Origin of the sequence: Bradyrhizobium sp. HKCCYLRH1034 (assembly GCF_051168375.1) — a bacterium.
Lineage (GTDB): Bacteria > Pseudomonadota > Alphaproteobacteria > Rhizobiales > Xanthobacteraceae > Bradyrhizobium.
Genome location: NZ_JBNPUW010000009.1, coordinates 167,048 through 224,718, shown reverse-complemented (window position 1 = coordinate 224,718; position 57,671 = coordinate 167,048). Strand labels below are relative to the sequence as shown.

The following is a 57,671-nucleotide window of genomic DNA, read 5'->3' as shown; positions in this document are numbered from 1 at the left end:
GGCGCTGCCGTTGAGCGGCTGCGGCACCGGCGGACTCTGGGACAAGTTCCTCGCCAAGGACGACACCTTCGTCGATGAGCCCGCGGACAAGCTCTACAATGAGGGCTTGTACCTGATGAACGAGAAGAAGGACGTCAAAGGCGCGACCAAGAAGTTCGAGGAGGTCGACCGCCAGCATCCTTATTCCGACTGGGCCCGCAAATCGCTGCTGATGTCGGCCTACGCCTCCTATCAGGCCGGCGACTACGACGGCTGCATCGGCGCCGCCACCCGCTACGTGACCCTGCACCCGGGCAGCCCCGACGCGGCCTATGCGCAATACCTGATCGCTGCCTCGCATTACGACCAGATCCCGGACATCAGCCGCGACCAGGGCCGGACCGAGAAGGCCATCGCCTCCCTCGAAGAGGTGGTGCGTAAATATCCGACCTCCGAATACGCCACCAATGCCAAGGCCAAGATGGAGGGCGCCCGCGACCAGCTCGCCGGCAAGGAAATGGATGTCGGCCGCTATTACATGCAGAAGCGCGACTACACGGCCGCCATCAACCGCTTCAAGGCGGTGGTGACGCAGTATCAGACCACGCGGCACGTCGAGGAAGCGCTGTATCGCCTGACCGAGGCCTACATGACGATCGGCATCGTCGGCGAGGCCCAGACCGCGGCGGCCGTGCTCGGGCACAATTTCCCCGACAGCAAGTGGTACAAGGACGCCTACAATCTCGTGAAGTCGGGCGGCGTCGAGCCCGAGGAGAACAAAGGCTCCTACATCTCGCGCGCCTTCAAGAAGCTCGGCCTGGGCTGAGCAAACGGCCGGATCGCTCGTTTGATCTGGCTTTGTTCTATATTCTTGTTTTGTTCTCTATTTGCTGCTAGCATCGAGTCGTTCGCTCAGGGGCGTTCCGCCCCGTTACGAAGGACTTCGGTTCCATGCTGGCGCGACTGTCGATCCGTGACATCGTCCTGATCGAACGACTCGATCTCGAATTCTCCCATGGACTTGCGGTGCTGACCGGCGAGACCGGTGCCGGCAAGTCGATCCTGCTGGACGCCTTCGCTCTCGCGCTCGGCGGTCGCGGCGACGCCAGCCTGGTGCGCCACGGGGCCGACCAGGGGCAGGTCACGGCCGTGTTCGAGATCGGCAAGGATCATCCCGCGGCCAGGATCCTCGCCGCCAACGGCCTGGATGCCAATGGCGAGATGATCCTGCGCCGCGTCCAGTTCGGCGATGGCCGCACCCGCGCCTTCATCAACGACCAGTCGGTCAGCGTGCAGACGCTGAAAGCGATCGGCGCCACCCTGGTCGAGATCCATGGCCAGCATGATGAGCGTGCGCTGGTCGATGCCGCCACCCACCGCCGGCTGCTGGATGCCTTTGCGGGCCTGGAGAAGGACGTCGCCGCGGTCGAGGCCCTCTGGGCGGCCCGCCGGACCGCGGTCACGGCGCTCGACGAGCACCGGGCGGGCATGGAGCGCGCGGCCCGCGAGGCCGACTATCTGCGGCATGCCTCGGACGAGCTGAAGAAGTTGGCGCCGAAGGAGGGCGAGGAGACGCAGCTCGCCGCCCGCCGCACGGCCATGATGCAGGGCGAGAAGATCGCAGGCGATCTGCGCGACGCGCAGGATGCGGTCAGCGGCAACCAGTCGCCGATCGCCGCGCTGGCCGCGGCCGTTCGCCGGCTGGAGCGACGCGCGGTCAGCTCGCCCGCGCTGGTCGATCCGGCGGTGAAGGCGATCGATTCGGCGATCAACGCCCTGGAGGAGGCCGATCAGCATCTGACGGTGGCGCTCGCGGCCACCGATTTCGATCCGCTGGAGCTGGAGCGCATCGAGGAGCGGCTGTTCGCGCTGCGCGCGGCTGCGCGCAAATATTCGACGCCGGTGGATGGGCTGGCGGCCTTGGCTGCCAAATATGCCGCGGATGTCGTCCTGATCGATGCCGGCGCCGAGCAGTTGAAGAAGCTGGAGGCGGCGGCGGCAACAGCCGATGCGCGCTATGCCGCGGCGGCGGCCAAGCTGTCGGCAGCGCGGACCAAGTCGGCGGACAAGCTGAACCGGGCCGTCCATGCCGAGCTCGCCCCGCTCAAGCTGGAGCGCGCCAAGTTCATGACCCAGGTCGACAGCGATGCCGAGACGCCGGGGCCGGAGGGCATCGACCGTGTCGAGTTCTGGGTCCAGACCAATCCGGGCACGCGGTCGGGCCCGATGATGAAGGTCGCCTCGGGCGGCGAGCTGTCGCGGTTCCTGCTGGCGCTCAAGGTCGTGCTGTCCGACCGCGGCTCGGCGCCGACCTTGGTGTTCGACGAGATCGACACGGGCGTTGGCGGCGCGGTCGCGGATGCCATCGGCGCCCGGCTGGCGCGGCTCGCGCACGGGGTTCAGGTGATGGCCGTGACCCATGCGCCGCAGGTCGCGGCCAGGGCGGACCAGCATCTCCTGATTTCCAAGGATGCGCTGGATCGCGGCAAGCGTGTCGTCACCCGGGTCAACACGCTCGCCACCCTGCACCGCCGCGAGGAGATCGCCCGCATGCTGGCCGGCGCCGAGGTCACCGCCGAAGCCCGCGCCGCCGCCGACCGGCTGCTGGAGGCTGCGGCGGCGTAGCTGGAAACGGAGCGGGCCGAACGCTTTGGCTCCGGCGTGCGCATTGTGTACACCGTCGTTTCGGAACGGCCTCCGGGCCGTCCCGCAACGACGAGCAGATCATACGCATGCCCAAGACAGCAAAACCGAAGCAGCCCGTCGACGTTGCCGATCTCACCAAGGCCCAGGCCAAGGTGGAATGGAAACGGCTGGCGCTGGAGCTCGAGACCCACGACAGGCTCTATTATCAGGATGACGCGCCGAAGATCTCGGACGCCGCCTATGACGAGCTGCGTCGCCGCTTCAATGCGATCGAGAAGCGTTTCCCTGAGCTCGTCAGCAGCGAGTCTCCGTCGCAGAAGGTCGGCGCGGCGCCCTCCGGCCGGTTCAAGAAAGTGCGGCACGCGGTGCCGATGCTGTCGCTCGACAACGCCTTCGCCGAGGAGGACGTGCGCGACTTCGTCGGCCGCATTGCGCGCTTCCTCAAGCTTGCCGACGATCGCATCGATTTCTCGGCCGAGCCGAAGATCGACGGGCTGTCGATGTCGCTGCGCTACGAGGGCGGCGAGCTGGTCACCGCCGCGACGCGTGGTGACGGCGCCGAGGGGGAGGACGTCACCGCCAACATCCGCACCCTGAAGGACGTGCCGCACAAGCTGCACGGCCGCAACCTGCCCGACATCTGCGAAGTGCGCGGCGAGGTCTACATGACCAAGCAGGCCTTCCTCGCGCTCAACGAGCGCCAGAAGGAAGCGGGCGACACCATCTTCGCCAACCCGCGCAACTCCGCCGCAGGCTCGCTGCGGCAGAAGGATCCGGCCATCACCGCCTCGCGTCCCCTCGGCTTCTTCGCCTATGCCTGGGGCGAAATGAGCGCGATGCCGGCGGAGACGCAGAGCGGCATGATCAAATGGTTCGAGCGCTGCGGCTTCACGACCAATCCGCTGACCAGGCTCTGCCACTCGGTGGAGGAACTGATCGCGTTCCATCGCCACATCGAGGAGCAGCGTGCCGAGCTCGACTACGACATCGACGGCGTCGTCTACAAGGTCGACCGCATCGACTGGCAGGAGCGGCTCGGCTTCGTGTCGCGCACGCCGCGTTGGGGCATCGCGCACAAGTTTCCGGCCGAGCGCGCCATGACCGTGCTCAAGGACATCGAGATCCAGGTCGGCCGCACCGGCTCGTTCACGCCGGTCGGCAAGCTTGAGCCGGTCGGCGTCGGCGGCGTCATCGTGCAGAACGTGACGCTGCACAATGAGGACTACATCAAGGGGATCGGCAACAAGGGCGAGGTTCTGCGCGAGGGCCGCGACATCCGGATCGGCGACACCGTCGTGATCCAGCGCGCCGGCGACGTCATCCCACAGGTGGTCGACGTCCTCATCGACAAGCGGCCGAAGCACGCCAAGGAATTCCATTTCCCCAAGACGTGCCCGTGCCCCCTGCATACCGACGTCGTTCGGGAGGAGATTGCGACCGGCGAGGAGGGCTCGCGCGCCCGCTGCACCGGCGAGTTCGCCTGCCCGTTCCAGAAGATCGAGCACCTCAAGCTGTTCGCCTCGCGCCGCGCTTTCGACATCGACGGCCTTGGCGAGAAGCAGATCCAATTCTTCTTCGACCAGGGCTGGGTCAAGGAGCCCGCCGACATCTTCACGCTGGCCGCGCGCAACGCCAAGCTGAAGCTCGAGGAGATCGAGGGCTATGGCGAGACCTCGGTGCGCAATCTCTTCAATGCCATCGACGCGCGGCGCGAGATCGCGCTGGAGCGCTTCATCTTTGCGCTCGGCATGCGCCATGTCGGCGAGACCACGGCGCTGGCGTTGGCGCGCGGCTACGGCTCCTGGGATGCGTTCCACGAAGCCTGTCTCAAGGTCGCCAACGGCGACGAGGAGGCGATCGCGGAGATGGATGCGCTCGACCAGATCGGCGACACCGTGATCAAGAGCGTCGCCGCCTATTTCGGCGAGGACCACAATCGCGGCATCGTCGAGCGGCTCACGAAAGAGGTGAAGATCCTCGACGCGGAGAAGCCGAAGCGCAATTCGCCGATCGCGACCAAGACCGTGGTGTTCACCGGCACGCTGGAAAAGATGACGCGCGATGAGGCCAAGGCGACCGCCGAGCGGCTCGGCGCGAAGGTCTCGGGCTCGGTGTCGAAGAAGACGGACTACGTCGTCGCCGGTCCCGGCGCGGGATCAAAGCTGAAGGACGCGCAGAAGCACGGCGTGCAGGTGCTCACCGAGGACGAGTGGCTGCAGCTGATCGGGGAGTAGCAGCTCCGCAGTGTTGGTTGCGACAGACCCTGGATGCGCCCCCAACAATTGTCATCATCCGCGAAAGCGGATGATCCAGTATTCCAGAGGCATTTGTCATGGAGCCAGGACGCTTCGGCCTGCTGGATTACCCGCCTGCGCGGGTATGACGCCGAGAGTGACGCGCGGTCGTGCAGTCCCGCACGCACCTCCCTCACATTACCCCGGCTTCGTCCTCTTCCGCCGTCTCGATCAGCTCCTTCGTCACCTTCATCTGCGTGCGCGGGACCAGGAAGATCATGCTGCAGGCGCAGGCGAGGGACAGGGTGAGCATCGCTGATGTCAGCGGCAGCGTGCTGCTGAAATGGCCGCCGAGCCAGGCGCCGAGCTGCGACGTCAGCGCGCCCACGCCCATCTGCAGGAAGCCCATCGCGCCGGAGGCGGTGCCCGCCGCGCCCGGCCGGACGCTGATGGCGCCGGCGGCGGAGTTCGCCATCACGGCGGCATTGGCGAACATCAGCAGCATCTGCGTGCCGAACAGCACCGAAGGCACCTGGTTGAAGCCGAACAGGCTCCACGTAAAGTTCAGCGCGGCGCTGGTGAGCTGCAGCCCCAGTCCGAACCAGATCAGCCGATCGAGCGAATGGCGCGGCGCGTAGCGCACGCAGAACAGGTTGCCGACGAAATAGGCGAAGCCCGTGGTCGCAAACCACGCGCCATACTCCGCCGAGGAGCGGCCCATCTGCACCTCGACGATATACGGCCCGCCGCCGGCGAAGGCGAAGATGATCTGCGAGGCCAGCACCTGGCACAGCATGTAGCCGAGGAAGGCGCGGCTCTTCACCAGCATGGCGACGTCGCGGCTGAAGCTCGCGTCTTCGACGCGGGCAGGGCGGGTCTCCGGCAGCGCCATGGTCACGGCGATCGCGATCACGATCGACAGCGCGGCGACGACGTAGAAGATGGCGTGCCAGCCGAACGCGATCTCGATCAGGCCGCCGGTCAGCGGCGACAGCATCTGCGCGATCATCATGACCGCGACGACGAGGCTGATCATCGCCCCGATGCGCTCGCGCGGATAGAGATCGCGGATGATGGCGCGGCTGATCACCATGCCGCTGGCGCCGCCGAGCGCCTGGAAGAAGCGCGCCGCGATCAGCTGGGGCAGGGTGTCGGCGAAGATGCAGCTGACGCTCGCGACGATCGACAGCACGAGCCCTGCGAGCATCACGGGGCGGCGGCCGAAGCGGTCCGACAGCGGCCCGAGCAGCAGCTGCGAGATCGCGATGCCGGCCATGTAGAACGACACCGTCATCTGCACCACGGAGGCGTCGCGCCCGAACGTGGTCGCGAGCATCGGCAGGGCCGGCACCAGCAGGTATAGCGAGATCGGCGCCAGCCCGGTCATCACGACCAGCAGGACCAGTAGCGTGCGCGAGGGAGCGGCGCGCGGGGGCGCCGCCCCAGGCGGTCTGCTGATCATTCCATGCATGGTGCCGCTCAAATCGGGTGAACGCCCTGACTGTAGCGGCCTTCCGCTTCGCGGAAATGCCTGTTTCGGCATGCGCCCATGCGGGCAGCGGGACAGTTCGTAGCTGGACAGTCCGGATGACTACAGTGGCGCAGTCGCCTGATCGAGCCAGCGCTGGTCGCTGTCGTCGAGCGCTGCACGGACGGTTTCCCTGACCCGGGCATGATAGGCGTCGAGCCATGCCCGTTCCTCGGCGGTCAGCATGACGACATCGATCAGGCGGCGGTCGATCGGCGCCAGGGTCAGCGCCTCGAAGCCGTTCATCGGCTTCTCCGCGCCCGCGACGTCCTTCGCCACAACGAGCTCGAGGTTCTCGATGCGGATGCCGAAGGCGTCGGTCTTGTAGTAGCCGGGCTCGTTGGACAGGATCATGCCGCGCTTCAGTGGCGTCGTGCCGAGCTTCGAGATGCGCGCGGGCCCCTCGTGCACGGACAGATAGCTGCCGACGCCGTGGCCGGTGCCGTGCTCGAAATCGATGCCCGCCTGCCACAGGAACTGCCGCGCCAGGGTGTCGAGCTGCGCACCGGTGGTGCCGTCGGGGAAGATCGCGCGTGCGATTGCGAGGTGGCCGCGCAGCACGCGGGTGAAGCGGTCGCGCATCTCCTCGGTCGGCGCGCCCACGGCGATCGTGCGGGTGACGTCAGTGGTGCCGTCCTGATATTGCGCGCCGGAATCGATCAGCAGCAGATCACCCGGCATGATGCGGCGGTTGCTCTTGCGGGTGACGCGATAATGCACGATGGCGCCGTTGGGACCGGTGCCCGAGATGGTCGGGAACGAGACGTCCCTGAGTGCGCCGGTGTCGCGGCGAAAGCTCTCCAGCGCCTCGACCGCATCGATCTCGGTCAACGTGCCCTTCGGCGCCTCGCGATCGATGAAGGCGAGAAAGCGCGCCAGCGCCACCGCATCGCGCTGATGGGCGCGCCGCGTACCCTCGATCTCCACCGCGTTCTTGGCGGCCTTGAGCAGGCTGACCGGATCGGCGCCGCGCACCGCCTTGCCGCCGGCGCCCTGGATCAGCCGCGTCAGGGCATCGGCGGCCGTGGCGCTGTCGAGCGCAACGGCTGCGCCGGATTGTGCGAGCTCGCTCAGGCGCAGTGTCAGCGTGTCCGGCTCCGCCACATCAGCGCTCTGCTCAAGATGATCGCGCGTCAGGTTCGAGAGCTTGCGGGAATCGATGAAGATGGTCGGACGTCCGGCCTTCGGCACCAGCGCATAGGACAGCGGCAGCGGCGTGTGCGAGACGTCGGCGCCGCGGATGTTGAAGGTCCAGGCGACGTTGTGGGAATCGGACAGCACCAGCGCCTCGACCCCGAGGCGCTCGATCTCCAGGCGGATCCGGCCGAGCTTGTCCGCCTCGCTCTCGCCGGACAATTCCGCGCCGTGGATGGAGACGGCGCCGAGCGGCGGCAGCGGCCGTTCGGTCCAGATGCTGTCGACCGGGTTGCGCTCGACCGGCACCAGCTCCGCGCCCGCCTTGGCGCAAGCGGCGGCCAGACGTTCGGCCGCGGCCGTCGTATGCAGCCACGGATCGAAGCCGACGCGGTCACCGCTCTGCAGGTGTCGGGTCAGCCAACTCTCGGGCGGTGGCTCGATCAGCGATTCCACCATCCAGGCCTTGCCGTCGACCTGCTTGCCGGCCTGCAGCGTATAGCGGCCGTCGACGAATATCGCGGCTGCCTGCGGCAGCACGATCGCGAGGCCGGCCGAGCCGGTGAAGCCGGTCAGCCATGCCAGCCTTTCCTCCGATGGCGGCACATATTCGTTCTGCTGCTGGTCGGCCCGAGGCACGATGAATCCGGTGAGCTTGCGGCTGGCCAGCTCTTCGCGGAGCGCGGCCAGCCGCGCGGTCAGCGCCACGCCGGTTTCGGGTTCTTCGAACGTCTGGAACAGAGCTTCGAACATCGGTCTCATACTTTAGAAGTGGATCCTGCCGCAGAAGTGGATCTTGCCGCGTCGGCGACGAATACTCCTTCAGCAGACAGTGCAGTGCACGAAGAATCTCCTTGCATTCGCCTGTGCAAAAAGATTTGCTGTCGCATGCCAGTCATCCCAAAGAGGTGCGGCGAGGAAACGTATGGACGTGACGACCGCGATCGTAAAGATCATCCACGGTCGGTCGCATGATCCGGGGAGTGCCTCAACTCAACGGCGAGGGGATGCACGATGCCTGCTTTTACCTTCGAAAAACTATCGGCGCCCGCGCCAAGCGGACCGGCGTCCGCACCGGCCGAGAAACCGCGCAGCGCGCTGGCCGATCTCGTCAATCGTCTCGTCGCGCCGCGCGGTCGACGTGCCTCGCGTAATCAGTCCGACTCCACCTCCCAGCAGAGCCAGCCGAAGACGTAGCCGCGAGCTTGCCGCACCGGCGTGAAGGTTAGCGTGCAGGTTCGATCCACGCCGCGAGCTGATCCGCCTTACTACTGCTTCTGCAGCAACAGGCTGCTCCACCCCTCGATTCTCAAATGCCGGATCGGAACCAGGCCGCGAGCGCGATAGGCGGCGCGGACGGCGCGTGCCTGCGGGGTCAACAGGCCCGACAGGATCACGAAGGCTCCAGGCGCGAGGTGGCGCAGCATCGGCGCGGCCAGCTGGCGCAGCGGGTTGGCCAGGATATTCGCCAGCACCAGGTCGAACGGGCCGCACCGGGCAAAGTCCGGGGCGGCGAAGCCGGTGGCGCGGATGACCCGGACCAGGGGGCCTGCGCCGTTGAGCCGGGCGTTCTCCCGCGCCACCATGACCGAGGGCGCATCGATGTCGCTCGCCAGCACGGACCGGTGCGTCGCCTTGGCGGCGGCGATGGCGAGCACGCCGGTTCCGGTGCCGAGGTCGAGCACCCGTCGCGGCGCGCGCGTCTTGAGCACGTGATCAAGCAGCAGCAGGCAGCCGCGGGTGGTGCCGTGGTGGCCGGTGCCGAAGGCGAGCGCCGCCTCGATCTCGATCCCGAGCTTGTTGCCGGGCACCCGCTGCCGGTCATGGCTGCCATGGACCATGAAGCGGCCGGCCGGCACCGGAACGAGGTCGTCCAGGCTGGCCTTGACCCAGTCCTTGGCCTCGACGACCTCGAACGCCAGGGTCTGGGCCACGTCGGAGCCTGCCGCCCCGCCGACCAACTCGCGCACCAGCGCCTGGTCGGGCGGGTCGGCAAAATGAACCGTGACGTCCCAGCGCCCGTCCGGACGCTCGAACGCCGCCACCGCCGCGTCGCCCTCGAAGAACACCTCGGTCAGGACGTCGACCGCCGGGCGGGCGGTCGCTTCATCGGCAACCGTGAAGCTGGCCTTGTGGGTGGCGGGCGTGGTCGTTGAGGTCATCAAGGTGGATCCTGGCGAGATTTGACGGCGTGGTTAAGGGAATTGCCTGCCAACGCAAGCGATAGGGCCGCAATGCGGCCGGATCTGCACATCCGGCGGTTGTATAATGCCTTTCCTGATCCGAATAAAAGTTGAGGTTCAATTGCAGCGAAGAATCTCTGCAACTTGAACTGGGGGCATTATCCCGACTTTAGGGTCCTGGCCCCTAATTTTCCCGTCATGGGAACCGGATGATCCTCGGTTCCTGGGTTGGGAAACGAGGTTCAGATGAAGTCCATTCTGTCGAAGTTCTTGCGTGATGAATCCGGCGCCACCGCCATCGAATACGGCCTGATTGCAGCGGGCATCTCGCTGGCGATCATTGCCGCCGTCAACGGCCTGGGCAGCTCGCTCAGCAGCAAGTTCGAATCGATCAACACGTCGCTGAAGTAATCCGACCGCCGCGGCGTCCTCGAAGAACCGGGCCTCAGCGCCCGGTTTTTCTGCTCTTGAGAGGGCGTATCGAACGCCGGATCCACAGCATATCCACACGGCCGTGCACTGCTTCTTTGGCGGTTGATCCACCGCTTGTCCACAGGGGTGTGCCGCGCCTTTCCACCCCTTATCCTCAGCCGAACAAAGCGCGATGGTCCGCCAGGATCGCCTGGGCCGCATTGTGGCCGGGGGCGCCGGTGACGCCGCCACCGGGATGGCTGCCGGAGCCGCAATGGTAGAGCCCCTTCAGCGGCGAGCGATAGTCGGCGTGACCGAGCATGGGGCGGGCCGAGAACAACTGGTTCAAGGTCAGCGCGCCGTGGAAGATGTCGCCACCGATCAGCCCGAACTGGCGTTCGAGGTCGAGCGGTGACAGCACCTGCCGGCCGAGCACGCTGGCCGCAAAGCCCGGCGCATAGCGGTCGACGGTCGCGATCATCAGGTCGGCGACCTCGTCGCGATGATTGTCCCAGGAGCGGCCGTCCGGCAGCTCGGGCGCGACATGCTGGCAGAACAGGCTGGCGACGTGCCGGCCCGCGGGCGCCAGCGTCGGGTCGAGCGTGGAGGGGATCAGCAGTTCGACCACGGGATCGCGGCTCCAGCCATGCGCCCGCGCGTCGAGATAGGCCTGGTCCATGTAGCCGAGGCTCGGGCCAAGGATGATTCCCGCGGACAGATGGTCGCCTTCGCCCGGCAGCGCGCTGAACGAGGGCAGCCGGTCGAGCGCCACGTTCATGCGGAACGTGCCCGAACCGCAGCGCCAGTTCCGGATGCGGCTCAGGAACGGCTCGGGCACGGCACCGGCCGGCACCAGGCGCGTATACAGCAGCTTCGGGTTCACGTTGGCGACGACATGGCGGGCGCGGATGGTGCGGCCATCCTCGAGCACGATGCCGACCGCGCGGTCGCGCTCGACGATCACCTCGCGCACGCCGGCCTCGACCTCGACCAGCGTTCCCAGCTCTTTCAGGCACCCGGCCATCGCCTGCGTGATCGCGCCCATCCCGCCGATCGCATGGCCCCAGACGCCCTTCTTGCCGTTCACCTCGCCGAAGGCGTGATGCAGCATCACATAGGCCGAGCCGGCAGCGTAGGGGCTGGCATAGTTGCCGACGATGGCATCGAAGCCGAACAGCGCCTTCACCAGGTCGGTCTCGAAGATCTCGTCGAGCATCTCGCCGGCCGAGCGCGTGAAAAGGTCGAGCAGGTCGCGCTGCTGCTCCAGCGACAGTGCGCGCAGGGTGTTGGCGGTGCCGAGCGCGTTGAACGCCTCGCGGATCGCCGACAGCCCGAACTGGGCGACCAGATTCGGTGGCGCCCGCAGCACGAGGCTGCGAAGCACATCCGCGATCGCCTCGAGCCGGGCCGAGAACGGGCCGATCGCGTCGGCGTCGCGCTGGCTCAGCCGCGCAACCGAAGCCAGCGTGCGACCCTCGCCCGTCAGCAGATAGCGACCGTCCGGCGAGGGCAGGAAGTTCTGCGCCCGGCGCTCGACGATCTCGAGCCCGTGCTCGAGCAGCTTCAGGTCGGAGATGACGCGCGGATTGAGCAGGCTCACCGTGTAGGACGCGACGGAGTTGCGGAAGCCCGGATGAAACTCCTCGGTCACCGCAGCGCCGCCGACCACCTTGCGACGCTCGACCACATGCACCCGCAGGCCCGCCATGGCGAGATAGGCCGCACAGGTCAGGCCGTTGTGGCCCGCGCCGATGATGATGGCGTCGGTTTCATTCATGTCAGCTTCAAGAAGCCCTGTTTAATGGCCCGCACCGGGAACCTCGGCTGGTGCTGTCGCGCCGGAAGGCTGCGACGTCAAGGAAAACTCCATTTTGCCTCAGCTGCTCGCCATACCGCCCTGCGATCCGCTATGTCTCGTCTGCTCATCGCGGTCCGGCCTCGGCATCTGATGCCGGCCGCGCTGCTGCCGGAGTTGTCATGACCTCAATCGCCTCGCCCGCCGCCGTCGCTCAGCCCTCCGCCGCACGCAACCGGCTGGTGCTCGTCGTCTATACCGCCGCCATTTTCGTCAGCGCGCTGCTGTTGTTCTCGGTGCAGCCGCTGTTCACCAAGATGGTGCTGCCGCGGCTCGGCGGCTCGCCGGCGGTGTGGTCGGTGGCGATGGTGTTCTTCCAGACCCTGCTGCTGGCGGGCTACGCCTATGCGCATTTTCTCACCCAGCTGCGCAGCCGGGTGCTGCCGATCGCGATTCATCTGCTGCTGCTCGGTTTCGCCATCCTGGGCTTGCCGCTGTCGATCGCGAGTAGCTGGGGCGATCCGCCGACCTCGGGCTACGGGCTGTGGCTGCTCGGCCTGTTCACCGTGTCGATCGGCCTGCCGTTTTTCGCGCTCGCCGCCAACAATCCGCTGCTGCAGGCGTGGTTCGTGCGCACGGGTCATCCGGCCGCGCCCGACCCGTATTTCCTCTATGCGTCGTCGAACATCGGCAGCTTTCTGGCGCTGCTGTCCTATCCTCTGCTGATCGAGCCGATCTTCAGCCTGCGCATGCAGAACCTGATCTGGACCGGTGGCTATGGCCTCCTGATCGCGCTGATCGCCGGCTGCGGCGTCCTGCTGTTGCGGTCGCCCGTGATCGTGACGAGCCTGCTGCACACCGGCGACAGCCATGCGCCGGCGCCACGCTGGCTGCTGCGCCTGCGCTGGATCTTCCTGGCCGCAGTGCCCTCCGGCCTGCTGATCGCGGTGACCGCGTACATCTCCACCGACGTCGCGGCCGCCCCCTTGCTATGGGTGCTGCCGCTGTCGCTCTATTTGCTGACCTGGGTGCTGGTGTTCCAGTCGCGGCCGCTGCTGCCGCACAAATGGATGCTGGCGCTGCAGCCGCTGGCGATCGCCGGCGTCGTCGTGCTGCTCGCCTTCGGCGGCGAGCAGAATCTCGCGCTCACGCTCGGCGGTCACCAGCTCTGCTTCTTCATCATCGCCATGGCCTGCCATGGTGAGCTCGCGCGCACGCGCCCGCCGGCCAAATATCTCACCGGCTTCTATGTCGCGCTGTCGTTCGGTGGCATGGTCGGCGGCCTGTTCGCCGGCTTGATCGCCCCCTTCACCTTCTCATGGGTTGCCGAATATCCGATCCTGCTGGCGCTGGCGGCGCTGTGCCGGCCCGCGGCCAACGAGCGCTTGCCCGGGATCACGCGCTGGTACTGGCTCCCGCTCGCGGTCATCGCCGTCGCGCTGCTGGTGCCCGCCGGCATGACCGGCAAGGTCACGACCTATCTCGAGGACCACCGCGTCTATGTCGCGGGCGCCGTAGGCGTGCTCGCAGCGCTGCTCGCTCTGCTGCTGAACGGTGGCCGCTGGAAGGTGTTCGCGACGGCCGCGCTCGCGCTCGTCCTGATCCGCGCCTATCCGGCCGATGACGGCCGCGTCGAGACGGTGCGCAGCTTCTTCGGCGTGCACAAGATCGTGGTGACATCGGACGGGCACTACCACGTGCTGATGCACGGCACGACCATTCACGGCGCGCAGAAATATCTCAACGCCGATGGCTCCAAGGTGACGGGGCGGCCCGAGCCGATCACCTACTATCACAAGGACGGCGGCATCGGCCGCGCCATCACCGCGATCCGGGAGCGCAAGGGCGCGCCGCTCAAGGTCGCCGTCATCGGCGTCGGCGCCGGCACGCTCACATGCGCAGCCGAGCCTGGCGAGAGCTGGAAATTCTTCGAGATCGATCAGACCATGGTCGACACCGCCAGCGACACGAAATATTTCAGCTACATCAGGAACTGCGCGCCGGACATCAAGCCCGTCATCGGCGATGCCCGGCTGACCTTTGCCAAGGAGCCGGACGGCGCCTACGATCTGATCATCGTCGACGCCTATTCCTCGGATGCGATTCCGATCCATCTGGCGACGGAGGAGGCGATGGCGATCTACAAGGCGAAGCTGGCGCCGCAGGGCGCCGTCGTGATGCACGTCTCCAATCGGCATCTGGAGCTGGAGAGCGTCGTTGTCGGCATCGCCGACGCCAACGACCTGAAGAGCTGGGTCTACAACGAGGACTCCGGCCGCGACGACGAGTACATCTTCTCCACCGACGTCGTCATCAGCGCGCGCGAGGACGCCGACGTCGGCAAGCTGGCCTCCTCGGACAAGTGGACCGAAACTGAGCCGACCGACGGCGAACGGGTCTGGACCGACGATTATTCGAACATTCTCGGCGCGGTGTATCGGCGGCTTCGCGACGGCGAGTAACAGGGCACTGCCGCCGTTCGACGTCGCCGGGCCTGGATCGCCGTGATGATGGCGCCCAAAGAGGTGCGCGCCTCGTCAGCGGCGGGCCTCGGTTGCATTGCCGCATCGATTTCTCGAGCGTCTGATCGCCGACTTTGCTGTACCGCATCGCAAAACGCAGTGGTTTCGCGCTTTCTGCGCGGGCCTCTGTTGCGTGCCCGTCATGACCATGCTACCTTGAGGTGCGCCCCTCATTTGAGGTCGGTACTTTGCGCGTCTTCGAATGGGTGGGTTGGGGCACGCACGCGCAGTCGAGCTGGATCGCAAACTGAGCGGTGAGGGACCGGTCTGGTCGTCTTGCCCTGAGCGAACGATCGCGCGGACGCTGTCCAGATCGAGGTGCTGTTCGTCCGGGCGGAGCCAGCGGTTCGGACGAGAGACGACTGTTCGCGACTAGATATCGTTCGACTACCAAATGCCGGCCGCATCAAAGCAGGCCGGCTTCACATGGGAGGGGTTCAATGAAGCGTCTTTGGATTGCCGGTGCGTCTGCCTTGTTGTCGATGGCGCTCGGTCTCGGCTCCGCGGGAGCCGCGGACAAGAAGGTCCTCGCCTTCGTCGTCAACGGTGCCTCCGACTTCTGGAAGATCGCCGAGGCCGGCGTGAAGAAGGCGCAGGGCGAGCTGCCCAATTACAACCTGCAGCTCAAATATCCCGAGCAGGCGGCAGCCGCCGTGCAGCAGCGGATGCTGGATGACCTCGTCGCGGCCGGGGCCGCCGGAATCATGGTGAGCGCCGTCGATCCGAAGAACCAGACTGAGCACCTGAACAAGATTGCCGCACAGACGGTGCTCTTCACCACCGACAGCGACGCCCCGCAATCCAAACGCATCGCCTATATCGGCTCCTCCAATACCGAGCTCGGCAAGGATGCCGGCAAGCTGATGCTGAAGGCGCTCCCGAACGGCGGCAAATGTGTCGGCTTCGTCGGCCTGCTCGGGGCTGACAACGCTCGCGAGCGCATCGAAGGCGTGAAGGAGACCATCAAGGGATCGAAGGTCGAACTGGTCGACGTGCGCGGCGACGAGATCGACCAGACCCGGGCCAAGCGCAATGTCGAGGACATCCTGGCAGCGATGCCGGACGTGAGCTGCCTGGTCGGCTTCTATTCCTACAACACCCCGCGCATCTATGAGGTGCTGAAGGAGGCCGGCAAGCTCGGCAAGATCAAGATCATCGGCTTCGACGAGGATCCGATCACGCTCGGCGGCGTCAAGGACGGCGCGATCGAGGGCACCGTCGTGCAGCAGCCGTTCGAGTGGGGCTATCAGGGCATGAAGCTGATGGCGAAGGTCGTTGAGGGCGACAAGTCGGGCGTGCCGGCGAACGGCATCATCATCGTGCCCGGCAAGGTGATCGAGAAGTCGAACGTCGACGACTTCATGGCGCAGATGAAGCAGATGCTGAAGAAGTAGCGCGACGGCCGGCGTGCGCGAGCCCTTCCTCGAGCTGATCGACATCGGCAAGACCTATCCTGGCGTGGTCGCGCTCGACCACGCCAGCCTGTCGGTCGCGCCCGGCGAGGTGATCGCCCTGGTCGGCGAGAACGGCGCCGGCAAGTCGACCTTGATGCGCGTGCTCGGCGGCGTCGTCGAGCCGAGCAGCGGCACGATCCGGATCGATGGCACGGCGCGGACCAGCTACACGGTGGCGGACGCGATCGCGTCCGGCATCGCCTTCGTCCACCAGGAGCTGAACCTGTTCGACAATCTCGATGTCGCAGGCAACGTCTTCATCGGCCGCGAGCCGGTCTATGGCGGTCCGCTGCGGCTGATCGACCGGGCGACGCTGCGGGCCAGGGTGCGCCCGCTGATCGCGCGCCTCGGGGCCGATTTCGAGCCGGAGACGCCGCTTGCCGAGCTGTCTTTGGCGCAGCGCCAGCTGGTCGAGATCATGAAGGCTTTGTCGCTCGATGCGCGCTGCGTGATCATGGACGAGCCGACCTCCAGCCTGACGCTGTCGGAAACCGAGCGGCTGATGCAGGTCATCGCCGGCCTGAAGGCGGGCGGGGTCAGCGTCATCTTCATCACGCATCGCTTGAACGAAGTCATGCAATGCGCCGATCGCGCGATCGTGCTGCGCGACGGCCGCATGGTTGGCGCGCTCACGCGGGACGAGCTCAGTCCTGCCGCGATGATCCGGCTGATGATCGGCCGGGACCTGCGGTCACTCTACGTGCCGCCGGCCGCGCCGCCCGGCGAGGCCGTGCTCGACGTGGTGGAGGCCGTGACCGCGACCTATCCCAACCAGGCCGTCAGCCTGCAGCTCCGGCGCGGCGAGATCCTCGGGCTTGCAGGTCTCGTCGGCTCCGGCCGCACCGAGCTCGCGCGCGGCATCTTCGGTGTCGAGCCGCTGCTGGCCGGGGGCATCAGCCTGGAGGGCGAGCCGATCCGCATCTCGACGCCGCGCGCGGCGATCGATCGCGGCATCTATCTCATCCCGGAAGACCGCAAGGCCTGCGGCCTGCTGCTCGACCTGTCGATCGCCGAGAACATCTCGCTGCCGGATCTCGCCTCCTATCTCAGCTTTGGACTTGTCGACATCAGGCGTGAGACCGAGAATGCCGACCGGCAGCGCGAACGGCTCAAGATCCGGGCGTCCGACGTCAAGGTCTCGGTCGGCACCTTGTCCGGCGGCAACCAGCAGAAGGTCGTGCTCGCCAAATGGCTGTCGATGCGGCCAAAGGTCTTGATCTTCGACGAGCCGACCCGGGGCATCGATGTCGGCGCCAAGCAGGAGATCTACGACATGCTGCGGCGGCTGGCGGATTCCGGCGTCGCGATCCTGATGATCTCGAGCGACATGGAGGAGGTGATCGGGGTGAGCGACCGGATCGCCGTGATGCATGAAGGCATGATTTCGGGCTTCCTTGCCCGCAACGAGTTCAGCGAGCACAACGTGCTTCAGCTCGCCGTCGGCCATACCGTCTGAGCGAGGGCGCCCGTGCAGAAAAAAGATCTCAGCCTGCTGATCCTGATCCTGGTGGTCGGCGCCGTCGTCGCCTTCATCAACCCGCGCTTCCTGCTGGTCGGCAACCTCTCCAATACCGCCAACCAGGTCGGCATGTTCGGAATCTTCTCGATCGCCGAGGCCTTCGTCATCATCGTTGGCGGCATCGAGCTCGCCGTGGGCTCGGTGATCGCGTTGCTCGGCGTGCTGTTCATCGACCTCATCGTCAACCGGGACGTCGACTGGGTCGCCGCCTTGTTCCTCATCCTCGCCGGCGGCGTCGCCATCGGCATGGTCCACGGCACGCTGGTGACCAAGATGCGCATCCAGCCCTTCGTGGTGACCCTGTGCGGACTTTTGATCTATCGCGGCGCGGCCCGTTATTACACCGAGGATGCCACGGCCGGCTTCGGCTACGGCGCGAGCTTCCCGGCGCTGGAATGGCTGGCCGCCGGCCGCACCGATGTCCTCGGCTTTCCACTGCCGCATAGCGTCGTGGCGCTCGCCATCGTGGCCGGCATCGCCTGGCTGGTGCTGCACCGCTCGGTGTACGGCCGCTATTTCTACGCGGTCGGCAAGAACGAGGAGGCGGCGCGCTACTCCGGCATCCGGTCCGATCGGGTGACGATCGCGGCCTATGTGATCTGCGGCGCCCTGACGGCGCTCGCCGCGGTCCTGCTGGCGATGTACACCCGCTCGATCTCGCCGGCGGTACACGGCTCGTTCTACGAGCTCTATGCGATCGCCGCAGCGGTGCTCGGGGGCTGTTCGCTGCGCGGCGGCGAGGGCTCGGTCATCGGCGTCGTGCTCGGCACAATCCTGCTGCAGATGCTGCAGAACCTGGTCAATCTGCTGGGCATCCCGAGCTCGCTCAATTTCGCCGTGATGGGCACGGTGATCCTGATCGGCGTGCTGGCCGATCAGTATTTCGTGCAGCGGCGCGCGCGCATGCCGACGGCCCGCGGGCAGGCCAGCGCCGATCGTGCGTCCGCCTCGCTCGAGCGGGTCAACGCCGAGTGAGGAGGCGCCGATGCGCTGCGTAACAGCGCCCGGCCGCGAGGATCAATGCGCGATCAGTCCTGATAGGTGTAGTAGCCGCGCGGCTGATAATAAGAGCGCGGCTGGTAATAGCGCGGCTGCGCGTAGCTCGGATTGCCGTTTTGGTAATCGTACTGCTGCTGCTGCGGATAGGCCTGGGCGTCATAGACGCGCCGGGCCGTGCCGCGCGGCGCCGGATAACGCACGCCGTTGTCGCTGCCGTCGGCGGGATAGATGTAGCCGTCATCGGGCCGCTGCTGCGGAACGACCTGGCGTCCGGGCAGCATCTGTGGCTGCGGCGTCAGCACGACCGGCTCGCCGCTGTCGTCATACTGCTGCGGCACGTCGCGGCGGGCAACAGCGGTGCCGCGGCGTGGATTGCGCGCCAGCGCCACCTCGGCCGAGCCGGTCAGGGTCACCGTGGTGTTGAGCACGCCGTCCTTTTGCACCAGGTCGTAGAGCGTCGTGGCGTTGGCCTTGGACAGCCGGACGCAGCCGTGGGACGCCGGGGTCCCGAGGCGGCTTTCCGAATCCGTGCCGTGAATCGCGTGACCGACCTTCGTGAAGAAGATCGAATGCGGCATCGGTGCGTCGTCGAATTCCTTGGAAAAATGATCGGCCTCCATGCGGAAGGCGCGGAACGAGCCATTCGGCGTTTCCCGTGAGGGAATGCCGGTCGAGACTGGCCATCGATAGCGCTCGACGCCATCGACGGCGACCGTCATGATCTGGCTGTTCTTGTCGACCGTGATGTCGATCTTGGCCAGAGCCGGCGTGGCCGACAGAAAGGCGAAGCCGGCAACTGCAAAAAGGATGGTACGCATCTAACCTCTGGCCTCCAGGGCCCTCGACTGTGGAGAGACCTCAAAACGGGACTTTAACGCCCAGGTCATCGCCTCGGCCTGCACTATGTCGGAATTGCCGGCTTTGTTCCAGCCGAGGGCAGCCTCAACCTTAATGTCGGGCAGGACCAGGACAAAGGCTCCCCGCGTTCATCGACGCTGACATTTTCGCGACCGCGGATGGTCTTTCATTCCGGCGTTTTGGGACCTCTCTAATCGGTGCAATTCGTCACGACCGCGCAACTTTTTGGCCGCATCCGCGTTTCAAGGATTCCCCCATGCGGTTCCCAGGACTCAAAATGTTGACGATGAAGGCCAAGACGGCGGTGCTCGATGATCGCGCGCCGCAGAAGCTGACCTACCTGCTGGCTGCGCTCGCGCTGGTCGTCCTGGCGCTGGCCTGGCTGGCGCTGCCGCAATTCGCCCATGCCCAGGGCATCATCCGTGGCGCCCATGAAGGGGCCCACGAAGGCAACCGCATCGGCGGTCCGGTGGGCGGCGTCGTCGGCGGCGCGGTCGGTGCCGGCGTCGGCGGAGCCGTGGGCGCCGTCGAAGGCGTGCTCGGCATTCCGCACCGCTCCTATTACCACCGGCACTATCACTGCCGGGGATACCGCGACAGCTACGGCCGCTTCCACTGCTACCGCTGAGTTGAGGCGCCGGCTCAATGCTTGAGCCGGTAGCCCGTCTTGAAGATCCACCAGATGATCGTCATGCAGATCGCCAGGAACAGCAGCGTCACGCCGACGCTGATTTCCACCCTGACGTCGGCGATCTCGTAGAAGCTCCAGCGAAAGCCCGAGATCAGGTAGACCACCGGGTTGAGCAGCGCGATCGAATGCCAGGTCGGCGGCAGCATGTTGACCGAGTAGAAGCTGCCGCCGAGGAACGTGAGCGGCGTCACCACCAGCATCGGGACCATCTGCAGCTTCTCGAAGCCGTCGGCCCAGATGCCGATGATGAAGCCGAACAGGCTGAAGGTCACGGCCGTCAGCACCAGGAACGACAGCATCCACACCGGGTGCTGGATGTGCAGCGGCACGAACAGCCCGGCGGTCGCGAGGATGATCAGCCCGAGAATGATGGATTTCGTCGCGGCCGCGCCGACATAGCCGAGCACGATCTCGAAATGCGAGATCGGCGCCGAGAGGATCTCGTAGATCGTGCCGATGAATTTCGGGAAGTAGATCCCGAACGAGGCGTTGGAGATGCTCTGGGTCAACACCGACAGCATCACGAGGCCGGGCACGATGAAGGTGCCGTAGCTGACGCCCTCGACGTGGCTGATGCGCGAGCCGATCGCGGCGCCGAACACGACGAAGTAGAGCGACGTCGACACGACGGGCGACACGATGCTCTGCAGCAGCGTGCGCCAGGTGCGCGCCATTTCGAACTTGTAGATTGCGGCGACCGCGCGAAAATTCATTGCCGCACCAGGCTCACGAAGATGTCTTCAAGGGATGATTGCTTGGTCTCGAGATCGACGAAGCGGATGCCCGCGGTCCTGAGATCGCCGAGCAGGCTGGTGATGCCGGTGCGCTCGCCCTTGGTATCGTAGTCATAGGCGAGCCGCCAGCCGTCGTCCGACAGCGCCAGATGATAGGGCGCGAGCGTCTCGGGGATGGTCTCGATCCGGTGCTGCAGATGCAGGCTCAGCCGCTTCCGGCCGAGCTTCGCCATCAGCTTGGCCTTGTCCTCGACCAGCACGATCTCGCCCTTGTTGATGACGCCGACGCGATCGGCCATCTCCTCGGCTTCCTCGATGTAGTGCGTGGTGAGAATGATGGTGACGCCGGCGGCCTTCAGCTCGCGCACGACGTCCCACATGCCCTTGCGCAGCTCGACGTCGACGCCCGCGGTCGGCTCGTCCAGGAACAGCACCTGCGGCTCGTGCGACAGCGCCTTCGCGATCATCACGCGGCGCTTCATGCCGCCGGAGAGCGTGATGATCTTGGCGTCCTTCTTGTCCCAGAGCGACAGGTCCTTGAGGATCTTCTCGATCAGGGCGGGGTTCTTGGGCTTGCCGAACAGCCCCCGGCTGAAGCTGACCGTGGCCCATACGGTCTCGAACGAATCGGTGTGCAGCTCCTGCGGCACCAGCCCGATCAGCGCCCGTGCGGCACGGTAGTCGCGGTTGATGTCGTGGCCGCCGACCGCGACCTTGCCCGCGGACGCATTGACGATGCCGCAGATGATGCTGATCAGAGTCGTCTTGCCCGCGCCGTTGGGCCCGAGCAGCGCGAAGATCTCGCCCCGCTCGATCGCGAGATCGACATTGTTGAGCGAGGTGAAGCCCGAGGAATAGGTCTTCGACAGGCCGGTAACGGAAATGACGGGAGCCATCACGGGGATTCGATGCGAGGGATTCGAAAAGAGCGGGGGGAGCTGCGCGGAGGAGGGGGCGCAGGCGCGGGCGAAGCGCTCAGATAGGGACGGCGGTGCGTTCGCGCAATCGTGCGCGCCGCCCTCGATCATGTCGCTTGTTGGGCTTTTCCGTGGCCGACATGGCTGAGTGTTGCCGCTCAGCCACGTCTGAGGAGGAACGCCGCCTTGCGATGTCCGACGATGTTGCGTCCGCGAGCATCTTGGGTACGGTCGCGCCGTCTCGACATTTCCGCCGCGGAGAAGGACCGATGACGGCACGCGCCAGCACCGTTCGACCCACCTTCAAGCGCAGCCTCTCGGCGCGCTGCTTTGGCATGGTGGCGCTGGCCGTTGCGCTGGCTCTGCCGCTCGGCACCGGATCGGTCCGGGCGGCACCGAGCCCGGCGGCCGCAACCGCCGCCAGCACCACGCATGTCTATCTGCTGCGCGGCGTGCTCAACATCTTCTCGCTCGGGCTCGACGACATCGCCGCCAAGCTGGATTCGCAGGGCATTCCGAACACGGTCGCCAATTTCGTGTCGTGGTCGTCGCTCGCCGACGAAGCGGCGGCCGCCTATCGCGCCGGCCGGATCAAGACCATCATCCTGGTGGGCCATTCCTCGGGCGCGACCGCGCTGCCGGACATGATCAACAAGCTCGGCCAGCTCGGGGTGCCGGTGAAGCTCGCGATCGGGCTCGATTCGGTGTTCAAGACCAAGCTCGTCGGCGGCAACGCCGAGCGCTACATCAATTTCTACATCGCCAGCGGTGCCGGCGAGCCGGTCCGCCGCGACGACGGCTTCCGCGGCAAGCTTGAGAATGTCGACGTCCAGTCGGTTCCCGGTGTCGGCCACGTCACGATCGAGAAGAACCAGATCATGCAGCAGAAGGTGATCGGTGCCATCGATGGCGTGGTGTTCGGCGGCCGCGGCCGCCCGGCGGCGGCGCCGCCGACGCGCATGGCCGCGCCGCAGCGCGCGGCCAACGTGACCGGCTACCGGTAGTCCGCGGCCGCGCCACGGGGCGCGCGCCCCAAAATGCTCCCATTCGGCGGCGACAAACGGTATGGCAGGGGGGATATGACCCTGCTTGATCTCAGCCGAGAGCTTTCCCGGGAGCGCGAATGACCAGCGTGGCGCGAATCGCGAAGCGGTGGCTCGGTCCAGCCAAGGTGGCTGCCGGCAGGAGACTGCTCGCGATCCTCGTCACCGCACCTTTGCTCGCGGGACTTGCCGCCCCAAGCATCTCGCGGGCCGCCCAGCCCGGCGCTGCGTCCGCCCCCGCGCCGACCAGATCCGCCAAGGCATCCCCGGCAGCAACCCCCGCGGCGATCCGCGCCGTACCGACTGCGCCGCCCGAGATCAGCCAGCCGCTGCCGCCGCCGCGGGTGTACCTGTTCCGCGGCGCGCTCGGGCCGCTGTTCTCGACCGGGATGGATCGTCTGGCCGAAAAGATCGAGCAGGCCGGCTACCGGGCCAGTGTCTATGAATTCACGCTGTGCGACCTGATCGCGCTCCAGGTGGCCAAGAACTACCGCCAGGAGCCGGGCCCGATCGTGCTGATCGGCCATTCGATGGGCGGGCTGTGCAGCGTCCGCATCGCGATCACGCTGCAGGAGCAGAACATCCCGGTTGCCCTCGTCGTCACCGTCGATCCGGCGCATGCGACCAAGAGCGTGCCGCCCAACGTGCAGCGCTTCATCAACCTGTTCCTGTCCGACAACATTCTCGGCGGCGGCGACGTCAAGCCGGAGCCCAGCTTTCGCGGTCACTACGCCAGTTTCGACATGAAGGATCATGATGAGGTCACGCACATCAACATCGACAAGATGGAGGACGTGCACGCCCAATTGGTCACCATGATCAGCCAATTGTCGCAGACCTCGGCGACCGCCGACGCGGACCCGGTGCCGCTGCGCTACTTGGTGCCGCCGAAAGCCTCCGTGGAGCTGTGGGACAGCGGCACTGCTCTGGCGGTACGGCCGGGCGAGACCCTGGACCAGATCGCCACCAATTATCACGTTCCGCTCTGGGCGCTCCAGCAATCCAACCGCGGCCTCGCCACCCAGCCGTTGGTCCCCGGCCAGCGCATCATCCTGCCGCGCCACCTGCTGCCGCAGGCGGCAAACCAGTCGCCGCAGCCGCCTTCGGAAGCCCAGGCCAGACGCTGAGCGCTCTAGCCCGGCGGCAGGAACGGAATGATCATCGGCACGCGCTGCCGGTAGGTGACGTAATCCGGCCCGAGCTCCTGCGCGAGGAAGACCTCTTCCATCTTTGCCTTCCAGGCCATCCCGAGCGAGATCAGGACGGCGCCCAGCACGGCGGTCACCGTGCCCACCGCGATGCCGGTGGCGATCATGCCGAGGATCAGCCCGGTATAGATGGGGTGACGGACCATGCCGTAGGGGCCGGTGTCGATGACCTTGTGGCCTTCCTTGTGGGTGATCGCGTTGGACCAGAAGCGACCGAGATGGATGCGCGCCCACCAGGTGAAGGCGATGCCGGCCAGGGTGACGACGGTCAGCAGGTAGACGCCGGTCTCACCGGGAGTCCAGAACGGCTTCTCGCCGAGCAGGCGCGAGGTCCACGGCGTGAACAGGATGCCGCCGAGCACGATCAGCGCGTGATAGCGGCTGGTCTTGATCACCGTCACATGCTTGCGGGTCTGCCCCGACCAGAACGAGGCGCCGACCCAGCTTGCGAGCCAGATCAGCCAGATGATGGCCAGCAGCGAGGTGGGCCAAGTGGTGGTCCATCCGCTGAACGCAAACGACGAGATGGGGCTGGCATCGCCGGACATGTGTTGGAACCGTTATGAGACCTGGGACCGGCTGCTCTTAGCTATTCGGCCGCGGTGCGAAAAGGGTGTTGTTTACCGTCGAGCCGCTTTCCCGGCTCGGAACCGAGCAGAAAGCCGATCGTCTCGCGCAAGGTCGGCTCGATCGGGCGCGGGACGTAGCCGAGCTCGCGTTTGGCCCTGTCGATCGACAGATCCGAGGCCGCGCGGGCGATCCGCACCCCCTCGGCGGTGCCGGACGGGCAGCGCTTGGTGAGGTGATCGGAGACGAGCTCGAGCATGCCCGCCGACAGCTCGGCCAGCCGGCCGGGCACGGCGACCGCGACATGCTTGCGGCCGCTGATCGCCGCCATGAGATCGAGGATGCGGCTGAGGCGCAGGCTCTCGCCGCCGAACACGTAGCGGCCGCCGACCTTGCCGCGCTCCATCGCCAGGATCAGGCCGTCCGCGACGTCGCGGACGTCGACCAGGTTGACGACGAAGTCGAGATAGAGCTGGAGCCGGCTGTCCAGGAAGTGCCGCAGCATCTGCGAGGGCGGTGTCAGGTTGCTGTCGTGCGGCCCGATCGGCATTGTCGGCGTGCCCACCACGACGGGGAAGCCGTCCGCCGCGGCGGCCATGGCGCGGGCCTCCGCCAGCGCCTTGGAGCGCGTATAGGCGCCGGGCATCGCCTCGGCCGGCGGTGCGGTCGGTGCCGATGCGGCGCCGGTCGAGCCGGGATAGTCGAACAGGATGGATTCGGTCGAGCAGTGCAGGAACCGGCGCACCCGGCCGGCGCGCGCCGCCGCCAGCACCGTCTCCGTGCCCACGCAATTGACGCGGTAGAAGTCCTCGCGGTCCGGCATCCACATGCCGGGCAGTCCAGCCAGATGATAGACCTGATCGACGCCGGCGACCGCCTGCTTCACCAGGCCCGCATCGAGCACCGAGCCTTCGATGTACTCGACGTCAGCGATCATGTGGCTGGGGCAGCGAATATCGAGCACACGCACCTCCGCGCCCCGCGTCGCGAGCGCAGAGACGAGGTGATGGCCGATGAAACCGCTGCCGCCGGTGACGAGGACTTTCATTAGGGGCGCGAGTGCTGATCGCCTTGAAGCCGGTCCGATGCGAGCCGATCCGGCGACCAGTCCGGCGCGATGAGGTCGGACACCGAAGGCCGCAGACCCAACGCCATGTACAATTTCGCCATCACGAACATCGGACCGAGAAAGAGATGCGCCGGATGATCCAGCAGAGATGGATTGTTGCGCTCGAACACCTTGTGGCCCACGGCCTGCGAGACAAAGCCGAAGATGATGAGCGCGGCAAACAGCGCCCAGAAGGCGACGCCATGGACGTGATCGGCGATCATCATGGCCGCAGCAAGGAACAGCACGGCGAAGGCCAGGATGCCGGCCCCGAGTGCGGCATCGAGCAGCAGCCAGTAGAGCAGGACGGGCAGCGCCAGCACGGCGCCGAGGCCGATCCGGATGCCGAACGCGTCGAAATGCCACAAGCTCAGGGGCAGCACGGCGCCCAGGAACAACAGGATGATCCCGAACACATGCATCAGGCCGTTGCGCGGATCGCGATGGTATTCGACGTAGTCGACCATCTGGCGTCGGAACATGGCGTTCATGGCTGGCTCGCTCGTCAATGAGATCGACCGTCGCTCAATCGACGGCCGCAAAGAGGGGGCTATACCATCAAGCGGCTGCATCGACAAACCCGGCAATCACGGCCCAGCAGCATTGCCGCGCGACCCGACTTGAAAACAGGTTCCATTGGCGCCTGTCGGGAATAGCGTATCGGCAACCTGCTGAGACAACAGTCGCACCTGCAGCGCGCTGGGTTCATGGCCTCAGCGCAGGTCTCAATTGCATCAACTGCGATGCTTGCGCGGGGCCTGCTTGTGGGGCGCTGCCGGGGCAGGGGCCGAAGGCGGCGGCGCGGCCTCTTCTACGGTCTTTGCGATCGGGATGATCTGGATCTGCTGATTGACGGCGGCGGTCGGCTTGGACGGGTCGAGCAACTGCTCCTCGCCAAGTCCGATCGATTGCAGCCGCTTGACCGAGATCTTGAAGGTGTTCGCCAGGATGTCGCGGATCGCGTCGGCGCGGCGCTGGCTCAGGATGACGTTGGCCTCGCGCTTGCCGTTGGCCTCGACATGGCCGACGATCAGGAAGGTGTAGGGCAGCAGATCGGAATACACCATCGCATCGGCGATCCGCCCGACGGTCTGGTACGATTCCGGGCGCACGATCGGCGTGTCCACGTCGAACTGGATGTCGACGTTGAAGGCCGGCAGATTCATCAGCTCCGGCGCGATCGGCGGACGCTTCTGCGGCGGTGGCTCGTTGCGCCCGCGCGACCTGGAACGCTCCTGCGTCTGCTGCTTCAGCGCCGGCAGATCCAGCGTGGGTGCGGTTTCGAAGCGGCCGAGCTGGCGCACGATGTCCTCGCGACCCGGCTCCTGCGACCAAGCGGGCGCGCTCGCGGCCATCAGCGAAGCCACGATCGGCCCTGACAGCAATGATCTCGCGGTCCGCCGCATCAGCGATACCCCGCTTCGCCCATCGCCTGCTGACACCGCGCGCTCACGCCGTTGGCCGTCATCAGGCACGGGATCGATTTGCTCGTCTCCTTCGTGGAGCCGCCACACAGCTTGACGATCTCGCGCTGGCAGGCGTTGGCGACCGTGACCCGTGCCGCGATGCGCTTCTGGATCGCCTCGAACGCCTTGAAATAGGTCGCCTTGCACTGCGCGGAGACCACGTCCTGGTTGCGCGAGAGGCATTCCTTGAGGCGGTTGGAGTCGAGATTGACGCCGCGGCAATTGGCGGTGATGTCGGCGCCGCAGCTCGACGCGATCAGCCCCGCGGAATCGCCAAAGCTCATCGTCTGCGCCGCCGCCAGCGAGGGCACACACAGCGCGACCGCAACACTCAACAGAATGTATCCCCGGACCATGCAGTCATCTCATACGACGCGAGCTGCCACGGTCAAGGCCTAACAGCGGCGAAGCTGTGGGACGTTGATGAAGCGGCCAAATCTGCCAGTCTCGGAGACGTTCAGCAGGCGCGTTCGGCTGCAAATGACCGGCCTCTGGAGCGATCGTCGGTCAAAAAGTGGATTTCAGGACGCGATCCATCTCGGCGAAGAGCCGTCCCTGCTCGGCAACGAGCTTGTCGACGATGTCCGTCGAAACCACCAGGCGGTTTTCGGGGGACGTGGCGTTGGCGCCAAAGACATAGACCGTGTATCGCCCGAGCGTTTCGATCGCGAAGCCGGCATGCGGATCATATGGCAGCTCGATCGCTCCGTGCTCCATCGGGTTCGACGTCAGCAGACAGGCCTGGCCCACGAGCTCGATAGCGTCCAAGGATGCGGCGATGGTCGTGGCCCTGGGAGCTGCCGACGGGTAGTTCTGACCGATCCAATCGAACGCCTGAGCCACCGTGCGACCGCTGCGTGCGACATCATCGATCACCAGCGGCTTGAACAGGACGGGAGGGCCGATGAAGCTGGACGCCAATCTCACGCCGGTGCTGTCACCCTCGAGGGGGATGACGGGAATGTCCAGCCGCAGATACTCCTTGACGAACCGCCCCACGGAGGCGCCGCCGCGATTCAGCGTGAAGATCGCATCGGGGACCAGATCGTTCGCGAAAGCGGCAATCCTGCCCAGACCGGAAAGTGTCTGGTCAGTATCGATGCGCCGGATCGCCAGCACGGGGCTTGCGCTCTCGATCGATCGAACGAGATCTTCGATCTTCTCGAACAGAGAGTGTTCGGCGTTCGACGGCCCCTTGTCTGCCAGCGCTTCGATCAACCGGACGAGATTGGCCGACGTTCGTGCCGAAAACAGCCGGTTGGTTCCGAATGGATTGGCCGGTTCGATCGTGAGGAATCCCGCCTCTCGTCCCAGCGTGGCGATCTGGTTGATATCGGCGAGCCGCTGCGAGGCCCAAAGATGATCGACGTGAACCATCAGCGCGTCGATATAGCCTTCCAGCCGCCTGGCCAGCAGTTTCTCGCGGGCGAGCATGTTCAGGAATGCCGGAGCTGCAACATGTGAGCCGACGTCATGTCTCGTCCTGGTCGGCTGGCGAACGTCGGCGGACGCGGTCGCTGCGGCTGCCGCTGGACGCCGGCTTTCCCGCCACGCCGTCACCTGAGAATGCATCGCCTCGAACTCCGCGATGCGCTGGTCGATGGCCTGTTCGCCCTCGCGTTCAACGAGGCTGTTGTAGTTCTTCCGCGCCCCCGCGCGCCGTTCGGGAGGCGTGCCGGTCAGTTCGAGGAGCTGCTCGATCTTGGCACCTGCGGTCATGACCCACCATCTGCCCAGGACGCGAAAGAGACGCCCTCATGAGCGAGAAACTGCTTCACTTTCTCCATCAGCTCATCGATCAGAGACGAGCACTGAGTAGGTAGTCCCTTACTTTCCACAATGCTAGCTGCTAGTCCTTTCTTTTCCTTCAAGCTGGCATCGAGACGTGCCTGCTGATCGGCATTCAGGTAGGGCCAGAGCGCTTCGAGTTCCGCCATGCAGCTCTCCTGCGCCAGTCCGGCCGCAGAACGTGAGGCTAGCACGGCCTCGGCGCGGTCTCCTAGCTCCGCCAAACCCAGAATTCGGGTCAAGGAGAGCGCGCGCTTGAGCGCTTTGACGAGCTTGCCCGCCTGTCGGTGAGCCAACATGTCGCGGAGCAGAAACTTGAGATAGCGCAGAAGCTCCTCGGGGACGACCAGCGGCCAGGGCGGGTTGCCGTCGGCTGTGAGCACGGCCTCCTGGAAGACGAAGCTGCGGCTGGCCGCACCCTTGCTCCGATCGGACGGATCGGAAGGCAGCACGACGTTCGATACCGGCATCACGCCAAATGGCGTGACGCCGTCGACGAAGTCGAGCTTGATCCGCTCGCTTTCGGTCGCCAGCGAACGCAGCCGACCCAACGCGGTGATGAGGTCTTCCCACGGAGCCTGATACTCTCGATCGAATTTGACCCGAACCAGAATGGTCGGACCATCACGACGCATGAGACGTTCGACACGATTGGCGATCTCGCTGCCATCGTCGAAGATGTATTGGGCAAGGTCGACATCCCCCAGCGCGGCCACCCGTCCAGCGAACGTCGTGGAGCCGGACAAGACGACGTTCCCGCGTCCCTCCAACATGCTTCGTTCCGCCACGCTGACGAGCCCGTCGAGGGTGATCGCGCTGGGGAATGCAAACGCAAGCGGCCAAGGTACGTAGACCGTCCAGGACCCGCTCCGGGTCGTGAGGTATCCGGCATGCTCGGCAGCAACACTCAGCCGTTCGTCCGGATCACAATGGGCGCTCTGGAAGGCATACTCCTGAACCAGTCGCTTGAAGCTGCCGATGATCAGCTCCGGAGCCGTCCCTCGCTCGGCATCGACGGCCAACGCAATAATGTCATTCGGCGTGAAAGGTGCAGCCATGGAGCTATGCCATGAAATTTTACAATCATAGCTTTAGGCCCGAACTTCAGCAAGCACCGCCGCTCGCGCGGGGTCACGCCCGCTGCACGAAGCTGTCGACGACGTGCTTTTCGCCGGCCTTGTCGAAGGCGATGGTCAGCTTGTTGCCGTCGATCTTGACGACGCGGCCATAGCCGAACTTCTGATGGAAGACGCGGTCGTCGAGGGCGAATTCCGATGTCGTGCCGGTGGATTTCGCCACCAGCTCGCCCTCGATGGTCATCGGTCCGCGCTTGCCACGGCCGAAATGACCGCCGAAGCCGCTGCCGAACGGATCACGGCCCGAGAACGGCGACGGCTCTTCCTTGAAGCCGCCCTCCGACGAACCGCGCGCTGCGCCCGGCCGACGTGCCTGCGCGCGCTGCCAACCCGGCGTGGAATAGCTCGATCCGAACGACTCGACATTGTCGAAGCGCGACGGGCCGTAGCCCCCGGCGCCGCCCCAGCCCGAGCCGCCCTTCGACTCGGTGATCTCGACGCTCGCCGCGGGCAGCTCGTCGAGAAAGCGCGACGGGATCGTGGTGGTCCAGGTGCCGTGGATGCGGCGGTTGGTGGCGAAATAGATTTTTGCCCGACGCCGCGCGCGGGTCAGGCCGACATGGGCGAGGCGGCGCTCCTCTTCCAGCCCGGCGCGGCCCTGCTCGTCGAGCGTGCGCTGGCTCGGGAATAGCCCTTCCTCCCAGCCCGGCAGGAACACGTTGTCGAACTCCAGCCCCTTGGCCGAATGCAAGGTCATCAGCGACACCGCTTCCTCGTCGGCCGCGCCCTCGCGGTCCATCACCAGCGAGATGTGCTCGAGGAAGCCGTGCAGGTTCTCGAACTCCTCCATCGAGCGGACGAGCTCCTTGAGGTTGTCCAGTCGCCCGGCCGCATCGGCCGAGCGGTCCTTCTGCCACATCTCGGTGTAGCCGCTCTCGTCGAGCACGATCTCGGCGAGCTCGGTATGCGGCGTCACCTCGCGCTGGGCGCGCCAGCGCTCGAACTGCAGGATCAGCCCGCGCAGCGAGCCGCGCGCCTTCGGCTTCAGCTCGTCGGTCTCGACCACCGCGCGCGCCGCCTCGAACAGCGGGATGCGGCGCTTGCGGGCGTGGTCGTGCAGCATCTGCACCGTGGCATCACCGAGCCCGCGCTTCGGCACGTTGACGATGCGCTCGAAGGCGAGGTCGTCGGCCGGCGAGTTGATGACGCGCAAATAGGCCAGCGCGTCGCGGATCTCGGCGCGCTCGTAGAAGCGCGGGCCGCCGATCACGCGATAGGGCAGGCCGAGCGTGACGAAGCGGTCTTCGAACTCGCGCATCTGGTAGGACGCGCGCACCAGGATCGCGATGTCGTTGAGATGCTCGCCCTTGCGCTGCAGCTCCTCGATCTCCTCGCCGATGCCGCGCGCTTCCTCTTCGGAATCCCAGGCGCCGGTGACGGTGACCTTCTCGCCCTCGACGTCCTCGGTATGCAAGGTCTTGCCGAGCCGGCCTTCATTGTGGGTGATGAGGTGCGAGGCGGCGGCGAGGATGTGCCCGGTGGAGCGGTAGTTGCGCTCGAGGCGAATGACCTTGGCGCCGGGGAAGTCGTGCTCGAAGCGCAGGATGTTGTCGACCTCGGCGCCACGCCAGCCATAGATCGACTGATCGTCGTCGCCGACGCAGCAGATGTTCTTGAGCGGCGGCGTGGCGCCCTGCGCGGCGTCGTCATTCCGGGGCGCACCGCCGGGTGCGAACCCGGAATCTCGCAGTTGGTTATCCTCAGCGCGGGATTCCGGGTTCGGCTCTTCGAGCCGCCCCGGAATGACGGAGGATGGGGCGACGGCACGCGACGAACTCGGCGCCTGCGACAGCAGCCGCAGCCACAGATATTGCGCGACGTTGGTGTCCTGATACTCGTCGACCAGGATGAACTTGAAGCGGCTCTGATATTGCCGCAGCACGTCAGGGTTCTCGCGGAACAGCCGGATGCTCTCCAGCAGCAGGTCGCCGAAATCGGCGGCGTTGAGGATCTTCAGCCGTTCCTGGTAGCTCGCATAGAGCTTGCCGCCCTTGCCGTTGGCGAACACGGCGGCCTCGCCCGAAGGCACCTGGGACGGCGCCAGGCCGCGGTTCTTCCAGCCGTCGATCAGGCCGGCCAGCATGCGCGCCGGCCAGCGCTTGTCGTCGATGTTCTCGGCTTGCAGCAACTGCTTGAGCAGGCGGATCTGGTCATCGACGTCGAGCACGGTGAAATTGGACTTGAGCTGCACCAGCTCGGCATGGCTGCGCAGGATGCGGCCGGAGATCGAGTGGAAGGTGCCGAGCCAGGGCATGCCCTCGACCGCCTGTCCGAGCATCTCGGCAAGCCGCGTCTTCATCTCGCGTGCGGCCTTGTTGGTGAAGGTCACCGACAGGATCTCGCTCGGCCGGGCGCGGCCTTGGCTCAGGATATGCGCGATGCGCGTGGTCAGCACACGGGTCTTGCCGGTGCCTGCGCCGGCGAGCACGAGCACCGGGCCATCGAGCGTTTCGACCGCCTCGCGCTGCTCCGGATTGAGGCCGGCCAGATAGCGCGCGCCACCGGTCGCGGCGGCGCGGGCGCGCGCGGCGATGCCGCCGGCAACGGGCTGGTGGTCAGGCGCAGGAAAGGGGCTCACGCGGTTGGGCTCGGTCATCAGCGAATCAGTCTCGTCCCTCGGATGGCATCATATGACGGCATCACGAGGTCTGCAGGAAGGAGCCCTCATAGCAGGGATTGACGGCTATATGGGGCCGGGTCCGGCGTTTTACAGCCCTAAATCGGGCCAGACGGACGCCGCTCCAGCCTCGCTGGGCATTTGTTCCGGCAAATCGCGAAATTTTAGCGGCCCGCGTGGCCGGAACCTTTGTTCCGAGCCATGATTATTTCGGCAACGGCGCAAGCTCCGCGTCGCTTTGAACCGCAATCGAGAGACAGAGGTCGTGTCATGTTAGGCTGGGTTGTCACCTTCCTGGTTATCGCATTGATCGCCGGCATTCTCGGCTTCGGCGGCGTCGCCGGTGCCTCCATCGAGATCGCCAAGATCATCTTCTTCATCGCCATCGTGCTGTTTCTGGTTTCGGCCGTCGTGGGCCTCGCCCGCGGCCGCAGCCGCGTGTAGTCGGCCTCATCCCTGACAATGAGGTCGGCGAAGGGCGCAGTGCCTCGCAAGAGGTGCGGCGCCCTTTGCGTTTTGAGGAGGTGTCAGGCCGGGGCCGTCAGCGCGACCTGCACCTTGGCGAGGGCGGGATCGAGCGCCACGGAGGCGAGGCGCGTATCGTTGGAGAGCGCGGTCAGAGTGAGCGTCTGGTCCTGCACGCGGAAGATCCGGCACAGCGTCGTCGCCTCCGAGGCGTCGCGCAGCATCACCGACAACGGCGCGATGTGGGTCTCGTCGGCGATCTTCTCCGCCACGAGCGCAAGCCGCGTCGCCGCCGCCGCAAGCTGCTCGGTGCGGTGTGCGGTCGTATTGGCCGCGAGCGGCAAGCCTTCCTCGTTGGTGAGCAGCACGGTCTGGAAGCGGCCGACTTCGGCGATGCGGTCGAGCAGCGGCACCAGCTCGCGGCGCCGGCCCGGCCGGCTCGCGAGCTGCGCCAGATCCAGCGAGATGCGCTCACGCTCGACCAGCGGCGCCAGCACATCTTCGATCGCGCTGCGCAGGCTGGTCTCCCGCTCGATGGCGTCGTGGCTGCTCTGCTCCTGCAACTGGTCGAGGCTGGCCGCCTGCATCTGCACCTGCCGGCGCAACAGCTCGCGGGACAGCGCGCCCTGGCGGGCGCCGAACAGATAGCCCGAGGTCAACAGCAGAATGGCGGCGCCGAGGCCGCTCACGATGGCATAGATCGTCATGGTCGCTTCGTCGCTGTGAGTTGACTGCAATCATCGACGCCCGCAATGCGCAGCACGGCCTTGCGGTCGCCCGCGACCGCCTGGGCATCGCCGCGCGCCTCGCCGGCGCCGGCCGCGCGCACCGACATCCGCTGCGCGGGGAGGCCCTCGCGCTTCAACTGGGCCGCGATCTCCTTGGCGCGCGAATAGCTGAGCAGCACGTTCAGATCCTCGGTGCCGCTGGCATCGGTATGCCCCTCGATGATGATGGTCGCCTCACCATGGCGCGCGAGCGCGCGTTGCAGGATCGCCAGCGACCGCTTCATGTCGGCAGGGTTCGGTCGTGCGCTGCCGCGCTCGAAGCCGACCGCCAGCGGCGCGAAGCACTCGGCGGAGGGCTTCGCGGGGCTCTGGGGCTCCGGGGGCGCTGCCGGGGCGACCGGCGGTGTCGGTGGCGCGACCACGACGGGAGCGATCGCGGGCGGCATCGGCGGCGCCGCGACCGGTGCCGGGTCGACGATCCGCGCCTCCCGTCGCTTGGGTGCCGCGTCGGCAACGGGGGCGTCGCGCTGCGGCACGGCCGTCACCGGCATTGCGGCCGTCGCGACCGGCGGCGTGGCGGTGCCTTGCTGCCAGAGCGCTGCCGACATGACGGCGATCAGGGTGCCGGCGACGGCGAAGGCCGCGGCGAGCCAGACCGGCGCCTCTTCGCCGGCCACGGTGCACGCATCGATGCGCATGGCGGGAGAAGGCAGAGCGGAGTTCGGGGAGGGCGCCAGCATGTCAGCCCACGGGCACCTTGAATTTCGGCGTGATCAGGTCGATGCCGCATTCGAGCCCCGCGCACCACGCGATGAACTGGCGCGACATCGTAGCATCCGGAAACAGCGCGCCGTGCTGCGGGGCGATGATCTCGATGTCGAGCGTGCTGACCATCTGCGCCCACGCCTTCATGACGCGGTTGGAGACCATGTAGCGCCGGTGAAAGCCCTCCATGAAGCGCGTATGCGCCTTGAAGTCGCGCACGACGGTGTAGTCGACGCCGATCGAGGCGCCGAGGTCGCCGCTATAGAGGATCTTCGAGATCGGATCGTAGAGCTGGAAATTGCCCTCACTGTGCAGGAAGTGCGCCGGCAGCGCGTACAGCCTGCTGCCCGCGAGATCGAACACCATGCCCTCGTCGGGGATCGGCTTCAGCCGGTGGGCAACGATGTGGTCGAAGCCGAAATGCGGCACGAAGCGGGTCCACAGCTCGGAGATGTAGGCGTCGGCGTCGGTCGTCATCAGCCAGCCGTTGATCGCCGCGACGATGTCGGGATCCTGGTGCGACAGGAACAGATATTTCAGCCGCCCGCCCGAGAGCTCGCTGAAGGTCTCGCTGAGCACCCTGGAATAGACCTTGTGGCCGCCCGGATCGAGCAGCATGCCGACGCGGTCGTGGATGATCAGATGCTGGTTCGCCTGCACCGCGTGGTCGCCGGCGCCGAAATCCTCCAGCAGAATGTTCTTGTGAACGCCGTCGTCGTAGAGGACGGTATTGGCCATGAAACTACTCCCGCCGGCGCCGCGCCATCGCAGCGCGCCGGCTCATTGGACGACGGTGCGCTACAGTACCTTCTGCAGCGATCTGACGGCTTCGCGCATGTCGAAGAAGGTCAGCCCGAGCTTGCTGTTCTCGTTGGTGAGCGCGAGCAGCAGCGCGCCGCGGCCGGCGCTGACCAGCACGGCATAGCCGGACTCGCCGCGGATGATGACCTCCTGCAGATGGCTGCGGCCGAGCTCCATGGCGGCGCGGCCGCCGAGCGACAGCAAGGTCGCGGTCATGCCGGCAACCCGCGTCTCCTCCATGTCGGCCGCGAGCACGCTCGCGATCATCAGCCCGTCCTCCGAGATCAGCGCGCAGGCCTCGACCCCGAACGAGTCGCTCTGCAGCTTGCGCAGCACCCGGTTGATTTCATCGAGTCGTGACATCGGCTTCTCCTCGACGGCGCGCGGGGCAAACTTGGAATGAAACTGGGTTTGAGCCATGGCGGGGTCCTGGTCATCATCTTGAGCTGTTGAAACGGAAGCGGTCGGAATGTCGATTTGTGCAGTAACGAAGGAGGGATACAGCGGGTCATCCGGGACCAGCGTCGTCGTCTGTTCCGGACTGCCGTCCGGCGCCGTCAGCGCGCGCGTCTCGATCGTATCAACCGCATCGTCGAGCGCGCGCTGCTCGGCCTTGATGCGTGATCGCGAGACCGGCGGATCCATCGCCTGCAACTGGGTCACCAGCGCCTGGCGGGCCGACTGGTAGACTTCGGCGCGGCGTTCGGGGGTGGAATCCGGCAGGCTCTCCATCGCGCGCGACAGCAGGATGAAGTAGTCGGCGGTGGTCACGGGCAGGGCTGCCGCATCCTCATGCGGACCGTGCGCTCGGCTCAGCAGGCTTGCGAGGCGTCCCATCGCTCTCTCGTCACTCTACGCAACTAACGATGCATAAGGTTAGGTCGGTGCAAGGGACAGGACGAATGATCTGAATCAAATTAACTAAAATCAGGACCAGACTGCGTAATCCCGCCCTCAAGTCGACCGCAGCAGATCATCGTGTGGCCACGATTGCCGCCAATGCGCCGTATTGCCGCCGCGTTCGGCGCAACTGCGCCTCGGTCGCAGCCAGAATCAGCTACGATCACGGCGACGAATGGCGGCGCGGGGAGGGCAATGTGAACGTCCGGGACTATGTGCAGCGCGATGCGACGGCGCTTGCCGCCGCGGTGAAGGGCGGCGAGACCAATGCGGCCGAGCTGCTTCAGCTCGCGCTGGCGCAGAACGAGCGGGCCCAGCCGAGGACCAACGCGGTCTGCAGGCTGATGGAGCGCGAGGCCCGCGCGCAGCTCGCCAAGCCCGCCAACGGCCCGCTCACCGGCGTACCGTTCCTGATCAAGGACTGCGCCCAGGACTATGCGGGCCTGCCGACGGCCTATGGCAGCAAGGCGCTATCCGGATTCGTCGCCGGCGAGCATGCCTCGGTCGTCAGGCGGTATCTCGAGGCCGGCCTGGTGATCTTCGGCAAGACCAACCTGCCGGAGCTCGCGCTGAAGGGCGTCAGCGACTCCCGCGCCTTCGGCCGCGTCAGCAACCCCTGGAATCCCGCACATACGCCCGGCGGCTCCAGCGGCGGCGCTGCGGCGGCGGTCGCTTCGGGCGTCGTGCCGATGGCCGCCGGCAATGACGGCGGCGGCTCGATCCGCATTCCCGCCGCCTGCTGCGGCCTGTTCGGCCTGAAGCCATCGCGCGGGCTGATCTCGTCAGGGCCCGGCTTCGGCGAGTACTGGTTCGGCGCATCCAGCGAGGGCGTGGTGTCGCGCAGCGTCCGCGACACCGCGCTCGCGCTCGACGTCATCGCGGGCGGCGAGCCCGGTGATCCCTTTCTCACCGCCGAGCCCGGCGTGGTCTACGCCAACGCGGTGGCCCGCGATCCCGGCCGCCTGCGCATCGGCTACACGGTGGCGTCGCCGATCGGGACCGAGGTGCATGCCGAGGCGAAGCTTGCGGTCGACAACGCCGTGAAGCTGCTGCAGGGCCTTGGTCACGAGGTCGAGGAGGCCTCGCCCGACATCGATGGCGCCGCGCTCGCGACAGCGTTCCTGCACATCTATTTTGGCCAGGTCGCGGCGCTGGTCGCCGACGCGCGCGGCAAGGGCGCCAGGCGCGAGGAGTTCGAGCTGCTGACGCGGGTGCTGTCGACGCTCGGCGGCGCGATCTCGGCCGGCGCGCTGACGACGCAGCTCTTGAAATGGAACGAGTTCGCGCGGGCGCTGGCGCGCTTCCATGCCCGCTACGACCTGCTGCTGACGCCGACGCTCGCGCACCCTCCGATCCGGCACGGCGAGGGCGATCCGAGCACCGCCGAGCAGACCCTGCTCGACATGCTCGACCGCATCGGCCTGCTCGGGCTGATGACGCGCTGGGGCCTGCTCGACGGCATGATCGACAAGATCGCCCGCGACAGCCTGCAATATGTCCCGTTCACGCAGCTCGCCAATCTCACGGGCACGCCGGCGATGAGCGTGCCGCTGCACTGGACCGCCGACGGCCTGCCGCTTGGCGTGCAGTTCGTGGGCCGGCTCGGCGACGAGACGAGGCTGCTGCAGCTCGCCCGCCAGCTCGAGCAGGCGCAGCCCTGGTTCGCGCGCCTGCCGGACTGGGTGATGCAGAGCTGACCACACCCGGCGGGCCGGTTCGAGCGGCGCGGTCGTGCGTCGCACGACGCCGTGCACGTCCATCGCGATTGCGTGCGCGCTGTTTGTGGTGTTCTATCTTAGGTGGAGCGCGGTCGCCTAAGCCGCGCCGGCTCGGCGACGTTCTTCGGACGGCCACGTTCTTCGGACCCGGCACATCGCACGTCGCTGCCGTCGTGCGGAAACTACTCCGCGTCGCTTCCGACGGTCCGCTGGTCCGGTGCCGTGCCATGCACGTTGGCGATACTTTCAGAGGGCGGGATCATGAACGTCACAGTCTATTTCGCGACCAACAGGCAACCGATCACGGCTGAAGGCACGAATCAGATTACCGGGTTCAGCTCCGAGCTCGGTCCCGTCAACGGCTTGAACATCAGGTATGGCCGGGCCGAGATCGCGGTCGATCTGCAGGCATCGAGCTATGCCCTGGTGCCTGGATCGCTTCATGTCGAGGACGAGCAACTGATCTTTCCGCAAGGCTCCCGTGCGGTCCTCGGCAGCAATACGATCTTCGGCGCCCTGCGTGCCGACATGCTGGCGAAGGCGCGGCCGACGCTGGCGTTCATTCACGGCTTCAGCAACAGCTTCGTCGACTCGATCGAACGCGCCGGGTGGATCTCGGCGTTCTACGGGATCGACGCCAACATGTTCGTGTTCAGTTGGCCGTCGGTCGCCTCGCTGGTCGGCGTGCCGCTGCCCTTTGTGGACTACCAGCACGATCGCAAGACGGCGGCGGCATCCGGCCCGGCCGTGGCACGCACGCTGCGGCGGCTCTATGATTTCGTCGACGGGCTGCCCGAGAGCGAACGCTGCAACCAGAGCATTCATCTCATCTGTCACAGCATGGGCGTCTATGTCCTGCGCAACGCGTTGCAGGCCTTGATGCAGATGCCCGACCCGGTCGCCGGCGCGGCCATGGCCGGCGGCGTTCCGGCGATGGTGCGGATGGGCGGGACGCAGCCGTCCCTGACCGGATTGCGCAGGACCTTCGACAAGGTCGTGCTCGCGGCGGCCGACGAGGACGCGGACGCGTTCGACGACCCGGCGAAGCTGAAATATCTGCCGCGCACTGCGAGCAGCGTCACGGTCTATCACTCGACCAAGGATTGGGTGCTCAATACGCTGAGCGCGGGCACGAAATTCAACGGTCCGCGGCTCGGCAGCGACGGTCCCGACAACATGGGCAGCATCAGCGACAAGGTCACCGCGATCGATTGTTCGGATGTGACGACGTTCGAGCAGGACCCGCAGCAGCACCAGTATTACCGGATCTTCCCGGTGGTCCGCGACGACATCGTCCAGGTGCTGCAGGGCGTGCCGCAGAACCAGGTCAGCAACCGCGATCCGGTGGGGTCGGGACGCTACCGCATTCGGCCGCAGGCCCGCTTGGCGGTCAGGGCCACCAGTCCCAAGCCGCGCGCCGCGAAGGCGCGCGTCGCCAAGTCCGGTGCTGCGAAGAAGAGGGCGGCCGGCGGGAGCTGAGCGCGGGACGCAGGCGCGCCCGCATGGGCCGGCTCGGCGACGAGACGAGGCTGCTGCGGATCGCCCGCCAGCTCGAGCAGGCGCAGCCCTGGTTCGCGCGCCTGCCGGACTGGGTGATGCAGAGCTGACGATCTCAGCGTTTGATGATGACCACTTCGAGATACTCCGACGGCACCACCATCGTGCCGTCCTCGGCGCGATTGAGCGTCCCGATCAGGGCCAGCATGTCGCGCTTGAGATCGGCCTGGCGGTCGCCATCAAGCGCAGCGAAGGCCTTGAGCACCGGGCCATAGTAGGTCTTGAACACGTCGACGAAATGCTCAGGCGAGCGGTAGCGCATCGCGAAATGACGCCGATGGCAGCGAATGTCGGTGGCATCGGCGAACATCTCTCGGATGCGTGCCTCGGTGCCCCACAGCGCCGGCGATCTGGCGCCGGCGGGCGGTGGCAGATATTTGCCGAGCGTCTTGAACAACTGGCCGATGAAGCCGTCGGGGGTCCAATTGGCCAGGCCGATCTTGCCGCCGCTGCGGCACACCCGGGTGAGCTCGGCGGCGGCGCGCTCCTGCCGGGGCGTGAACATCACGCCGAATGTCGAGACCACCACGTCGAATGTGCCATCGCCGAACGGAAGCGCCTCGGCATCGGCCTCCTGGAACTGCACGGACAGGCCGTCGGCGGCGGCACGCTGGCGCCCGCGGTCGAGCAGGGCAGGCACGTAGTCGGTCGAGACGACGTTGCACCAGCGCCGCGCCGCAGCCAATGTGACGTTGCCGTTGCCGGCGGCCACGTCGAGCACCTTCTGGCCGGCGCGGATGTCAAGCGCCTCGCAGAGTTCCTCGCCGACGATCTGCAGCGTGTTGCCGACGATGGCGTAGTCGCCGGACGACCACGCGCTGTGCTGGCGTGCCTTGAGCGCGGTGAAATCCGGCTCTGCGGTCGCGCCGGCCTGAATTGCAGCTGATGCGGTCATGATGGTCTCCTCCGGAGAATGCAGCGCTGTTGCGCGCGCTGGTGTGTGGAGACGTACGCGGCAGGCTTCGGGCGGCGCTATCCAGATCGCGACACGGCCATCCGGATCGTGAACTTTTCGAGCGCCGCCGATGACCCATAGGCAATTGGACGTCGTCGCATGATGGACGGAGATCAGGTTCCCCTGGCGGCGCGGCAGCCTTTGCCACGCAGCGTGCGCCGCGCGCTCGAAGCGATGCATGACGACCTCGGGCGGCGCTGGACGCTGGCCGATCTGGCGAAGATTGCCGGCGTTTCCGGACGGACCTTGCAGCGCGAGTTCGTCAGGTCGATCGGCCGGTCGCCGCAAATGGTCCGGCAGGAGATCGGCTACGCGCGCGCCCGCGTCGAGTTTCTGCAGGGGCGCGCCGGCGGGAAGGTGATGGACGTCGCGCTGCGCTGCGGCTTCCCGCATTACGGCCGCTTCGCCGCCGGCTATCGTCGCTGCCACGGCGAGACGCCGTCGGAAACCCTGAAGCGGCAGGCGGTCTTGATGGCGCAGCTCGCCGCGTCGCGCACCACCATTGCGCCGGTGCGCGATCGGCCGACCATTGCCTTCGCCATGATCGCCACCGATCCGAGCGTGCGCGAGCTGGCGGACGACCTCGCGGCCGAGCTCACGCTGGCGCTGACCCGCGCGGGATTTGCCGTGACGACCCAGCCGCGCGCGGCGCGCTACCGCATGAACGCGTCGCTCCAGGGTCGGGATGGCGCGTCACGGCTGCTGCTGCAGCTGATCGACCAGGACAGCGGCGGGCTGATATGGGCGCATCGCGGCGAGGTCATGCTGCGGTGGGAGGCCGACAGTCACGAACGGTTGGCCGCCCGCGTGGCGGCATCGCTGCTGCAAAGCCTGCGCCGCGCCGAGATCGATCGGGCGCTGCGCAAACCGGATGAGGATCTGACCGCGCAGGATCTCGCGCTGCGCGCCATGCCCGGCGTGCTGTCGCTCGACGCCGACGGCAACCGCAGTGCGCTCGAGCTGCTGCATCAGGCCATCGCCCGCGATCCCCGTCATGCCCTGGCCACGGCGCTCGCGGCCTGGGCCTACGGCCAGCGCGCGGTCTATCATTTCGGCACCGCGCCCGGGCAGGACCGGCAGCTTGGTCGCGCCCTGGCGCAGCGCGTGCCGACCGAGCTTGCGGATGCGACCGTGCTGTGCGTGCTCGGCAACGCGCTCACCTTGCTGGATGAGCTCGCCGAGGCCGAGCAGGTGGTGGGCCGGGCGCTCGCGCTGGATGGCGGTGCCGCCTGGGCCTGGAGCCGCAGCGGCTGGCTCGATGTCTATCGCGGCGATGCCGCGTCGGCGATCGAGCGCTTTCGGATTGCGCTGGATCTCGCGCCGCAGGACCCGCTCGCCTTCAACGCCATCATTGGAATCGGCTGCGCGCATTTCGCCGCCGGGACCTACGCGGAGGCGGCGCGCTGGCAGCAGCGCGGCCTGCGCGAGCACCCGTCGTCGCTCTGGGTGCACCGGACCATGTGCCCGTCCCACGTGCTGGCGGGCGAGCGATCCGCGGCCCTGCGCAGTCTGCAGGCGCTGCGTGCCGGCTATCCGGACCTGACCCTGGCCGAGGTCCAGCGCGGCATGCCGCCGCTACCGGACGCCTATTCGGCCCGGGTATTCGAGGGATTGTCCGACGCCGGCCTGCCGGCGTAGCGGCGGCCGGTCACCGTCACCTCTTCGGCATGCCGATGGCGCGGCCGAGCCCGTCGGGCTGCGGCAGCGCGGCATGCGCCTGCAGCACGCGGGCGATGTTGGCCTGGATGTCCGGCGGAAACGGCGCGACCTTGCGCTTGGTCATGTCGATATGCACCGACATGCCCTCCGAACTCGCCGAGATCCAGCCTTCGTCGGCGTGGCGGAGCTCCTCGAACGTGTGCAGCCGCTTCTCGTCGGCACCGATCAGCCAGACTGCGACCTGCACCGGATCACCCAGATGGATCTCGCGCAAATAGCGCACGTGGCACTCCGTGATGAAGGTCGAGCCCTGCCGTTCCTTCATGTAGGCCGGTCCGATGCCGAGCTCGGCCCATAGCTGGTCGATCGCGCGGTCGAACATCACGTTGTAATAGGCCATGTTGAGATGGCCGTTGTAGTCGATCCATTGCGGCTCGATCTGCATGATGGACGACAGGAACGGCCCCGCGCCGGCTTGTGTGGGCACTGCATTATCGCTCATCGGCTCTTCCGTTTGCTCCCTTGACCCCTGTTGCGTCCTTTGCCACGGTCCGCCCAACTTTCGGAGGAAGCAGTGGCGACGACGATCCCCCATCACGATTTGAAGCGGCCCGCGCCGGAGGCGCTCAAGAGCGCGCTCGACGCGCTGGCGGCCCGCTTCGGCAACCGGCTCATCACCTCGCAGGCCGTGCGCGAGCAACATGGCCATACCACGACCTGGCTGCCGACGCAGCCGCCGGATGGCGTGGTGCTGGCGCAGGAGACCGCCGACATCCAGGACGTCGTCCGCATCTGTGCGCCAAAGGGCGTGCCGATCATTCCGTTCGGCACCGGCACCTCGTTGGAGGGCCAGGTCAATGCGCCGGCCGGCGGCATCTGCATCGACATGCGCGACATGAACAAGGTGCTGGAGGTGCATGCCGAGGACCTCGACTGCGTGATCCAGCCCGGCATCACCCGCAAGACCTTGAACGAATATCTGCGCGACCAGGGCCTGTTCTTTCCGATCGATCCCGGCGCCGACGCGTCCCTCGGCGGCATGGCGTCGACGCGGGCCTCCGGCACCAATGCGGTGCGCTACGGCACCATCCGCGAGAACGTGCTGGCGCTGAAGGTCGTGCGCGGCGACGGCGAGATCATCAAGACCGGCACCCGCGCCAAGAAGTCCGCGGCCGGCTACGATTTGACGCACCTGTTCATCGGCGCCGAGGGCACGCTCGGCATCATCTGCGAGATGACCATCCGGCTGCGTGGCATTCCCGAGACCATCGCCGCGGCGTCGTGCTCGTTCGAGACCGTGCGCGGCGCCTGCCAGGCGACGATCCTCGCGATCCAGACCGGCATTCCGGTGGCGCGCATCGAGCTGCTCAATGCGGCGCAGGTCAGGGCGTGCAACGCCTATTCCAAGCTGACGCTGCCGGAGACGCCGCTGCTGCTCTTGGAGTTTCACGGCAGCGAGGCCGAGGTCGCCGAGCAGTCGAAGAACTTTGCCGAGATCGCCAGGGAGTGCGGCGGCGGCGACTTCGCCTGGACCACCAAGCCGGAGGACCGCACCAAGCTGTGGCAGGCGCGTCACGATGCCTATTGGTCCGTGAAGGCGATCCGGCCCGGTGTCGGCGTGGTCGCGACCGATGTCTGCGTGCCGATCTCCAGGCTCGCGGACTGCGTCACCGAGACCGAGGAGGACCTCGCGCGTCTCAGGCTGACCTCGCCGATCGTCGGCCATGTCGGCGACGGCAATTTCCACTGCTCCTTGATGTGCGACGTCGACGACGCCGACGAGATGGCGCGCGGCGACGAGTTCATGCATCGCCTCGTCGAGCGCGCGCAGGCCATGGGCGGCACCTGCACCGGCGAGCACGGCATCGGCCAGGGCAAGCAGAAATATCTCGAGTCCGAGCTCGGCCCGGAAGCGCTCGATGCGATGCGCGCGGTGAAGCAGGCGCTCGATCCGCAGAACATCTTCAATCCAGGCAAGATCATCCCGGCGCGCTGATCGGCAATCCAAGCCGAGCTGGGTTTCGGATTCGGGTTCGGCGTGCAGGCCCGCTGATCACATAGGGCCGCTGCTCACATCTCCCAGCTCGCGGGAGATGTCGGAATGCATCACGATTCGCCAAATAGAAAACGCCGCCGCGTTCGACACGCGGCGGCGCTTTGTTTCCGTGCAGATCAACGGCAGACGCGGCGCGGTCCCCACGGCGTCGGCCGCACCCAGCAGGTGCGCGGGCCGTAGACGCCGTAGCCGTAGGGGCGATAGACGCGCGGGGCGGGCCGGCAGCGGCCCCAGCGGTCGGGGAACCAACCGGGACCACAGCCGCCGGCGACGCGCTCGACATTGCTGTCCGGAGCAGCCGGCTGGGCTGGCAGCGTGAAGGCCTGCGCGGCCGACGCGCCCAACATGACGGTCGCGGCGAGCAGGGCGGAGGTGAACAGATTGCGCATTGCAGTGCGGTCCTCTCGTTGGTTTCGAAGCAGTGCAGTCCTTAGACGTCGTCGGGCAAATTTTGGTTTCGCAATATTTTCGAGGTCTCGAAACCTCTTCCCAGTACCATAGAGCTCTCGACGACGCCGGTCGCCCGATGCAGCTCTGCCGATCATGTGGCGCATCGCTGCAGTGTCGACGCCATCGTGCGGTCTTCTAGCAGACATTCGCTGCAAGGAACATGAACGATCAGCGACGCGTCCCGCTGGCTTTCGTCGCAGGCGGCATCATTTTCCGCCTTGCTGCGCCTTTGCGTCCTTCAACGCCGTCCTGCAACCGTCGGAGAGCTTGTCGAACTTCTCGATCATGCATTGCTTGATGCGGCCGCCGCCTGGCATGATTCCAGTACAGAGCGTACGCACATCGTCGCCGCAGGCCTGGCGCATGGCGCTCCTGTCCTGAGCCTGGGCGGCGGTGCTGGAGATGACTATCAACAGCAGCGGAAGCAGCTTGTGCATGATCGATGATTCCTCTCTCGCCGCGGCCGACGCGCCGGGCCTCGTGAGGCGGTTGTCTCCCCGATGAATTTAGCGGGCATATGTCGACCGTCGCCGCAACGTGTAACGGTTTGTATCACGAGGTCACTGCGCAGAGCGCAAGCGTCCGCCTGCCGCCGGGGTCGTCGTCGACCACGGCGGCGCTCGTGCCGCCATTCCCTCAAGCGTGCACATCCGAGGCACTGCTGCGCAGCTTCCGCAGCGCGTGATCGACGCTGTGGAACACGCGCTCCCGGGGCAGCACATCGTACAGGCCGAACCGTTCGAAGGCCGCCTGGGCCCGCAGCGACTCCAGCCGCGCCACCGCGAACACGATACCGGCCTCGTTGCAGATATGGATCACGTCGCGCAGGGTCTGCGCGGCGGTGAAATCGATCTCGACGATGGCGCTGGCCTCGAACACCACCAGCCGCGGCTTGCGGCTGCGCAGCAGGCGCTGCATGTCGGCGCGGAACGTCGCTGCATTGAGGAAGCTGAGCGGGGCCTGGAAGCCGACCACGGCGATGTCGGACAGTTCCTCGCCCTTGATCTGCGGATGTGCCGGCCACCAGATCGTCGTGTCCGGCACGCGCTGGAAGGCGATGAGGTGGGCGCGCGTCGTGCTCCAGATGCCGTGCAGCAGCGACAGCGCGATGCCGAGCGCGACGCCCTGCTCGATCGGCAGTGCGACGATGGCCACCGCGGTGGCCAGGATGAGCAGGAACTCGCCCTTCGACGCACGATAGACGCTTGTGATCTGCGCGACGCGGATGATGCGCAGCGCGACGAACAGCAGCACGCCGCCGAGCGCTGCCTCCGGGACGTTCGCAAGCAGCCGGGCTCCGAACAGCACGAGCAGCAGCACGATCCCAGCGGCGAGCAGGCCCGCGACCTGCGACCGGCCGCCGGTCTCGACCACGATGCCGGTGCGCGGTGGACTCGCATTGACCGGAAACGCGCCGAACAATCCGGCCAGCAGGCTGCCGGCACCGGCGCCGAGGAAGTCGCGGTCGACGTCGGCCGCGCGGTCGGGATCGGAAGGGAACGAGCGCGTCGTCGCCGACGTCTGCACCATCACCACGACCGCGATCAGGAAGGCGAGCGGAACCAGCTTCGCCCATTGTTCCGGCCCGATCAGCGGCACGGACGGCATCGGCACCGTGCCGGCGATCTCGCCGATGACGGGCACGCCGCGTCCCCGCAGCCCGGCCGAGAGCACGAACAAGGTCGAGGCCGTAAGCGCAATCAGCGCGCCGGGAATGCGGGCGCTGATCCGCTCGCAGACCGTGATGGTCGCGAGCACGCCGAAGCCGATGAGCATCGTGTACCCGTTGGCCTTGCCGAGTTCGCCCGCGAGGGTGGCGATCCGCGCCAGCGTTGGCCCGCTCGGTGACGGCAGGCCGAGCACGCCCGGCAATTGCGAGACGATGATGTGAACGGCGATGCCGGCCAGGAAGCCCACGGTGACCGGCACCGACAGCAGGTTGGCGATGCCGCCGAGCCTGAAGCCGCCGGCCAGCACCAGCATGACCCCGACCAGCAGCGCCAGCGCCGCAGCGAGGCTGCCGTATTCAAGCGTGCCGCTGGCCGCGAGCAGCGCCAGGCCGCCGGCGAAGATCGGCGTGATCGTGGAATCGGCGCCGCAGGACAGGAAGCGGTTGGCGCCGAACAGCGCGAACCCCAGCGATCCCGCCATGAAGGCGAAGAAGCCGGTCTCGGGCGTGAAGCCGCCGAGCTTGGCGGTCGCCATCTGCTCGGGGATCGCGATCGCCGCCAGCGTCAATCCGGCGGCGAGATCGGCGGGCAGGGCGCTGATCCGCCAGCCTCGCAGGGAGCGGAGCATCGGCCAATGATGGTTGCCGTCGTGGCGTGGTTGCTCGATCATGTCGATGTCTCCAAGCGCATCACGGTCGATGTGTTCGTCCGCTCACGCAAGATCGCGATCCCAGGGCGGCTCCGGCGCGAACGCCGCGGCGAGGTGGTCGATGAAGGCGCGCACCTTGGCCGATGGCGTGCGGTCCGGCAGATAGACGGCATGCACCGCCAGCAGGTCCGAGGGCGGCACCTCGAGCGTCAGCGGCACCAGCCGGCCCGCGCGGATGTCGTCGCCGACGATGAAGGTCGGCTGGTAGATCACGCCCTGTCCGGCCAACGCCGCGGCGAGCAGCGCATCGCCATTGTTGGCGCGCAGATTGCCGCTCACCGTGACATCGACCGCGGCTTTGACGCCCATGCGCCAGCGCGACGGGCCGGCCGCCGCCAGCGTGTAGCCGAGGCAGTTGTGACCGGCGAGATCGGCCGTGGTGCGCGGTGTCCCCTGCGCCGCGAGATAGGACGGCGCGGCACAGACCATCATCCGGCATGGCGCGAGCCGCCGCGCCACCAGGCTGGAGTCCTTGAGCGTGCCGATGCGGATCGCGAGATCCCAGCCTTCCTCGATCAGGTCGACGAGCCGGTCGTTGAGGCCGAGCTCGACGCTGACGCCGGGATGGAGCGCGGCGAAGCCGGCAAGCAGCGGCGCGATCTGGCGCGTGCCGAAGGCGAGCGGGACATTGAGGCGCAACAGCCCGCGCGGCTCGACGCGGTCGGCCGCGATCGCGCTCTCGGCCGCCTCGAAGTCGCCGAGCACGCGCTCGGCAAGGTCGAGATAGCGGCGTCCGGCCTCGGTGATGGTCAGCCGGCGCGTGGTGCGGTGAAACAGCTTGGTGCCGAGTCGCGTCTCCAGCGCCGCGAGGTGTTTTGTCACCATGGTCGGCGACATGCCGAGCAGGCGGGCCGCGCCCGACAGGCTTCCGCAGCCGGCCACCTTCGAGAGCACCTCCAGTCCGGTCAGCCGGTCCAACACTGGATCATCTCACTCTTGGAGTGTGAACTGATTTTCCATTGTAGCGGATTATCGTCTGAGGGGAAATGATCCATATGGCGGGAAGTCCCCACGGAGGTCCCGATGATCGATTCCCGTACTGCGCCTTATGCCGCGCTCCTGCTCCGCCTCACTCTCGGCGGGCTGTTCCTGGCCCATGCCAGCCTCAAGCTGTTCGTCTTCAGCCCGGCCGGCACCGCAAAGTTCTTCGGCAGCATCGGCCTGCCGCCCGAGCTGGCCTATCTCGTGATTGCCGCCGAGATCCTGGCCGGCATTGCCCTGATCCTCGGCATCGCCACCCGCTGGGTCGCGCTCGCCGCCGTGCCGATCCTGCTCGGCGCCATCTTCACCGTGCATGGCTCTGCCGGGTTCTTCTTCAACAATCCGAAGGGCGGCTGGGAGTATCCGGCGTTCTGGGCCGTCACCCTGGTGATCCAGGCCCTGCTCGGCGACGGCGCCTATGCGCTGGGCAGCCTTCGCAGTGGCCTTGCCGGCGGTCAGCTCCGCAGCGCACACTGATCGTCATGGTTGGTTGACTGCCGCGACAATCTCAGTGTCGTCCCCGCGAACGCGGGGACCCATAACCACAAGCGGACTTGGGTCGAGCACGCTGGTCGACGCGCAGCCTGCCTCAAATGCTGATCACGCGGTATGGGTCCCTGCTTTCGCAGGGACGACGGCTGTGGGTTGGGTTGACAGGTGGACATCCCTATATCGCCCGAGGAGAGATGACATGACCCTGCCCAGCATCTTCCTGTCGCATGGTTCGCCGATGCTGCCGCTCACGGATTCGGCCGCGCGTGACTTCCTCGTCGGCCTCGGCGGCAGCCTGCCGCGGCCGAAGGCGATCCTGGTGATCTCGGCGCATTGGGAGACCGACATCCCCGCCGTCAATGCGGTGGCCACCAACGAGACCATCTACGACTTCTACGGCTTTCCCCGTGAGCTCTATCAGTTGCGCTATCCCGCGCCGGGGGCGCCCGATCTCGCGCAGGCCGTCGCGGCGCGGTTGCAGGCGGCCGGCCTGCCGGTCGGCATCGACCGCGAGCGCGGCCTCGATCACGGCGCCTGGGTGCCGCTGCTCCTGATGTACCCGCAGGCCGACATTCCGGTGCTGCAGCTCTCGATCCAGACCGAGCAGGGCCCTGCGCATCATCTCGCGCTCGGCCGTGCGCTGGCGCCGCTGCGCGAGGAGGGCGTGCTGATCATCGGCAGCGGCAGCTTCACCCACAATCTCGGCGAGTTCCGCAAGCGCCGGCTCGACATCGACGATCCCGCGCCGTCCTGGGTGGTCGACTTCGCCGACTGGGTGCACCAGGCCGCGATCGAGGGCCGCGTCGATGATCTCGTCAACTACCGCCGTCTCGCCCCGCATGCGCGCGACAACCATCCGACCGACGAGCACTTCCTGCCGCTGTTCGCCGCGCTCGGCGCCGCTGGCGAGGGCGCCCGCGTGGAGCGCCTGCACAACAGCGCCAATTACGGCGTGCTGCGCATGGACGTGTATGCGTTCCACGGCGCAGACGAGGCGAAGGCTGCGGCGTGAGCCGTTGACTTGTTAGTTCGATCTGCATCTGCCCGTCGGGCTCATTTTGCCCGACGGGTTACTTTGTCGCAGACGATTTCGCTTGCGTCGTCGGGCAAATCACCGCGATCCTTCCGCGCATCCCGCCTCACTTGCGGAGGGGCGTTGCGCGCGATCGTCACGACACGCGAGGCGGGGAGCGGTGGCCGCGAGAACTCGCAGCATGTCCTTTCGATGTGCGGACGAACGAAGCTCTTGCGGACGTGAAGTTGCAGGGTTCTGATACCTCGACGCTGGTATCACCGCGCAACGCGTGAAACGCGTTGTCGCGCATGGCGGCCAACAAGCCGAGCGCCAGGAAGCCTGCATATAAGCGTGAAGACCATCGCGCAGGGAGGGCCGGGCGATCTCGGCTGAACCTGTGGTACCTGCCGCCTGCATTTTTTTGAGCAGGCGGGCCACGGGCGCGGCCAGCGCCCGGCCTTCCCTGCGCCCTCCTGATTGATGAGGGTGAACGGACGTTGCACAGCCCGGGCATGTCATGCCGCGGAATTGCAGACGCGCGTCGGTCTGTTCGATGAGCGCGAGATATCTCAGCGTCGTCATTGCGAGCACAGCGAAGCAATCGAGAGTCCCGTCCACAGCCCTGGATTGCTTCGCTGCGCTCGCAATGACGGAGGAGAGGCCAGCGTTCCCAAAGGTGCGCCGCACACATGACCTCGGAGGTAACTGACACGGGATGGCGCGGCGTAGAAAAACCTTGACCCCTCCGCATGCAGATGATGCGAAGGATGCACCAGGGAGTGAAACAACAACAATGCGCCTACCCTTCTATTATGGCTGGGTCATCGTCGCCGTGACCTTCGTGACGATGGCCGTCGGCGTCAATGCGCGCACCGCGTTCTCGCTGTTCTATCCGCCTGTTCTCGCCGAATTCGGCTGGGACCGCGGCGTCACCGCCGGCGCGTTCTCGTTCGGCTTCGTTGCCTCCGGAATCGTCAGTCCGCTGATCGGACGGCTGATGGATCGCACCGGCCCGCGGGCCGTAATGGAGCTCGGCGTCGTGCTGATGGCCGGCGGTCTCCTGCTCGCGCCGCTGACCACGCAGCCCTGGCATCTGTACCTCACCATCGGCGTGATGGTCGGCGCCGGCAGCGTCTGCCTTGGCTATTCCGGCCAGTCCCTGTTCCTGCCGAACTGGTTCATTCGCCGCCGCGGGCTGGCGATCGGCATCGCCTTCGCCGGCGTCGGCATCGGCTCGATGACGCTGTTGCCGTGGGTGCAGCACATGATCGCGCAGACCAACTGGCGCACGGCCTGCACCGCGATGGGCATCGTCGTGCTGGTCGTGCTGGCGCCGATCAATCTCTTGCTGCGCAAGAAGCCGGAGGAGATCGGCCTGCGCCCCGACGGCGACGCCGCGCCGCTCGCCCACGCGGCCAAGCCGGTGTCCAACGTCGTCGACGCCGCCTGGGCCGGCACCGACTGGACGTTGTCGCGCGCGCTGCGCACGGGCCGGTTCTGGTGGCTCGCGCTGGGCTATTTCTTCGGGCTCTATGTCTGGTACGCGGTGCAGGTGCACCAGACGAAATACCTGCTCGAGATCGGCTTCAGCTCGAGCGTCGCGGTGTGGGCGCTCGGGGCCGTCAGCCTGCTCGGGATTCCCGGCCAGATCGCGCTCGGCCACCTGTCGGACCGCCTGGGGCGCGAGGCGGTGTGGGGATTAGGCTGTCTCGGCTTCGCGATCTGCTTCGCCGCGCTGATCGCGCTCAAGGCCGCGCCGTCGCTGGTGCTGATCTACGTCATGGTGGCGACGCAGGGCGCGCTGGGCTACGGCCTGACCTCGGTGATGGGCGCGGTCGCGCTGGAAATATTCCAGGGGGCGCATTTCGGCAGCATCTTCGGAACGCTGATGTTGATCGGGCTGTGCGGCGGCGCAGCGGGGCCGTGGGTGACCGGCGTGCTGTATGACTACACCCTGAGCTACACGCCAGGCTTCGTGATCGCCTTCCTCGGCGCCTTCGTCTCGGCAGCGGCGATCTGGATCGCGGCCCCACGCCGGGTCCGCCTCGTCGCCGGCCAGTTGCACAGGTTAAAGACGGCGGGGGCGGCGGCATGATGTGTGATCGGGGCCGACTTGCCATAGCGCCGCGGCCGTGAGCTAATCGGCCAATCCAGGGAGAGGAACGCCATGAACGAGCATGTCCAGGCCGCCAAGGCCGCGCCGCTGTTCAATCCGCTTTCGCCGGAGTTCATCCGCGATCCCTATCCCTTCTATGCGCAACTGCGCGACAACGATCCGATGCATGTGACGCCGTTCGGGGCGTTCCTCGCCAGCCGGCACGCGGAATCGAGCCTGGTGCTGCGCGACAAGCGCTTCGGGAAGGACTTCGTCGCGCGTTCGATCCGGCGCTACGGCCCCGACATCATGCAGGAGCCGGTGTTCCAGAGCATGCGGCATTGGATGCTGCAGCAGGACCCGCCGGACCACACCCGGCTGCGCGGCCTCGTCGTGAAGGCGTTCACGGCGCGGCGGGTCGAGGACATGCGGCCGCGCATCCAGGAGATCGTCGACCGCACGCTCGACGCGGTGATCCCGCAGGGCCGGATGGATCTGATCGAGGATTTCGCCTTCAAGCTGCCCGTCACCGTGATCTGCGACATGCTTGGGATTCCCGAGGAGCATCGCGAGGCATTCTACAAGAGCTCGCGCGAGGGCGGCCGCCTGCTCGAGCCGGTGCCGCTGTCCAAGGCCGAGATTGCCGAGGGCAACGCCGGCAATGCCGTGTCCAAGGCGTACTTCCAGCACCTGTTCGAGCTGCGCCGGAAACATCCGGGCGACGACCTGACGACGCAGCTGCTGCAGGCCGAGGAGGACGGTGCCAAGCTCAGCCATGAGGAACTCACCGCCAACATCATCCTGCTGTTCGGCGCGGGACACGAGACCACGGTCAACCTGATCGGCAACGGCCTGCTGGCGCTGCACCGCAACCCGGAGCAGCTGGCGCTCTTGAAGGCGCGGCCGGAGCTGATCACGAACGCGATCGAGGAATTCCTGCGCTACGATTCCTCGGTGCAGCTCACCGGGCGGGTCGCGCTCGAGGATATCGAGGATCTCGGCGGCCGGCGGATTCCTGCGGGCGAGAGCGTGCTGTGTCTGCTCGGCTCGGCCAACCGCGATCCCGCCGTGTATCCGGACAATCCGGAGCAGCTCGATATCACCAGGCCAAACGTGAAGCCGCTGTCGTTCGGCGGCGGCATCCATCATTGCCTGGGCGCGCAGCTTGCCCGGATCGAGGCCGAGATCGCCATCGGAACCCTGCTGCGGCGGCTGCCGGAGCTGAAGCTGGACGATCCGGACAACCCGGACTGGCGGCCGACCTTCGTGCTGCGCGGCCTCAAACGGCTGCCGGCCCACTGGTAACCATCTTCGTCAACGGAGTTGTCCAACGCCCCGGAAAGACCGACAGCGCTGTGACTTCGCCATACTTAATCCTATATGATGCAGCGCTCCGGTATCGATGCCAGTGGGCCGCGGCCGCATTGGTTTTAAGGTTGGGACGCCGGAGCGTTGTCCTTTGAGGGAGACCCCGTGCAGACGACCCTGCTCGGCTTGGCGATTGCCTTCATCCTTGCGCTCCTTGCTGCGCTGATCGGCCCGTACTTCGTCGACTGGAACCAGTTCCGGCCGCAGTTCGAGGCCGAGGCGGGCAAGATCATTGGCGTGCCCGTGCGGGTCGCCGGTGCGCTGGACGCACGGCTTTTGCCGACGCCGACGCTGCGGCTGCGCCAGGTCACCTTCGGCGGCGCCAACCACCTCGGCAAGCTGCGCGCCGACAAGCTCGACGTCGAATTCAGCCTCGGCGACCTCATGCGGGGGCAGTGGCGGGCGAACGAGCTCACCATCGGCGGCATGGCGGCCGATCTCGGCCTCGATGCCAAGGGTCAGGTCGACCTGCCGGCAGCCTCCGGCCGCTTCGATCTGGCCGCGCTCGCCATCGACCGGCTCAACCTCACCGGCCGTGTCGCGCTGCACGACGCGGCCAGCCGCTCGACGCTGGAACTGACCGACATCGTCTTCTCCGGCGACGTGCGTTCGCTGGCCGGTTCGCTGCGCGGCGATGGCGCGGTGTCGATCCGCGGCGGCCGCTACCCGTTCCGGGTGTCGTCGAGCCAGGACAAGGACTCCAACGGCCTGCGCGTCCACCTCAACATCGACCCGGGCGAGCGTCCCGTGATGGCCGACATCGAAGGCCTCATCAGCTTCCCCAACCGCTCGCCGAAGTTCGAGGGCGCGCTGACGCTGTCGTCGCCCCCGAAGGAGCAGGGCGCCGACAACGACAAGCCCGCCCAGCCCGTGAAGGAGCCATCCGCAAAGCAGGCTCAACAGGCCAAGGCGGGTCCGCTGAACCAGGCCGGCGCGACGCCTTGGCGCATCGCCACCAAGATCGTCGGCGACCAGGCGTCGGCCAAGCTCGACCAGATCGAGGTCAGCTTCGGCCAGGAGGATCGCTCGCTCAAATTCGCGGGCAGCGGCGACGTCCGTTTCGGCGCCGCCCCCGTGCTGAAAGCCTCACTGTCCGCACGCCAGCTCGATGCCGACAAGCTCCTGGCCGGCGGTGACGACATCAAGGATCGACGGGCGATCGCGCCCGCGCTGGTGCTGCCGGCGCTGCGCAATTGGATCGCACAACTGCCGACCCTGCCGATGCCGGCCAACGTGCAGTTCGCGACCGAGCAGATCATGCTTTCCGGCCGCCCGGTGCAGAACTTTACTGCCGACCTCCACAACGAGCCTTCGGCATGGAGCCTCGAAAAGGTCGATCTGCGCGCGCCCGGCTCGACACGGCTGACCTTCCGGACCATCGGCATCTCGACCTCGGTCACATCGGGCTTCACCGGCGCGCTTGATCTCGAATCGTCGGAGCCCGACACGCTGGTGGCCTGGCTGCAGGGCCGCAGCGACAGCAGCTATCGCACGCAGCGTCCGCTGCGGCTGCGTGGCGACCTCAACGTGGCGCCGGAGCGGGTCGCGATCGACAGCCTCAAGGCCGACATCGACGGCGGCTCCGTTGATGGACGCGTCGCCCTCGTCAACCGGCCAGCGGGGCCGGGCTCGCGTTTCGAGGCGGTGCTGAAGGGCGATCGGCTCGATCTCGACGCGGCGATGGCCGTGACCCGTTCGCTGGTCGGCGTTACCGGCGAGTGGCCGGCGGAGGCCAGCGTGGCGCTGGACGTCGGCCGCGCCAAGCTCAGCGGCCAGGAGCTGCGTCCGCTCACCGCGCGCTTTTCCTACGATCCCAAGACCATCGCCATCGACCAGATCAAGTTCGGCCAAAGCAGCGGCGTGACGAGCGAGGGCTCCGGCCGGTTCGATCGCGCCGATGCAACCGGGCGGCTGGTGGTGACCTCGATGGCCGGCTCGCTCAAGGAGATCACTGCGCTGGTGCAGCCGCTGGCGCCGCAGATCGCCGCCCGCTTCGATGCGCTCGGCACGCCTGCCGGTGCCGCCCGGCTGAAGCTCACGCTCGATCTCGCCAAGGATCCGGCCAATGCCGATCGCAGCCAGGCCAAGGCGGTGCTCGATCTCGACGCGCCGCAACTCAAGGGCTCGGCGACGCTGACGGCAAAACCGTCGGCGGCGGCGCTGCGCAGCTTCGAGCTCGATGCGATCGATCGAACCGAGCTTGGAATCGAGAGCCGGGTGTCGTCGGAGCAGGGCAGTGCCGTGCTGGCGCTGCTCGGACTCGATCGCGTCGCGGCGGCGGGCAACGGTCCGGCCCAGTTCGACGCCAGCGTGACCGGCAGCTGGCGGACGCCGCTGCGGGTGAATGCGAAGCTGTCAGGCGCCGGTCTCGATGGCGATGCGCAAGGCTCCGTCGATCCCTGGGGCGACACCGCCAAGGCCAACGTCAATCTGCGCCTGCGCAGCGCCAACCTGTCGCCGTTGTTCGGATTGAAGCCGCAGGATCCGGCGGCGCAGAACATCCGGCTGTTCGGCCGTCTTGGTCTTTCCAACAATCGCGTGACGCTCGACGACATCGACAGCACGGTCGGCGGATCGCGGCTGCGTGGCCGGCTCGCGCTGGTGCTCGATGACGACAAGCAGATCGACGGCGAACTCGGGCTGGATGCGCTCGACGTGCCGCAAGTGTTCTCGGTGCTGATCGGCGGGGCCGGGCGTGAGTCGGCCGAGCCTTTGGGCGCCGGTCTCTTGAAGGGATGGCGCGGACGCGTCTCGTTTCAGGCCCTCAGCGGCGCCATTCTGAACGGCACTGATCTGCGTCCGCTGGGCGGCGCCATCAAGAGCGACGGCCAGTCGCTGACCATCGAGAATCTCAAGGGCAAGCTCGGCGGCGGCGACGTCAACGCGACCGTGGATGCGCGCTCCAACGCGAATGGTCTCGTCCTGAACGGCCGCGTCGAGTTGGCCGGCATTGACGGCAACGCGCTACGCTATCACAGCCTGAAGATGCCGGCCGGCAAGGTTTCGGCGCAGATGACGCTCGCCGCCGAAGGACGCAGCGTGCAGGCAATGATCAATGCGCTCTCGGGCAATGGCACGGTGACGCTTGACAATGCGGCGCTCCCCAATCTCGACCCGCGGGCGTTCGATGCGGCGTTGCGCGCGGCCGACGCAGGCCAGGTGAGCGACGACGGCAAGTTGCGGCAGGTGATCGAGCCGGTGCTGGCATCGGGGACGTTGCCGGTCACGGCTGCGCAGATCCCCTTCATCATCCGCGATGGCCGGCTGCGTGTCGGCGCCACCACGCTCGAAGCGCAGGGCGCCCGTGCCATCGTCTCCGGTGGCTTCGACATTCCGGCCGATCAGGCCGACATTCGCGTCAGCCTGAGCACGAGCACGGTCGGCAATGCCAATAGCCGTCCCGAGATCCAGCTGTTCGTGGTCGGGACGTCCGAGGCGCTGACGCGCGCGGTCGACGTCACCTCGCTGTCGTCGTGGCTGGCGGTGCGTGCCATCGATCGCGAGACGCGGCGGCTGGATGCGATCGCGCGCGGCGAGGTGCCGCCGGCCTATCCGTCGTCGACGGCGTCGCTGCCCGGTGCACCCGAGGCTGGCCCGGCGGCACCGAGCGCGGCCGACGTGCCGCTGCCCGGTCGTGATCCGCGGCGCGAGCCGCGCACCAAGCTCGGTGGTCCGCGCGCCGTCGTGCCGCCGCTGACCCCGCCGCTCTCGGCTCCCGCCCCTGCGCCTCAGCCGGCGGCACCGATGGCATCGAGCCAGCCGCAGGTCGCGCCCTTGCCGCCGCCGGTCGAGATCAAGCCCGCGCCGGGTGCGCTGCCGCCGCGCCCACGGCCGGTGCCGCGTCCGCCGGTCGTGCTGACGCCGCCGGGCAGTCCATGATGCCGGCTGACGGCGTGCGGAGACCGCGCCGATGATGACCTTGCGACAGGTCGAGGTCATTCGCGCGGTCATGGTGACGGGCACCATCAACGGCGCCGCGCGCCTGCTAAAGGTGTCGGCACCGGGCGTCAGCCGTCTGGTGAAATACACCGAGCGCTCGCTCGGCATCCGCTTCTTCCAGCGCCAGAACGGCCGCTACTTCCCGACGCCCGAGGCGCAGAACATCTTCGAGCAGATCAACAGCGTCTACGAGAAGGTCGACGATCTCAGCTACATCATCTCCAACATCGGCCGTGGCGCGCTGTCGGAACTGCGCGTCGGCTCGGTGCCCAGCATCTCCCAGGTGATGGTGCCGCGCGCGATCGAGCGCGTCCGCCGCCGCTATCCTGATTTGGGCATCGACATCAACATCCTCAAGATCGAGGAGGCGATCGACTATCTGATGCTGGGAAAGGGCGAGTGCGTGGCGATGAGCTACCGGCTCGATCATTCCGGGCTCGAATTCCTGCCGCTGGCCTCAGGCGAATTGTTCTGCATCGTGCCGCCGGGACACGAGCTCGCCGGCCGCAAACAGGTCTCGGCTGCCGAGATGACGCGCTATCCGCTGATCGGCATCGATCCCAACGACCCCTACGGCCGGATCATGGCCGAGATCTTCGCGCGCAACAAACTCAGCTACAATATCTCGATCAAGGCGCGCTTTGGCACCACAGTCTGCGCGCTGGTGAAGGCCGGGCTCGGCATCGCTGTGATCGACCAGTTCACGGTCGCGCATGGCGGCTATCCCGGCATTGAGTTGATCAAGATCGCCGAGCCGACGCGGTTCGACACCTACATCGCGGTCAAGCGCGGTACGCCGCTGTCGCTCTAC

47 protein-coding genes (2 of these 47 running past the window's edge) are annotated in these 57,671 nt (G+C 66.8%); 22 read left to right on the top strand and 25 right to left on the bottom strand.

Annotated features, from left to right (window positions below; all coding sequences use genetic code 11):
- From ACQR0W_RS22575 to ligA, 3 genes are all read left to right on the top strand, one after another.
- A protein-coding gene (locus ACQR0W_RS22575) for an outer membrane protein assembly factor BamD (RefSeq protein WP_315713426.1) crosses the window boundary here: on the top strand, positions 1-805 show its 3' portion. Its footprint begins 86 nt before the window's first position; only the last 805 of its 891 coding nucleotides appear in the window; its start codon lies off the left edge, out of view; its stop codon occupies positions 803-805.
- Positions 806-930: 125 nt separating this feature from the next.
- A complete protein-coding gene (gene recN, locus ACQR0W_RS22570; RefSeq protein WP_434840765.1) occupies positions 931-2,604 on the top strand; it encodes a DNA repair protein RecN in 1,674 nt (557 codons plus the stop codon).
- A gap of 107 nt (positions 2,605-2,711) precedes the next feature.
- Positions 2,712-4,859, top strand: a complete 2,148-nt coding sequence (ligA, locus tag ACQR0W_RS22565; RefSeq protein WP_315752437.1) for an NAD-dependent DNA ligase LigA — start codon at positions 2,712-2,714, stop codon at positions 4,857-4,859.
- Between the two features lie 193 nt (positions 4,860-5,052).
- On the opposite strand, the gene ACQR0W_RS22560 is transcribed toward ligA, so the two are convergent.
- The 3 genes from ACQR0W_RS22560 to ACQR0W_RS22550 all read right to left on the bottom strand — a co-directional run bounded on the left by ACQR0W_RS22560 (position 5,053) and on the right by ACQR0W_RS22550 (position 9,683).
- Positions 5,053-6,330, bottom strand: a complete 1,278-nt coding sequence (locus tag ACQR0W_RS22560) for a multidrug effflux MFS transporter (protein WP_316169809.1) — start codon at positions 6,328-6,330, stop codon at positions 5,053-5,055.
- 120 nt (positions 6,331-6,450) lie between these two features.
- Entirely contained in the window at positions 6,451-8,274 is a 1,824-nt protein-coding gene (locus ACQR0W_RS22555) for an aminopeptidase P family protein (protein WP_316169808.1), read from the bottom strand.
- 515 nt (positions 8,275-8,789) lie between these two features.
- A complete protein-coding gene (locus tag ACQR0W_RS22550; RefSeq protein ID WP_316169807.1) occupies positions 8,790-9,683 on the bottom strand; it encodes a 50S ribosomal protein L11 methyltransferase in 894 nt (297 codons plus the stop codon).
- 267 nt (positions 9,684-9,950) lie between these two features.
- On the opposite strand from ACQR0W_RS22550, the gene ACQR0W_RS22545 reads away from it, so the two are divergent.
- Positions 9,951-10,115 (top strand): Flp family type IVb pilin, encoded by a 165-nt coding sequence (locus ACQR0W_RS22545; protein WP_315713419.1) that lies wholly within the window; start codon positions 9,951-9,953, stop codon positions 10,113-10,115.
- Positions 10,116-10,290: 175 nt separating this feature from the next.
- Here the strand turns inward: ACQR0W_RS22545 and ACQR0W_RS22540 are convergent, their stop codons facing one another.
- Positions 10,291-11,892, bottom strand: a complete 1,602-nt coding sequence (locus ACQR0W_RS22540; protein ID WP_316169806.1) for a phytoene desaturase family protein — start codon at positions 11,890-11,892, stop codon at positions 10,291-10,293.
- Positions 11,893-12,092: 200 nt separating this feature from the next.
- Here ACQR0W_RS22540 and ACQR0W_RS22535 point away from each other — a divergent pair, with 200 nt between their 5' ends.
- The 4 genes from ACQR0W_RS22535 to ACQR0W_RS22520 all read left to right on the top strand — a co-directional run bounded on the left by ACQR0W_RS22535 (position 12,093) and on the right by ACQR0W_RS22520 (position 18,380).
- Positions 12,093-14,372: a fused MFS/spermidine synthase gene (locus tag ACQR0W_RS22535; RefSeq protein WP_434840764.1), complete on the top strand. Its 2,280-nt coding sequence runs from the start codon at positions 12,093-12,095 to the stop codon at positions 14,370-14,372.
- 500 nt (positions 14,373-14,872) lie between these two features.
- The gene (locus tag ACQR0W_RS22530; RefSeq protein WP_315713416.1) at positions 14,873-15,826 is read left to right on the top strand and encodes a sugar-binding protein; all 954 of its coding nucleotides are present in this window, start codon (positions 14,873-14,875) and stop codon (positions 15,824-15,826) included.
- A 13-nt stretch (positions 15,827-15,839) separates the two neighbouring features.
- Positions 15,840-17,342, top strand: coding sequence for a sugar ABC transporter ATP-binding protein (locus tag ACQR0W_RS22525; RefSeq protein ID WP_316165959.1), 1,503 nt, complete (start codon positions 15,840-15,842; stop codon positions 17,340-17,342).
- A 12-nt stretch (positions 17,343-17,354) separates the two neighbouring features.
- On the top strand, positions 17,355-18,380 hold the full coding sequence (locus tag ACQR0W_RS22520; RefSeq protein WP_315752444.1) for an ABC transporter permease: 1,026 nt from the start codon (positions 17,355-17,357) through the stop codon (positions 18,378-18,380).
- A 53-nt stretch (positions 18,381-18,433) separates the two neighbouring features.
- Here ACQR0W_RS22520 and ACQR0W_RS22515 read toward each other — a convergent pair whose 3' ends face one another.
- Positions 18,434-19,222, bottom strand: a complete 789-nt coding sequence (locus ACQR0W_RS22515; RefSeq protein ID WP_315752445.1) for a L,D-transpeptidase — start codon at positions 19,220-19,222, stop codon at positions 18,434-18,436.
- 317 nt (positions 19,223-19,539) lie between these two features.
- On the opposite strand from ACQR0W_RS22515, the gene ACQR0W_RS22510 reads away from it, so the two are divergent.
- A complete protein-coding gene (locus ACQR0W_RS22510) occupies positions 19,540-19,890 on the top strand; it encodes a hypothetical protein (RefSeq protein ID WP_316169804.1) in 351 nt (116 codons plus the stop codon).
- A gap of 14 nt (positions 19,891-19,904) precedes the next feature.
- On the opposite strand, the gene ACQR0W_RS22505 is transcribed toward ACQR0W_RS22510, so the two are convergent.
- Together ACQR0W_RS22505 and ACQR0W_RS22500 are read right to left on the bottom strand one after the other, a co-directional pair.
- Positions 19,905-20,666 (bottom strand): ABC transporter permease, encoded by a 762-nt coding sequence (locus ACQR0W_RS22505; protein WP_315713411.1) that lies wholly within the window; start codon positions 20,664-20,666, stop codon positions 19,905-19,907.
- Positions 20,663-21,583, bottom strand: a complete 921-nt coding sequence (locus tag ACQR0W_RS22500; protein ID WP_315752447.1) for an ABC transporter ATP-binding protein — start codon at positions 21,581-21,583, stop codon at positions 20,663-20,665. The genes ACQR0W_RS22505 and ACQR0W_RS22500 overlap by 4 nt, the downstream gene beginning before the upstream one ends.
- A 290-nt stretch (positions 21,584-21,873) precedes the next feature.
- Here ACQR0W_RS22500 and ACQR0W_RS22495 point away from each other — a divergent pair, with 290 nt between their 5' ends.
- Together ACQR0W_RS22495 and ACQR0W_RS22490 are read left to right on the top strand one after the other, a co-directional pair.
- Entirely contained in the window at positions 21,874-22,608 is a 735-nt protein-coding gene (locus ACQR0W_RS22495) for a hypothetical protein (protein WP_409998012.1), read from the top strand.
- Positions 22,609-22,727: 119 nt separating this feature from the next.
- A complete protein-coding gene (locus ACQR0W_RS22490; RefSeq protein WP_434840763.1) occupies positions 22,728-23,774 on the top strand; it encodes an alpha/beta fold hydrolase in 1,047 nt (348 codons plus the stop codon).
- Positions 23,775-23,779: 5 nt separating this feature from the next.
- Here the strand turns inward: ACQR0W_RS22490 and ACQR0W_RS22485 are convergent, their stop codons facing one another.
- From ACQR0W_RS22485 to ACQR0W_RS22450, 8 genes are all read right to left on the bottom strand, one after another.
- Positions 23,780-24,403 carry a methyltransferase family protein gene (locus ACQR0W_RS22485; RefSeq protein WP_315752449.1) on the bottom strand — a complete coding sequence of 208 codons (624 nt, stop codon included), beginning with the start codon at positions 24,401-24,403 and terminating at the stop codon, positions 23,780-23,782.
- A gap of 41 nt (positions 24,404-24,444) precedes the next feature.
- On the bottom strand, positions 24,445-25,470 hold the full coding sequence (locus ACQR0W_RS22480; RefSeq protein WP_315713407.1) for an NAD-dependent epimerase/dehydratase family protein: 1,026 nt from the start codon (positions 25,468-25,470) through the stop codon (positions 24,445-24,447).
- Entirely contained in the window at positions 25,470-26,021 is a 552-nt protein-coding gene (locus ACQR0W_RS22475; RefSeq protein WP_315825264.1) for an Mpo1-like protein, read from the bottom strand. Before ACQR0W_RS22475 ends, ACQR0W_RS22480 begins: the two co-directional genes overlap by 1 nt.
- Before the next feature lie 243 nt (positions 26,022-26,264).
- Positions 26,265-26,936, bottom strand: coding sequence for an OmpA family protein (locus ACQR0W_RS22470; RefSeq protein WP_315713405.1), 672 nt, complete (start codon positions 26,934-26,936; stop codon positions 26,265-26,267).
- Entirely contained in the window at positions 26,936-27,352 is a 417-nt protein-coding gene (locus ACQR0W_RS22465; RefSeq protein ID WP_315713404.1) for a hypothetical protein, read from the bottom strand. The genes ACQR0W_RS22470 and ACQR0W_RS22465 overlap by 1 nt, the downstream gene beginning before the upstream one ends.
- Before the next feature lie 151 nt (positions 27,353-27,503).
- Positions 27,504-28,430 (bottom strand): hypothetical protein, encoded by a 927-nt coding sequence (locus ACQR0W_RS22460; protein WP_316169803.1) that lies wholly within the window; start codon positions 28,428-28,430, stop codon positions 27,504-27,506.
- Positions 28,431-28,711: 281 nt separating this feature from the next.
- Positions 28,712-29,842, bottom strand: a complete 1,131-nt coding sequence (locus ACQR0W_RS22455) for a hypothetical protein (RefSeq protein ID WP_315825262.1) — start codon at positions 29,840-29,842, stop codon at positions 28,712-28,714.
- A 73-nt stretch (positions 29,843-29,915) separates the two neighbouring features.
- Positions 29,916-32,516: an ATP-dependent helicase gene (locus ACQR0W_RS22450; protein ID WP_315752452.1), complete on the bottom strand. Its 2,601-nt coding sequence runs from the start codon at positions 32,514-32,516 to the stop codon at positions 29,916-29,918.
- Between the two features lie 291 nt (positions 32,517-32,807).
- Between ACQR0W_RS22450 and ACQR0W_RS22445 the strand changes: the two genes are divergently transcribed.
- Positions 32,808-32,981 carry a DUF1328 domain-containing protein gene (locus ACQR0W_RS22445; RefSeq protein ID WP_009030497.1) on the top strand — a complete coding sequence of 58 codons (174 nt, stop codon included), beginning with the start codon at positions 32,808-32,810 and terminating at the stop codon, positions 32,979-32,981.
- 83 nt (positions 32,982-33,064) lie between these two features.
- Here ACQR0W_RS22445 and ACQR0W_RS22440 read toward each other — a convergent pair whose 3' ends face one another.
- Genes ACQR0W_RS22440 through ACQR0W_RS22425 form a run of 4 tightly spaced genes read right to left on the bottom strand, consistent with a single transcriptional unit; the run spans position 33,065 to position 36,133 of the window.
- Positions 33,065-33,709: a hypothetical protein gene (locus tag ACQR0W_RS22440; RefSeq protein ID WP_315713402.1), complete on the bottom strand. Its 645-nt coding sequence runs from the start codon at positions 33,707-33,709 to the stop codon at positions 33,065-33,067.
- The gene (locus ACQR0W_RS22435) at positions 33,706-34,470 is read right to left on the bottom strand and encodes an OmpA family protein (RefSeq protein WP_316169801.1); all 765 of its coding nucleotides are present in this window, start codon (positions 34,468-34,470) and stop codon (positions 33,706-33,708) included. The genes ACQR0W_RS22440 and ACQR0W_RS22435 overlap by 4 nt, the downstream gene beginning before the upstream one ends.
- A gap of 1 nt (position 34,471) precedes the next feature.
- On the bottom strand, positions 34,472-35,233 hold the full coding sequence (locus ACQR0W_RS22430; protein WP_315713400.1) for an MBL fold metallo-hydrolase: 762 nt from the start codon (positions 35,231-35,233) through the stop codon (positions 34,472-34,474).
- 60 nt (positions 35,234-35,293) lie between these two features.
- The gene (locus ACQR0W_RS22425) at positions 35,294-36,133 is read right to left on the bottom strand and encodes a roadblock/LC7 domain-containing protein (protein ID WP_315825259.1); all 840 of its coding nucleotides are present in this window, start codon (positions 36,131-36,133) and stop codon (positions 35,294-35,296) included.
- A gap of 260 nt (positions 36,134-36,393) precedes the next feature.
- Between ACQR0W_RS22425 and ACQR0W_RS22420 the strand changes: the two genes are divergently transcribed.
- Positions 36,394-37,893, top strand: a complete 1,500-nt coding sequence (locus tag ACQR0W_RS22420) for an amidase (protein WP_316169872.1) — start codon at positions 36,394-36,396, stop codon at positions 37,891-37,893.
- 282 nt (positions 37,894-38,175) lie between these two features.
- Positions 38,176-39,393, top strand: coding sequence for an alpha/beta hydrolase (locus tag ACQR0W_RS22415; RefSeq protein WP_316165973.1), 1,218 nt, complete (start codon positions 38,176-38,178; stop codon positions 39,391-39,393).
- A gap of 133 nt (positions 39,394-39,526) precedes the next feature.
- Here the strand turns inward: ACQR0W_RS22415 and ACQR0W_RS22410 are convergent, their stop codons facing one another.
- Positions 39,527-40,366: a class I SAM-dependent methyltransferase gene (locus ACQR0W_RS22410; protein ID WP_316169800.1), complete on the bottom strand. Its 840-nt coding sequence runs from the start codon at positions 40,364-40,366 to the stop codon at positions 39,527-39,529.
- A gap of 159 nt (positions 40,367-40,525) precedes the next feature.
- Here ACQR0W_RS22410 and ACQR0W_RS22405 point away from each other — a divergent pair, with 159 nt between their 5' ends.
- The gene (locus ACQR0W_RS22405; protein WP_434840762.1) at positions 40,526-42,064 is read left to right on the top strand and encodes a helix-turn-helix domain-containing protein; all 1,539 of its coding nucleotides are present in this window, start codon (positions 40,526-40,528) and stop codon (positions 42,062-42,064) included.
- A 16-nt stretch (positions 42,065-42,080) separates the two neighbouring features.
- On the opposite strand, the gene ACQR0W_RS22400 is transcribed toward ACQR0W_RS22405, so the two are convergent.
- Positions 42,081-42,587 (bottom strand): thioesterase family protein, encoded by a 507-nt coding sequence (locus ACQR0W_RS22400; protein ID WP_315713394.1) that lies wholly within the window; start codon positions 42,585-42,587, stop codon positions 42,081-42,083.
- Positions 42,588-42,659: 72 nt separating this feature from the next.
- On the opposite strand from ACQR0W_RS22400, the gene ACQR0W_RS22395 reads away from it, so the two are divergent.
- Complete coding sequence (locus ACQR0W_RS22395) at positions 42,660-44,081, top strand: FAD-binding oxidoreductase (protein ID WP_315713393.1); 1,422 nt, start codon at positions 42,660-42,662, stop codon at positions 44,079-44,081.
- A 176-nt stretch (positions 44,082-44,257) separates the two neighbouring features.
- Here ACQR0W_RS22395 and ACQR0W_RS22390 read toward each other — a convergent pair whose 3' ends face one another.
- The 4 genes from ACQR0W_RS22390 to ACQR0W_RS22375 form a co-directional block, all read right to left on the bottom strand.
- Positions 44,258-44,530: a GCG_CRPN prefix-to-repeats domain-containing protein gene (locus ACQR0W_RS22390; RefSeq protein WP_315713392.1), complete on the bottom strand. Its 273-nt coding sequence runs from the start codon at positions 44,528-44,530 to the stop codon at positions 44,258-44,260.
- Between the two features lie 267 nt (positions 44,531-44,797).
- Entirely contained in the window at positions 44,798-45,028 is a 231-nt protein-coding gene (locus ACQR0W_RS22385) for a hypothetical protein (protein ID WP_315736839.1), read from the bottom strand.
- A 199-nt stretch (positions 45,029-45,227) separates the two neighbouring features.
- Positions 45,228-46,931 carry a SulP family inorganic anion transporter gene (locus tag ACQR0W_RS22380; protein WP_316169799.1) on the bottom strand — a complete coding sequence of 568 codons (1,704 nt, stop codon included), beginning with the start codon at positions 46,929-46,931 and terminating at the stop codon, positions 45,228-45,230.
- Positions 46,932-46,973: 42 nt separating this feature from the next.
- Complete coding sequence (locus ACQR0W_RS22375) at positions 46,974-47,891, bottom strand: LysR family transcriptional regulator (protein ID WP_316169798.1); 918 nt, start codon at positions 47,889-47,891, stop codon at positions 46,974-46,976.
- 102 nt (positions 47,892-47,993) lie between these two features.
- Between ACQR0W_RS22375 and ACQR0W_RS22370 the strand changes: the two genes are divergently transcribed.
- From ACQR0W_RS22370 to ACQR0W_RS22345, 6 genes are all read left to right on the top strand, one after another.
- Positions 47,994-48,428 carry a DoxX family protein gene (locus ACQR0W_RS22370; protein WP_315713388.1) on the top strand — a complete coding sequence of 145 codons (435 nt, stop codon included), beginning with the start codon at positions 47,994-47,996 and terminating at the stop codon, positions 48,426-48,428.
- 214 nt (positions 48,429-48,642) lie between these two features.
- Positions 48,643-49,455, top strand: coding sequence for a DODA-type extradiol aromatic ring-opening family dioxygenase (locus ACQR0W_RS22365; RefSeq protein ID WP_316169797.1), 813 nt, complete (start codon positions 48,643-48,645; stop codon positions 49,453-49,455).
- Between the two features lie 796 nt (positions 49,456-50,251).
- Complete coding sequence (locus ACQR0W_RS22360) at positions 50,252-51,553, top strand: MFS transporter (protein WP_315825249.1); 1,302 nt, start codon at positions 50,252-50,254, stop codon at positions 51,551-51,553.
- Between the two features lie 72 nt (positions 51,554-51,625).
- On the top strand, positions 51,626-52,858 hold the full coding sequence (locus tag ACQR0W_RS22355; protein ID WP_315713385.1) for a cytochrome P450: 1,233 nt from the start codon (positions 51,626-51,628) through the stop codon (positions 52,856-52,858).
- A 168-nt stretch (positions 52,859-53,026) separates the two neighbouring features.
- Complete coding sequence (locus tag ACQR0W_RS22350) at positions 53,027-56,800, top strand: AsmA family protein (RefSeq protein WP_315752463.1); 3,774 nt, start codon at positions 53,027-53,029, stop codon at positions 56,798-56,800.
- A 31-nt stretch (positions 56,801-56,831) separates the two neighbouring features.
- Positions 56,832-57,671, top strand: partial view of a LysR family transcriptional regulator gene (locus ACQR0W_RS22345; protein WP_315713383.1) — the 5' portion only. The gene runs 102 nt beyond the window's last position; only the first 840 of its 942 coding nucleotides appear in the window; the start codon lies at positions 56,832-56,834; its stop codon lies off the right edge, out of view.

Bases quoted from the DNA above. Each gene is read 5' to 3' on its own strand.
- recN (WP_434840765.1), top strand. From the start codon at position 931: ATGCTGGCGCGACTGTCGATCCGTGACATCGTCCTGATCGAACGACTC.
- ligA (WP_315752437.1), top strand. From the start codon at position 2,712: ATGCCCAAGACAGCAAAACCGAAGCAGCCCGTCGACGTTGCCGATCTC.
- ACQR0W_RS22560 (WP_316169809.1), bottom strand. From the start codon at position 6,330: ATGCATGGAATGATCAGCAGACCGCCTGGGGCGGCGCCCCCGCGCGCC.
- ACQR0W_RS22555 (WP_316169808.1), bottom strand. From the start codon at position 8,274: ATGTTCGAAGCTCTGTTCCAGACGTTCGAAGAACCCGAAACCGGCGTG.
- ACQR0W_RS22550 (WP_316169807.1), bottom strand. From the start codon at position 9,683: ATGACCTCAACGACCACGCCCGCCACCCACAAGGCCAGCTTCACGGTT.
- ACQR0W_RS22545 (WP_315713419.1), top strand. From the start codon at position 9,951: ATGAAGTCCATTCTGTCGAAGTTCTTGCGTGATGAATCCGGCGCCACC.
- ACQR0W_RS22540 (WP_316169806.1), bottom strand. From the start codon at position 11,892: ATGAATGAAACCGACGCCATCATCATCGGCGCGGGCCACAACGGCCTG.
- ACQR0W_RS22535 (WP_434840764.1), top strand. From the start codon at position 12,093: ATGACCTCAATCGCCTCGCCCGCCGCCGTCGCTCAGCCCTCCGCCGCA.
- ACQR0W_RS22530 (WP_315713416.1), top strand. From the start codon at position 14,873: ATGAAGCGTCTTTGGATTGCCGGTGCGTCTGCCTTGTTGTCGATGGCG.
- ACQR0W_RS22515 (WP_315752445.1), bottom strand. From the start codon at position 19,222: ATGCGTACCATCCTTTTTGCAGTTGCCGGCTTCGCCTTTCTGTCGGCC.
- ACQR0W_RS22510 (WP_316169804.1), top strand. From the start codon at position 19,540: ATGTTGACGATGAAGGCCAAGACGGCGGTGCTCGATGATCGCGCGCCG.
- ACQR0W_RS22505 (WP_315713411.1), bottom strand. From the start codon at position 20,666: ATGAATTTTCGCGCGGTCGCCGCAATCTACAAGTTCGAAATGGCGCGC.
- ACQR0W_RS22500 (WP_315752447.1), bottom strand. From the start codon at position 21,583: ATGGCTCCCGTCATTTCCGTTACCGGCCTGTCGAAGACCTATTCCTCG.
- ACQR0W_RS22495 (WP_409998012.1), top strand. From the start codon at position 21,874: ATGACGGCACGCGCCAGCACCGTTCGACCCACCTTCAAGCGCAGCCTC.
- ACQR0W_RS22490 (WP_434840763.1), top strand. From the start codon at position 22,728: ATGACCAGCGTGGCGCGAATCGCGAAGCGGTGGCTCGGTCCAGCCAAG.
- ACQR0W_RS22485 (WP_315752449.1), bottom strand. From the start codon at position 24,403: ATGTCCGGCGATGCCAGCCCCATCTCGTCGTTTGCGTTCAGCGGATGG.
- ACQR0W_RS22480 (WP_315713407.1), bottom strand. From the start codon at position 25,470: ATGAAAGTCCTCGTCACCGGCGGCAGCGGTTTCATCGGCCATCACCTC.
- ACQR0W_RS22475 (WP_315825264.1), bottom strand. From the start codon at position 26,021: ATGAACGCCATGTTCCGACGCCAGATGGTCGACTACGTCGAATACCAT.
- ACQR0W_RS22470 (WP_315713405.1), bottom strand. From the start codon at position 26,936: ATGCGGCGGACCGCGAGATCATTGCTGTCAGGGCCGATCGTGGCTTCG.
- ACQR0W_RS22465 (WP_315713404.1), bottom strand. From the start codon at position 27,352: ATGGTCCGGGGATACATTCTGTTGAGTGTTGCGGTCGCGCTGTGTGTG.
- ACQR0W_RS22460 (WP_316169803.1), bottom strand. From the start codon at position 28,430: ATGCTCGCCCGCGAGAAACTGCTGGCCAGGCGGCTGGAAGGCTATATC.
- ACQR0W_RS22455 (WP_315825262.1), bottom strand. From the start codon at position 29,842: ATGGCTGCACCTTTCACGCCGAATGACATTATTGCGTTGGCCGTCGAT.
- ACQR0W_RS22450 (WP_315752452.1), bottom strand. From the start codon at position 32,516: ATGACCGAGCCCAACCGCGTGAGCCCCTTTCCTGCGCCTGACCACCAG.
- ACQR0W_RS22445 (WP_009030497.1), top strand. From the start codon at position 32,808: ATGTTAGGCTGGGTTGTCACCTTCCTGGTTATCGCATTGATCGCCGGC.
- ACQR0W_RS22440 (WP_315713402.1), bottom strand. From the start codon at position 33,709: ATGACGATCTATGCCATCGTGAGCGGCCTCGGCGCCGCCATTCTGCTG.
- ACQR0W_RS22435 (WP_316169801.1), bottom strand. From the start codon at position 34,470: ATGCTGGCGCCCTCCCCGAACTCCGCTCTGCCTTCTCCCGCCATGCGC.
- ACQR0W_RS22430 (WP_315713400.1), bottom strand. From the start codon at position 35,233: ATGGCCAATACCGTCCTCTACGACGACGGCGTTCACAAGAACATTCTG.
- ACQR0W_RS22425 (WP_315825259.1), bottom strand. From the start codon at position 36,133: ATGGGACGCCTCGCAAGCCTGCTGAGCCGAGCGCACGGTCCGCATGAG.
- ACQR0W_RS22415 (WP_316165973.1), top strand. From the start codon at position 38,176: ATGAACGTCACAGTCTATTTCGCGACCAACAGGCAACCGATCACGGCT.
- ACQR0W_RS22410 (WP_316169800.1), bottom strand. From the start codon at position 40,366: ATGACCGCATCAGCTGCAATTCAGGCCGGCGCGACCGCAGAGCCGGAT.
- ACQR0W_RS22405 (WP_434840762.1), top strand. From the start codon at position 40,526: ATGATGGACGGAGATCAGGTTCCCCTGGCGGCGCGGCAGCCTTTGCCA.
- ACQR0W_RS22400 (WP_315713394.1), bottom strand. From the start codon at position 42,587: ATGAGCGATAATGCAGTGCCCACACAAGCCGGCGCGGGGCCGTTCCTG.
- ACQR0W_RS22390 (WP_315713392.1), bottom strand. From the start codon at position 44,530: ATGCGCAATCTGTTCACCTCCGCCCTGCTCGCCGCGACCGTCATGTTG.
- ACQR0W_RS22385 (WP_315736839.1), bottom strand. From the start codon at position 45,028: ATGCACAAGCTGCTTCCGCTGCTGTTGATAGTCATCTCCAGCACCGCC.
- ACQR0W_RS22380 (WP_316169799.1), bottom strand. From the start codon at position 46,931: ATGATCGAGCAACCACGCCACGACGGCAACCATCATTGGCCGATGCTC.
- ACQR0W_RS22370 (WP_315713388.1), top strand. From the start codon at position 47,994: ATGATCGATTCCCGTACTGCGCCTTATGCCGCGCTCCTGCTCCGCCTC.
- ACQR0W_RS22365 (WP_316169797.1), top strand. From the start codon at position 48,643: ATGACCCTGCCCAGCATCTTCCTGTCGCATGGTTCGCCGATGCTGCCG.
- ACQR0W_RS22360 (WP_315825249.1), top strand. From the start codon at position 50,252: ATGCGCCTACCCTTCTATTATGGCTGGGTCATCGTCGCCGTGACCTTC.
- ACQR0W_RS22355 (WP_315713385.1), top strand. From the start codon at position 51,626: ATGAACGAGCATGTCCAGGCCGCCAAGGCCGCGCCGCTGTTCAATCCG.